Raw genomic sequence first — 57,074 nt, 5'->3', positions numbered from 1 at the left:
GATGGGAGACGAGTGCCACGTCCGCCCGCCACGCCTCGGGCGGGGGGAGCGCGCCCCGGCGGCGGCGCAGATGGGCGAGCCGACGGGCGAACAACGGGTCGGTGAGCACACGTATGTTCGAGTCCTCAATCGTGCAGGTGGCGTGACCCCACCAGGTGACCTCCACCGGCACCTCTTTGCCTCCTTCGCGCGACTCCCCCGAAGCCTACGTCCAGGAGTAGGGTCGGCGGCGAAACCGGAGGTGAGGGGGACGCCATGGGACCGGTGAGAGTGACGGCGATCGCGAGTCTGACGCCGCTGGAGGAGCTGGACGCCGACCCCTTCCTGGTCGACTCCCGCAGCCAGCACGCCATGTGCGCCCGCTGGGCCGCCGAACGCGGGTACGTCGTCGCCCGGGAGCTGCTCGTCAGCCGTCTGCGGTCCGACCACGACGTCCTGTGGGACGGGGTCCGGCCCGGCCACGACCTGTTCGTGGCCCCCAGCCGCCGGGTGCTGGAGAGCGCGCTCGCCTCGGTGGAGGAGTTCACCGCGCAGTGCGCGCGGCGCGGGGTCCGGGTGGAGACGGTGGGGCACGCGGAACCGTCGTACGACGCCGAGATGAAGGCGTGCGTGCACCGCCGGCTGTCGATGCCGACGGCGGGCTACGACGGCCGCTGACGTCCGCCGGCGAGGACCTCTTGGTCCGCCGGCCGCCTCGGCCGGGCTCCCCCCCGACCGCTGCCGAGCCCGCCGGTCAAACCCCCCGGCCGGACCCGCTCGCGCCTTATGACACGCTGGAGAGCGGTCCGTGTCCGACGGCGGGCCGGGAACGTGAGGTGTGCGGAGCGTGAACGCGTGAACGGAGGGCGCTGGCGGCGGATCGCCAGCCAGATCGGCCGGAGTGTCACGGTGTGGGCGGTTTCCACGGTGACCATGCTGGTGCTCGCCGGCCTCCTGCCGGACTTCGAGCTCCAGTCCGCCAACGGGGACAGCGCGACCCGGATCGCGGTGACCGCCGCGTTCGGCGCGGGCGCCTTCGGTCTGCTGTCGGCGCTGGTGTGGCCGCTGCTGGTCCGGCTGCTGCTGCTGGTGCCGGCCCTGGTGCTCGGCCTGCTGGTCTTCTTCCTCAACGGCGCGCTGCTGCTCGTGGCGCTCCGGGTCAACCCCGCCGCGCACGGTGCCGCCGGACCGGAGACCGCGGTGGTGGTCGCCGCCGTCATGTCGGCCGTCGCCTCCGCCACCGGCGGTGCCCTCGCCGTCCGCGACGACGACGCCTACCGGCGCCGCCTCTACCGCCTCGCCGACCGCCGCCGCGGCACCGCCCCGCCCTGCCCGAGCGGCCACGGCACCGTCTTCATCCAGCTGGACGGCGTCGGCCACGACGTACTGCGGACGGCCGCCGACAAGGGCGCCATGCCCACCGTCGCCCGCTGGCTCGGCGACGGCACCGCCCCCGGCAGCCACCGGCTCATCCCCTGGCGCACCGACTGGTCCAGCCAGACCGGCGCCAGCCAGCTCGGCATCCTGCACGGCAGCAACCACGACATCCCCGCCTTCCGCTGGTACGAGAAGGACACCCGGGAGGTCATGGTCTGCAACCGCCCCTCCAGCGCCGCCGAACTCCAGCGCCGCGCCGTCGAGCACACCGGCGACGGCGGCCTGCTCACCCTGGACGGCGCCAGCCGCGGCAACCTCTTCAGCGGCGGCGCCGACCAGCAGGCCCTGGTGCTCTCCATCGCGGTGCGCCGGCGCAGCCGGGAGACCCGCTCCCGGGCCGGGTACTTCGCCTACTTCTGCGACCCCGCGGGCGCGGTCCGCACCGCCCTGTCCTTCGGCGCCGAGGTGGCCCGCGAGATCGGCCAGTCCGTCCGGGCCCGCGTCCACCAGGTCCGCCCCCGCGTCTCGCGCGGCGGCCTCTACCCCTTCGTCCGGGCCTTCGCGACCGTCGTCGAACGGGACGTCGTGGTCGCCGCGGTCATCGGCGACCTGCTGGCCGGCCGCACCGCCGTCTACGCCGACCTGGTCGCCTACGACGAGGTCGCGCACCACTCCGGACCGCACAGCCGGGACGCCGAGAAGGTCCTCGCCCGCCTGGACCGCTCCCTCGCGCTGATCGAGAAGGCCGCCGAGCACGCCCCCCGCCCGTACCGGATCGTCGTGCTGTCCGACCACGGCCAGAGCCCCGGCGAGACCTTCCACGCCCGCTACGGCCTCACCCTCGCCGACCTGGTCCGGGCCGGCTGCGGACTGCCCGTGCCGCGCAAGGCCCAGCGCACCCACAGCGGCGCCGAGGCCCGCAACACCGTCCGCGCCGCGATGGGCCGCCCGGTCGAGGAGGGCGGCGAACAGCACCGCCCCTCGCGCCGCCGCTCCGAACCCCTGGTCCTGGCCTCCGGCAACCTCGGCCTGATCTCCTTCCCGGACGTCGGCCACCGGATGAGCCGCGAGGAGATCGACGCCCGCCATCCCGCGCTGCTCGCCACCCTCGCCAACCACCCCGGCGTCGGCTTCCTGCTGGTCCGCAGCCAGGCGCACGCGGGCGACGAGTACGACGGTCTGGTGCTCGGCGCGCGCGGCGTGGAGATACCGCTGGACCGGCTCGACGAGGACCCCGGCCCGCTCGCCCCCTTCGGGCCCGGCGCCGCCGACGCCGTGCGCCGCACCCACGCCTTCCCCCACGCCGCCGACATCATGGTCAACTCCACGCTCGACCCGGCCGACGGCGAGGTGCTCGCCTTCGAGGAGCAGATCGGCTCGCACGGCGGGCTGGGCGGCGCCCAGTCCAAGGCGTTCCTGCTCTCCCCGACCGCGCTGACCGCCCCGGTCGCCGAGGGCTCGGAACTGGTCGGCGCCGAGCACGTGCACCGGGTCCTGCGCCGCTGGCTGCGCGAGTCCGACGGCCCGCAGATACCGCTGGACGATTCACCGCCCCAGGCGCACGAGGACGCACCTTTTGCGGTGCCGGACGGGGTCGTACAGGACAAAAGCGCCTGATTTGGCCGGCTGCCGGGGAGTGCCCGACCATGGGCGGCGCCCGGCGATCCCGGGCCGCACCACCCGGAAAGGCCAGAGAGGCGCACCACCCATGCACGTCACCGGGACCGCAACCCCGCCGGCCCCGCGGCCGACCCCGGACCGGCACACCCGCCGCTTCGGACTCCCCGTCGCCACCGCCCTGGTCATGGGCAACATCATCGGCGGCGGCATCTTCCTGCTCCCGGCCTCCGTCGCCCCCTTCGGCACGGTCAGCCTGCTCGCCTTCGGCGTCCTCACCGTCGGCGCGATCGCCCTCGCGCTGGTCTTCGGCCGGCTCGCCGCCCGCGATCCGCGCACCGGCGGACCGTACGTCTACGCCCGCGAGGCGTTCGGCGACTTCGCCGGGTTCCTCGCCGCCTGGGCGTACTGGATCACCACCTGGGTCTCCAACGCGGCCCTCGCCGTCGCCGCCGTCGGCTACCTCGACGTCCTGCTCCCGGTGCACGGCCACCGCTGGACCGCCTGCCTGGCCGCCCTCGTCCTGCAGTGGCTGCCCGCGCTCGCCAACTTCGCCGGCACCCGGTACGTCGGCGCCGTACAACTCGTCTCGACCGTGCTGAAGTTCGTCCCGCTGCTGCTGGTCGCCGTGGGCGGGCTGTTCTTCTTCGACGCGGACAACCTCGGCCCGTTCAACGCGAGCGGCACCGGCGCGCTCGGCGCGGTGTCCGCCTCCGCCGCGATCCTGCTCTTCTCCTATCTCGGCGTGGAGTCCGCCGCGGTCAGCGCCGGCGAGGTCAAGGACCCGCGGCGGACCGTGGGCAGGGCCACCGTCATCGGCACCGCGGGCGCCGCCCTCGTCTATCTGCTGGGCACCCTCTCGGTCTTCGGCACCGTCGCCCACGACCGCCTGGTCGGCTCCACCGCACCCTTCTCCGACGCCGTCAACGCCATGTTCGGCGGCGCCTGGGGCGGCTGGGCCGTCGCGCTGGCCGCGCTGGTGTCGATGACCGGCTGCCTCAACGGCTGGACGCTGCTCAGCGCCCAGACCCCGTACGCCGCCGCCCGGGACGGCCTGTTCCCGGCCGCCTTCGCCCGCAAGCGGCGCGGCGTGCCGACCGTGGGCGTGGCGGTCACCGTGGTCCTCGCCTCGCTGCTCACCGTCTACAACTACGCCGCCGGCCCGGGCCGGGTCTTCGAGGTCCTGGTCCTGGTCACCACCTTCACCGCCACCGTCCCCTACCTGCTGGCCACCGCCGCCCAGCTGTACCACCTGCTGTCCGGCCGCCGCGCACAGGTGAACCGGGCCCGGCTGGTCCGGGACGCGGTGGCCGCCTCGGTGGCGGCGGCCTTCTCCCTGTGGCTGGTCGCCGGCGCCGGGTACGCGGCGGTCTACCAGGGCGTGCTGTTCCTGTTCGCGGGCGTGCTGGTGTACGCGGTGCTGGCGGGCCGGCGTACCCGCGACCGGCGTTCAGCCGTCGGTGAACCCCCGTTCGCCGTGGACGGGCCCCGAGTGTGATCGGATAGGGACGGAACCATCCGAACCGCGAAAGGACTTGACGTGGCCACCACGCGCTCCGCACACACCGTCTGGGAAGGCAACCTGTTCGAGGGCAACGGCGTCGTCACCTTCGACTCGTCCGGCATCGGCGAGCAGCCGGTGTCCTGGCCGTCCCGCGCCGAGCAGGCGAACGGGAAGACCAGCCCCGAGGAGCTGATCGCCGCCGCCCACTCGTCCTGCTTCTCCATGGCCCTGTCCAACGGCCTGACCGGTGCCGGCACCCCGCCCACCAAGCTCGTCACCTCCGCCGACGTCACCTTCCAGCCCGGTGAGGGCATCACCGGCATCCACCTCACCGTGGAGGGCACCGTGGCCGGCCTCGACAACGACGCGTTCGTCGCCGCCGCCGAGGACGCCAAGCAGAACTGCCCGGTCAGCCAGGCCCTGACCGGCACGACCATCACCCTGTCGGCGAAGCTCGCCTGAGCGCGCCGGGTGCGCGTCCGGTGCCGTGCGCGGCGCGCGGCACCGGACGCCGCAGGCCCCTTACTCGTACCAGTAGGCGCCCTTGATCCCCTCGTTGCGGCCGGTCCACCAGACCTCCATGCTGCCGGGGATGCGGGCGAGGGCCGCGAATCCGGCACCGGAGGCGGAGTTGTCCCCGGCGAGCCGGTAGCGCCCCCACGGCTGCCCCTCGTACCAGTAGGCGCCCTCCGCCGACCCGCCGCCGCCCGCCCACCACAGCTCCATGCTGCCGGGGATCCGGGAGACCGACGCGAGGGACGTACCCCGGTCGGCGCTGTTGTCGGGGGCGAGTTGATAGCGGTTCCAGGGCTGTCCCTCGTACCAGTACGCCCCCTCGACCGACCCGTTGCCGCCCGGCCACCACAGCTCCATGCTGCCCGGGATGCGCGAGACCGCGGTGATGCCGCCGACCACGGACGCGCTGTTGTCGGGGGCGAGCCGGTAGCGGTTCCAGGGGTGCCCGTCGTACCAGTAGGCGCCTTCGACCGATCCGCCCCGGCCGGTCCACCACACTTCCATGCTGCCGTCGATGCGGGAGACCGCGGCCAGGCCCCCGTTGTCGGCGGCGCTGTTGTCGGGGGCGAGCTGGTAGCGGTTCCAGGGGTGCCCGTCGTACCAGTAGGCGCCTTCGACCGATCCGCTCCGGCCGGTCCACCACACTTCCATGCTGCCCGGGATGCGGGAGACCGCGGTGAGCGCCGAGCCGGCTCTGGCGCTGCCGTTCGGGGCGAGCTGGTAGCGGGTCCACGGCTGGCCCTCGTACCAGTAGGCGCCCTCGACCGATCCGCCGGGACCGGTCCACCACACTTCCATGCTGCCGTCGATGCGGGAGACCGCGGCCAGGCCCCCGTTGTCGGCGGCGCTGTTGTCGGGGGCGAGCTGGTAGCGGTTCCAGGGGTGCCCGTCGTACCAGTAGGCGCCCTCGACCGATCCGCTCCGGCCGGTCCACCAGAGTTCCATGCTGCCGTCGATGCGGGAGACCGCCGCGACACCGCTGCCCGGATCGGCGCTGCCGCCCGGCGCGAGCTCGTACGACTGCCATGCTGCGCACATACCAGTTCCTCCTCCGTCGATCGCCAGTGATTGACGTGTACGGAACGTAGCAACGCGCTCACTCAAGGGCACCGGCGTGAAACCGGCGGCGACAGCAGGATGTACCACCGCGCGAAGCCCGGGGGGTTGGCGGCGCGGGGGCGGGAGTGCGGTGGTGACCGGGGGCCGGGCCGGCCGAGGGGTGTGCGGGGGGTGGCGGCTCAGCCGGCGTCGCAGTCCCGTTGCAGCAGGTGCAGGGCGCGCAGGGACGCCTCCAGGGCGAACCGCCGGTCGGGGTCGGCGAGGCGGTCGCCCAGCAGGGCGTCCAGATTGCGCAGGCGGTAGCGGACGGTCTGGGCGTGCACGCCGAGCAGCTCGCCGACCTGCTCGGCGGGGGCCCGGGTGGAGACGTGCACCCGCAGGGTCTCCACCAGCCGGTCGCGGCGGCTGGCGGGCAGATGGTCGACCGGGGCCAGCTCACCGGCCGCCAGGTGGGACACCAGCGCTGGGTCCGACAGCAGCCACAGCGTCACCAGGTGGTCGGCGCAGCGGACCACGGGCGCGTCCGGCACCACCCCCTCGTCGATCAGCTGCGCCACCCGCCGTGCCCAGCGGATGGAGTCCGCCGCCTGGGCCAGCGGCACGGTCAGCCCCACCACGGCGCGCGCGCCGGTCAGGGCCGCGTCGAGCATGGCCCGGCGCTCCGGGGTGAGCGCGCCCGGCACCAGCAGGTGCGGCTGCGGGACGTCCAGGTCGGACAGCACGTCGTCGGCGAGACCCGCCTCCAGGTGCTCCGGCACCGGGGACCGCAGGGCGATCATGGTGATCTCGGTGGGCAGCGGCCAGGCGGCCGCCTCGCACAGCCCGGTCAGTGCCTGGGGCAGCGGGGGAGCCGCCAGGATGAGGTGCAGCAGCCGTCTTCGCTGGGCCGGCACCTCGGAGAAGGCCCGGGACTGCACCTCGACATAGCCCTCGCGGGAGATCCGCTCCAGTTCCTCGACGTAGGCGAAGAGGGCGTCGGCGAAGGCGAGGATCAGGGCGGGGGAGAGCCGGTACTGCTGGCCCAGCGCCTTGGCGCGGCGCAGCGCGACCCGGGCGCCGAGCCGGTACGCCCCCTGGAGGGTGTCCAGTTCCCGGCCCTCGTAGGCTTCCACCCGGCCGAACCGGCGCAGCAGTTCGTCGCGCAGCGCGGCGTTCTTGCCCGGGTCGGCGACCCGGTCCACGAAGGCGTAGAGGGCCTGCTCGACGCCCTGCCGGATGGCGTCGGCGTTCGGGCCGTTGAGCAGCCGGCCGTAGACCGGGTAGGCCCGGGTGACCTCGATGCCGATCTCCTTCATCAGACCGGGCAACTCCGGCCGCATGAAGGCGGCGAACTCCTTGGGAAGGGGTTCGAGCGGTTCACCGACCTCCGGCGGCCGCGCGGTTGAAGGCATGAGTGCCGTCCCTTGCTCTCCGGTGCCCACGGTGCGCCGGGCGGGTGCCCCCGGAGCAGGTGCAAGGGAGGCACCCGACCGGACTTGGGGTGCTGCGTGTCTGGGCTGTTGAAGCTAAATCATGTTCGGTGGGACGTACACAGTCCGTGCACATTTAGGTGCGGGGGGACGGGACGGGGCTGCCGGGACGGCTGAGAATCGCCGTTGCGCGGCCATTAACTGACGGCGGAGTGCCAGTTCTGCGCCAGCCGCTCGCCCGCGTCGGGGGCGACGGTGCCGGGGGCGTTCAGACCGGCGAGCGCGGTCTGGGTGTTGTTGAGGGTGAGGCTGTTCTTCCCGGCGGCGGAGGGCAGGCCGGTCTTGAGGTTGACCGCCGCGTCGATGATGCCCAGCAGCCCGAGGCCGCAGCCGCTGGCGCCGGGCACCGCGAAGGTGCTGTCGTTCTGGGCCGGCCCGGTGAGGTTGATGCGGCTCATCTCGCCGTCGTCGGCGAGCGTGCCGTCACCCTGGAAGAACGTCATGCCGAACTCGGGGAACTCCAGGTTCTCCGGCTGGAGCACGACGGGCTTGGCCTGGGTGCCGATGTAGCACTTGCTGCCGAGCAGCGGGTTCTCCAGGTGGATGCGGACGGGTATGGCGACGATCGGCTCCCCGGTGAGGATGCCCGCGGTCTGGTTGAAGGCGTAGGGGGTGCCGACGGACTCCACCGTCGCCGTGATCTTGTTGAGGGAGCTGTTGCTGAGCTGCTCGCAGATCGCGGTGACGGCGGGCACGTTGCTCGGGCACATCAGCCCCAGCAGCCCGCCGGGGACGGTCGCGGAGTCGGCGATCAGCGCGCCGCCGGCCGGGGCCACCACGGTGCTGGTCCCGTCGGAGTTCTGCACCACCCCGATCTGGAGGTTGGTCCTGCCGGTGGTGACGGTGGTGTTGCCCAGTTTGATGGAGCCGCTGGCCGAGCTGGAGACCACGCACTGCGGGGTCCGGGTCAGGCCGTCCGCGGCCAGCATCGCCGGCGCGTCCACCGGACAGCGGGTGAAGGGCGCCCACTCGCCGTTCGGCACGGCGGCCGCCGCGGTCGCGGTGCCCATGGCCGCGAAGGCACCCAGCGCGGTGCCGACGGCGGTGACGGTGGTGGCGATTCTCGCGCGGTGGGAGAAGCGGTTCATGAGGGTGCCTTCCGTAAGGGGCTGGGGGAGGGGGCTCAGCGCTCGGGTACGGGGATCTTCAGCGGTTGCAGATCGGGGGTGCACTCGCTCTCGAAGTTCGGGGCAGCCTGACCGCACGTCTGGCCCTGCATCTGCTTGACGTAGTTGCCGGGTCCGGAGACCGAGGCGGTGAGCAGCGGGTCGAGGTCCTCGCCGTGCGCGCCGCAGCCGGTGAAGGAGGGAATGGTCATCTCGCCGGTCAGCGGGCCGCCGGAGAGCAGGATGTAACCGGTGGGCAGCTCGGCGTTGGCGTACTCGCCGCGCCCGTGCAGGACCAGGTGGTCCCCGGGGTGCTGGGCGGGGTCGGGGTCGGCGGAGGTGAGCGAGGAACTGGTGCGGCAGTCGTCGCCGACGTCCAGCGGGACGCCGTTGACCTCCAGGGAGGTGATCCGGAGCACCAGCGGGACGCGGATGTGGGTGTCCATGGTGGTGTAGAAGGTCGCCAGGCTCATCTCGCCGTAGGCGTCGAGGGTGAGCGGGCCGGTCTGTTCCAGCACCATGGTGGCCTTGGTCGGGGTGAAGCCGAAGGTGAGGAAGGTGGCCTCGAACGGCGCGGACCGGGCGGCGCCCTGGTAGTCGAGCCGGCCCTCGGAGTGCTGGGTGATGATGCCCTTGGTGAAGTCGGGCGACAGGGCGAAGTCCGACTGGCCCTGTTCGATGAGCGTGCACATGATCGGCAGCAGGGCGGCGCCGTCCAGCTTGCGCACGTTCGAGTAGCCGGTGATGTACGCGCTCAGCGACATCGGCCCCGAGGGATACTCCTCGGTGTACCGGCAGGGCGGGGCGGTCCGGTCGGCGGCGGCGTCGCCGGGCGCCTCCTCGGCCACCTTCGGGGCCCGCTCGCCCTGTTCGCCCCCGGGTCCGTCCGTGGCGTCCCCGGAGGGCGAGGCGGACCCGGACGGGGTGCCGGAGGGCGAGGGCGAACCGCTCGGCCCGGACCCGACCGCCACGGTGGCCAGCAGACCGTCGCCGGGGGCGTCCGCGCCCAGCGAGCAGTCGACGGTCAGCGGGTCGACGGCGGTGCCGTCCGCCGCCGTCGCCGCCAGGTCCAGGGACAACTGCCCGGCGGAGAAGACCAGATCGCTGTCGCCCTGCCCGGTCACCGAGGGCACGTCACCCGTGGCCGTCAGGGTGAGCGGTCCGGCCGCCGGGACGGCGACCGGCTCCGCGGTGCCCCGCCAGGTCGCCTCGGCGCCGGCCTCGCCCTGGGCGACGCCGACGCCGAGCCGGGTCGCCGCCCGGACCTCGGCCGCGCCCAGCGCGGTGAGGTCGGCCACCGCCTGCTCGGGCAGTTCCACGGTGGTGGTCACGTCCGCGGGCAGCACCGGCTCACCGGCCGCCACTTGGTCCGGGAAGTCCGCCGCGATCCGGACCGGCACCGGGTACTCCCCGGAGGGCAGCGCGCACGCGTAGGACAGCGCGGCGTCGACCTGCTGCGTGCCGCCCGCGACGGCCACCGTGGGCACGGTGGCGGCCAGCACCACGAACGCGGCGATCGCCGCCCGGCGGCGGGCGGCGGAACGCGGGGGTCTGCGGGGGCCTGGCATCTGTCGCTCCGCTCAGGTCGATAGGGGTCCGGGCGGCCGGCCGCCACCGGGTACGGACGCGCGGCCCGCGGGTGCCCGGCCGGGACCACCGGCCGGGCACCCGCGGGCCGTTGCCGCTTACGGGTTGGAGCCGACGATCGTCGGGATGGTGCTGGTGCCGGTGACCTTCACCGCGTAGTTGCCCTTGAAGGTGGGCTTGGTGGCGGTGGTGACCAGGGTGCCGCAGCCGCTGGCCGCGGTGACGGACAGTTCACCGGAGACACTGTTGACGGCCAGGACGCCGGTGGAGTTGGTGTAGGTGGCGGAGGCCTTGCCCTGCACGGTGAAGGCGCAGGCGCCGGCGGTCACGTTCGCCTTGACGTTGCCGACATAGCCCTTGGTGACACCGGTCGAGGCGGTGTAGTCCTGGGCGACGACCGTCCAGGGGGTGATGGACGTGGTCGTGATGTTGCCCAGGATGCTGGTGCACGGGGCGCCGCTGGTACCGAAGTTGATGGCGTTGATGTTGGCCACCGTGGCGGGGTTGCCGGTGGCGCTGGCCATCGTGCCCGAGGCGCTCGACGTCGTACACGTCATCGGGATGTTGGCGGTCAGCACGATGTTCCCGACGTTGGTCGCCGTGAAGTTGGCCGGCGACGGGGTGACGGTCCAGACGGTGGAGGGGACGGCCGAGGCGGGGGCGACGGCCATGGCGAAGGCGGCGGCGCCCGCGCCGGCGACGACGGCGATTCTTGTCAGGGGCTTCTTCATGACTCCGGGACTCTCCTTGTGGATTGACCGGCGAAGGGGGATCGCGCCCGCTCCGACGAGCGGGGGAAACGGGCGGTCCGCGGCTTGGAAATCCTCGACCGCGCTCCCGACGTTACTTGCGGGAAACTTAGCCGAACAATGTCGCCGACCATGATTCTTTGGGAAAGCCGAAGAATCCGTTCCCAGGTGAGCAGTCCGATGTGCGGCTTAGTCACCCGCTGCTAAGGCCGGCACCGCCGCCCGGTCCGGTACCGGGGCCGTCCCATTGTGCCGGATGGCGGCCGAACTGCGCCGCCGGGCGCGGAAATCACTCACCTGGTGACAAGAAGAGGGCGCCTTTTTGTCGCCCGGCTGCCAAAGAGCCGAGGGTCGGCCCGAAACCTTCGGAAAAGTCGGAACCGGCTCTTGCCCGCCCAGGTTACTCAGCCGTAGCGTGCCGGACACGGCACTGAACTCCTGGTCGGTACCCCCCGGCCGCGGAGACGTGACGGATGACTTCCGGCCTTGCCCTCCTTCAGGGGCGGACATCCGTCGGCAGGGCCGCGCGGAGCCGTCCCCCCGGCCGCCGCGCGGCCCTGCCCCGCACCGCGCAGACAAAGTCCACGAGCGGGTTTGTCTGCGCGGTGACAAAGAACGAGAAGGGCGGCGGGACCCGGCGTCCCGCCTATTGTCAGTGAACCGTGCACCGGCTTAACGTGCGCTCCGCGGTGCACACCGGCAGCACCCTCTTTGGAGGTGATATGGGAATCGAAGTGGTGGTCGAGGGTCTCACCAAGTCCTTCGGCAAGCAGCGGATCTGGCAGGACGTGACCCTCACGCTGCCGGCCGGAGAAGTCAGCGTCATGCTCGGTCCGTCCGGCACCGGGAAGACGGTTTTTCTGAAGTCGCTCATCGGACTTCTCAAGCCCGAGCGGGGCCGTGTCCTCATCGACGGCGTCGACATGGTGAACAGCCCGGAACGCGATATATACGAGACCCGGAAAAAGTTCGGGCTCATGTTCCAGGACGGCGCCCTTTTCGGTTCCATGTCCCTCTTCGACAACATCGCCTTTCCGCTGCGCGAGCACACCCGCAAGAAGGAGTCGGAGATCCGCCGCATCGTCATGGAGCGGATCGACGTGGTGGGACTGCTGGGCGCCGAGGGCAAACTGCCGGGGGAGATCAGCGGCGGCATGCGCAAACGGGCCGGGCTGGCCCGGGCGCTGGTCCTGGACCCGCAGATCATCCTGTGCGACGAGCCGGACTCCGGGCTCGACCCGGTCCGCACCGCCTTCCTCTCCCAGCTGCTGATCGACCTGAACGCGCAGATCGACGCGACGATGCTGATCGTCACCCACAACCTCGACATCGCCGCCACCGTGCCCGACAACATGGGCATGCTCTACCGGCGCGAACTGGTCACCTTCGGCCCCCGGGAGGTGCTGCTGACCAGCGAGGAACCGGCCGTGGCGCAGTTCCTGGCCGGGCGCCGCGAGGGCCCGATCGGCATGTCCGAGGAGAAGGACGCCGCCACCCTGGCCGCCGAGGCGGCCGGCCCGCGCCCGGTGGCGGACCGCCCCCGGGAGATCGTCCCGCAACTGGAGCCGTCCCCCGGGCTGCCGCCGCGCCGCGCCGTCGGGCGCCGCCGCGAACGCGTCCTGGGCATGCTGGACCGGCTGCCGCCCGCCGCCCGCGCCGCCATCCAGCGCACGTACGCCACCCGCGGCAACACCGGCACCCATGGCAACGCCGGCACCGGCACCCCCGGCGCGCCGGACGCCACGGCCGCCGCCACCCTCCCGCTGCCCGCCGCCGGGAGTGGTACATGATCACCGGCGCGCTGCGGCAGACGGGACAGCTCTTCGCGCTCGCCGCCGAGGTGGCCCGCGCGATCTTCCGGCGGCCGTTCCAGTTCCGCGAGTTCATCGAGCAGTTCTGGTTCATCGCGAGCGTCACCATCCTGCCCGCCGCCCTGGTCTCCATCCCGTTCGGCGCGGTGATCGCCCTCCAAGTCGGCTCGCTCACCCAGCAGTTGGGAGCCCAGTCCTTCACCGGCGGGGCCAGCGTGCTGGCCGTCGTGCAGCAGGCCAGCCCGCTGATCGTCGCCCTGCTGATCGCCGGCGCGGCCGGCTCCGCGATCTGCGCCGACCTCGGCTCGCGCACCATCCGCGAGGAACTGGACGCCATGGAGATCATGGGCGTCTCGCCCGTGCAGCGCCTGGTGGTGCCCCGGGTGCTGGCCACCATGGGCGTCGCCGTCCTGCTCAACGGCCTGGTCTCCGCGGTCGGCATCCTCGGCGGCTACGTCTTCAACGTCTTCCTCCAGGACGGCACCCCCGGCGCCTACCTCTCCAGCTTCTCCGCCCTCGCCCAGCTCCCCGACCTGTACATCAGCGAACTCAAGGCGCTGGTCTTCGGGTTCATCGCCGGCATCGTCGCCGCCTACCGGGGCCTGAACCCGCGCGGCGGCCCCAAGGGCGTCGGCGACGCCGTCAACCAGTCCGTCGTCATCACCTTCCTGCTGCTCTTCTTCGTCAACATGGTGATGACGGGCGTCTACCTCCAGATCGTTCCGCCGAAGGGAGGCTGAACCCCGGTGGCCTCCCCGCTCGTCTGGCTCGACCGCTCCGGCGACCAACTCCTGTTCTACGTCCGCTCGCTGCTCTGGATACCGCGCACCCTGCACCGCTACCTCAGAGAAGTGCAGCGGCTGCTCGCCGAGGTCGCCTTCGGCACCGGCGGCCTCGGGGTGATCGGCGGCACCATCGGCGTGATGATCGCGATGACCCTGTTCACCGGCACCGTCGTCGGACTCCAGGGCTACGCCGCCCTGGACCAGATCGGCACCGCCGCCTTCACCGGGTTCGTCTCCGCGTACTTCAACACCCGCGAGATCGCCCCGCTGGTCGCCGGACTCGCCCTCTCCGCGACCGTCGGCGCCGGCTTCACCGCGCAGCTCGGCGCGATGCGCATCAACGAGGAGGTCGACGCCCTCGAAGGGATGGGGGTGCGCTCGCTGCCCTACCTCGTCACCACCCGCATCATCGCCGGCGTGGTCGCCATCGTCCCGCTCTACGCGATCGGCCTGCTCTCCTCCTACCTGGCCTCCCGCTATGTCACGGTCCTCTTCAACGGCCAGTCCCGGGGCACCTACGACCACTACTTCAACCTGTTCCTGTCGCCCACCGACGTGCTGCTGTCCGTCCTGAAGGTGCTCATCTTCAGCGTGATGGTGATCGTCGCCCACTGCTACTACGGCTACCGGGCCGCCGGCGGCCCGGCCGGGGTCGGGGTGGCCGTCGGCCGGTCGGTGCGCAACGCCATCGTGCTGATCAGTGTCACCGACTTCTTCCTGTCGCTGGCCCTGTGGGGTGCCACCACGACCGTGAAGGTGGCGGGGTAGGGATGAGCGGTTCACGAGGCGCGACAGCGCGCCGCCGGCTGGCCGGGGTGGTCTTCCTGGTGGTGCCCGCCCTGCTGGTGTGGCTGGCCGTCGCCGTCTACGACAAGCAGTTCACCGACTCCGACCCGGTGACGGTGGAGACCGGCAGCGTCGGCAACGAGATGCACCTGGGCGCCGAGGTCAAGCTGCGCGGTGTCGTCGTCGGCGAGGTCCGCGCCATCGACGCCACCGCCGACGGCGCCCGGCTCACCCTGGCCCTGAAGCCCGGCGCCCGCGACGGCATCCCGGCCGACGTACGGGCGCAGATGCTGCCGACCACGCTGTTCGGCGAACGGTTCGTGGCCCTGGTACCGCCCGCCTCGCCCGCCGCCGAACCGCTGGCCGCCGGCGCCGTCATCCCGCAGGACCGCTCGGCCAGCGCGGTCGAACTCCAGCAGGTGCTCGACAACGTGCTGCCGATGCTCACCGCCGTCCAGCCGCAGAAACTCTCCGCCACCCTCTCCGCCGTCTCCCAGGCCCTCGCGGGACGCGGCGGCCAACTGGGCGACACCCTCACCCTCCTCGACGACCACCTGAAGAAATTCAACCCCCAACTGCCCACACTCAACCGGGACTTGAAAGAGCTCGTGAAGGTCAGCCAGGTCTACGCCGACGCCGCCCCCGACATCCTCACCGCCCTCGCCGACTTCACCACCACCAGCGGCACGCTGGCCGAAAAGGAGAGCGAGCTGGCCGGCACGCTGGGCGCCACCACCCGGACGGCCGAGGACCTGACCGCCTTCCTGCGGCAGAACGAGGACAACATCATCCGCCTCTCCGCCGCCTCCCGCCCCACCCTGGAACTGCTCGCCGAGTACTCCGCCGCCTTCCCCTGCACCCTGCGCACCCTCGCCGACTTCGTCCCGGCCATGGACCAGGCCCTCGGCAAGGGCACCGACCGGCCCGGCCTGCGGGTCGACGTCACCACCGTGCCCTCCCGCGGCGCCTACCGCCCCGGCACCGACACCCCCTCCTACGACGCCGGCGGCGGCCCCCGCTGCTACCCGGTGCCCTATCTCGGGGTGGCCGCGAAACCGGCCGTACAGGTGCCCGCGGCGGCCGGCGCGGACCTCGGGCCGGCCAACTCCCCGCAGGAGAACGACCTGGTGAACGAACTGCTCGCGCCGGCCGCCGGCCAGGACGCCGCCGACCTGCCGGAGTGGAGCAGCCTGCTGGCCGGCCCGGCGCTGCGCGGCACGGAGGTGACCCTGCGATGAGCTCCCGGCGCAGCACCCACGCCACCCGGCGCCGCCCGCTGACCGGCCCGGTGCTGAAGTCCCTCGCCTTCCTGCTGGTGACCGCGCTGGCCACCACGGTCCTCGGGGTGAGCGTCGCGGGCACCGGCGTCGGCGACGACGACCAGGTCTCCTACCGGGCGCTGTTCACCGACGTCACCGGACTCACCGACGGCGACAGTGTGCGCGTCTCCGGTGTCGAGGTCGGTGAGGTCACCGACGTCCGCGTGGTCGACCGGCGCACCGCCCAGGTCACCTTCACCGTCCGCGACGACCGCACCCTGCCCCGGTCGACCACCGCCGCCGTGAAGTACCTCAACATGGTCGGCCAGCGCTACATCGCCCTGGACCGGGGCAGCGGCGACCTCACCGGCACCCTCGACGGCGGCGACACCATCGGACTGGACCGCACCGCCCCCGCCCTCGACCTCACCCTGCTCTTCAACGGCTTCAAGCCGCTGTTCGAGGGGCTCTCCCCGAAGGACGTCAACGAACTGGCCGGCTCCATCGTGCAGGTGCTCCAGGGCGAGGGCGGCACCGTCGACAGCCTCATCACCCACATCGGCTCGCTCAGCTCGACGGTGGCCGCCAAGGACCAGGTGATCGGCGAGGTGGTGAAGAACCTCAACACCGTGCTGGCCACCCTCAACGACCGCGAGGCCGACTTCGACACCCTCGTCGACACCCTCCAGAAGCTGGTCACCGGCTTCAACGACGACCGGGAGCCGCTGGGCCGGGCCGTCGCCGCCATGGGCGACCTCACCACCGTGACCGCCGGACTCCTGGCGGACGGCCGGGCACCGCTCAAGCAGGACATCCAGGAACTGGGCCGGCTCTCCGGCAACCTCGGGGACGCCACCGGCCAGATCGAGGACTTCCTCGCCAACACCCCCGCCAAGCTGACCGCGCTCGGCCGGCTCTCCTCCTACGGCTCCTGGTTCAACCTCTACCTCTGCGAGGCCCGGGTGGACGGCGTCACCACCTCCACCGGCGCCGAACCGCCCACCGGCATCGCGGTCACCGAAGCGAGGTGCGGCGCATGACCCTGCTGCTGCGGCCCGACCAGCCCGCCGCCCCCGTCCCCGCACCGCCGCGCCGCTCCCGCCGGCCGCGGCTGAAGCCGGTCAAGGAACGCGACCCGGTCGCCGTGGCCCTGGCCGGCCTGGTACTGCTCGCCCTGCTCACCGTCCTCGCCTACAACGCCGACCGGCTCTCCCTGACCGGCGGCGGCACCACCTACACCGCCGACTTCACCGAGGCCGCCGGACTCGACGACGGCGACGAGGTGCGGGTGGCCGGCGTCAAGGTCGGCGAGATCACCGGCGTCGCCCTGGACGGCGACCGGGTCAAGGTCACGTTCGAGGTCGAGGACGCCTGGATCGGCGACCGCACCACCGCGGCCATCGCCATCAAGACCCTGCTCGGCGACAAGTACCTGGCCCTGGACCCGCTCGGCGCGGGAGAGCAGGACCCCGGCCACCGCATCCCGCGGACCCGGACCACCTCCCCGTACGACGTCACCCAGGCGTTCCAGGACCTCAGCGCCACCGTCGACGACATCGACACGCAGCGGCTCGCCGAGAGCTTCGAGACCATCGCCGAGACCTTCGAGGACTCACCGCCGCACGTCCGCCAGGCCGCCACCGGACTGTCCGACCTGTCCCGCTCCGTCTCCGGGCGCGACCGCGAACTGGCCGAACTCCTGGACAACAGCGCCAAGTTGACCCAGACCCTGAAGGACAAGAAGTCCAGCTTCGAGACCCTCATCGAGGACGCCGGACCGCTGCTCGGCGAACTCCAGGGCCGCCGGGACGCCATCACCGCCCTGCTCAAGGGCAGCCGCGACCTCGGCACCCAGCTGTCCGGCCTGGTGGCGGACAACGAGAAACAGCTCGGCCCCACCCTGAAGGCACTCGGCCGGGTCACCACCGTCCTGGAGCAGAACAGCGGCCGGCTGGACCGGACCCTCGCCCTGGTCGGCCCCTACTACCGGCTGCTCGGCAACACCATGGGCAGCGGCCGCTGGTTCGACAGCTACCTGTGCGGGGTCGTGCCGCGGGACTACCTGCCCGCCACGTCCCAGCCCGCGAAGTCCTGCATGCCGCCCGAGCAGTCCGGGACGGCCCAGGGGAGTGGTGAGTGATGACCAGGCGCCGAAAAATCCTCGCCGTGGCCCTCGCGCTGGTGGTGGTCGCCGCCGGCCTGGCCACCGCCCGCGCCCTCGACTCCGCCGGCACCCGCCTGACCGCCTACTTCGACCGCGCCGTCGGCGTCTACGCCGGCTCCGACCTGCGCATCCTCGGCGTCCGGGTCGGCGAGGTGGAGTCCGTCCGCCCGCAGGGCACCCGGGTCCGGGTCGAGCTGGCGCTCGACGACGGCGTACGGGTCGCGAAGTCGGCGCGCGCCCTGGTCGTCGCGCCCAGCGTGGTCGCCGACCGGTACGTCCAGCTCACCCCCGCCTACCGCTCCGGGCCGGCGCTCGCCGACGGCGCCGTACTGCCCGCCTCCCGCAACCGCACCCCGGTCGAGATCGACCAGCTCTACGCCTCGCTCACCGACCTCAGCAAGGCGCTGGGCCCCGACGGCGCCAACTCCGCCGGCGCCCTGTCCGACCTGCTGACGACCGGCGCCGCCAACCTCGACGGCAACGGCGCGGCCATCGGCGAGAGCATCGAGGAGTTCGGCAAGGCGGCCAAGACCCTGGACGGCTCCAGCGACGACCTGTTCGCCACCCTCAGCCGGCTCCAGACCTTCACCACCATGCTGAAGGACAAGGACACCGACGTCCGCACCGCACAGGAACGCCTGGACACGGTCGTCGGCCACTTCGCCGACAACAAGGACGACCTGGCCGGCGCGCTGGACGAACTCGGCACCGCCCTGGCCCGGGTGAAGACCTTCATCGCGGACAACCGGGGCGAGCTGAAGAAGAACGTCGACACCCTGGTGCCGCTCACCCGGACCCTGGTCGAACAGCGTGCCTCACTGGCCGAGGCGCTGGACGTCGCCCCGCTGGCCGCGGACAACCTGGTCGGCGCCTACGACCCCGACACCGGCCTGCTCGACGGCCGCGCCGACCTCAACGAGATCAGCATGGGCGGCCCGCTGCTGCCGCTGCCCGCCACCGGCGGCGCCGCGACCTCCGAAGCGGGGCAGCGGTGATGCGCCGGCCCGGCACGGTACGGCGCGGCGCGCTGACCACCGGGGCCGCCGCCGGCGCCGGCATTGGCGGCCTGCTCGCCCTCGGCCTGGGCTTCGCCCTCGCCCTCGGCGCGTTCTCGGTGACCGCCCCGCGCTTCGACGGCATCGAGGACCTGCCGCTGCCCGGCGGCGCCGACCTCGGCTCCCACCCCTACACCGTCACCGCCGAACTGGACGACGTACTCAGCCTGGTGCCGCAGGCCGCCGTCAAGGTCAACGACGTCGCGGTCGGCCGCGTCACCCGCATCCGCCTGGACGGCGACGACTGGACGGCCCGCGTCACCATGGAGATCAACGGCGACGTCGAGCTGCCCGCCGACGCCGGCGCCCGCCTGGAGCAGTCCAGCCTGCTCGGCGAGAAGTACGTCCAGCTCGTCGCGCCCGCCGACGCGGACGGCGCCGGGCGGCTCGGCGACGGCGATGTCATCCCGGTCGCCCGCACCGGCCGCGACACCGAGGTCGAGGAGGTGTTCGGCGCCCTGTCCATGCTGCTCAACGGCGGCGGCGTCGCCCAGCTCAGGACCATCACCCAGGAACTCAACAAGGCGCTCGGCGGCCGCGAGCCCGAGGTCCGCTCCATGCTCCGCCGGGTCGAGGAACTGGTGGCCGACCTCGACGGCCACCGCGCCGACATCACCGACGCCCTCGACGGCGTCAACCGGCTCGCCGCGACCCTGGCCGGCCGCGACGACGACATACGCACCGTGCTCAGCGACCTGTCACCGGGCCTTGAGACCCTGCACGAACAGCGCGGCGCCCTGCTGACCATGCTGCGCTCCCTGGACACGCTGTCCGGGGTCGCCGTCTCCACCATCGAAGCGAGCAAGGACGACATGGTCGCCGACCTCAAGGCCCTCGCGCCCACCCTGAAGGCCCTCGCCGACGCGGGCACCGACCTGCCCGACTCGCTCCAGGTGCTGCTCACCTACCCGTTCACCGACGAGGTGCTCAACGGCGTCAAGGGCGACTACCTCAACGTGTACCTGAACATGACCGCCGAACCCGGCACCCAGGTGATCCCGCCCCTGGTGCCGAGCGGCACCGCGTCCCCCAGACCCAGCGCCACGGCGCCGAGCGAGCCGGACAGCACGGCGAAGAAGAAGTCGGCGCCGCTGCCGCTGCCCTCGGCGCAGACACCGACCGGCGACCTCGGGGACGGGGGCGAACAGGGATGATCACCCTCGCCGTACGCCTGAAGAACCTCGCCTTCCTCCTCATCGCCGTCCTCGTCCTCGGCTTCCTCGGCATCCGCTACGCCGACCTCGGCCGCTGGGTCGGCGTCGCCGACTACTACACCGTGGACGTCGAACTCCCGCGCACCGGCGGCCTGTTCACCCACTCCGACGTCACCTACCGAGGGGTGTCGGTGGGCCGGGTCGGGGACCTCGAACTCACCGCCGACGGGGTGGTCGCCGAACTGCGCATCAAGAAGTCCGCGCCCGGCATCCCGGCCGACACCCGGGCCGTGGTCGCCGGGCTCTCCGCGGTCGGCGAGCAGTACATCGACCTGCGGCCCCAGAGCGACACGGGTCCCTACCTGGCGGACGGCGCCCGGATCGCGCTGCCCGACACCGAGGTGCCGGCGCCCGTCACCGACGTGCTCACCAGCGTCAATGACCTCGCCCGGTCGGTGCCGCTGGAGGATCTGCGCACGGTCGTCGACGAGTTCGGCAAGACCTTCGAGGGACACGGCGACGACCTCCAGGCGCTGCTGGACAGCGGCAGCGCATTCGTCGAGGCCGCCGACCGCAACCTGCCCGCCACCACCCGGCTGCTCACCGACGGCGAGACGGTGCTGCGCACCCAGGCGCAGGAGGCCGAAGCCATCCGGGGCTTCGCCGACGGCGCCACCGAACTCGCCGCCGCCCTCAAGGGCTCCGACGCCGACCTGCGCCGGCTGCTCACCGTCGCACCGGACGCCGCGAACCAGGTCAGCGGGCTGCTGCGGGACCTCGATCCCAGCCTGGGCGTGGTCCTCGCCAACCTGGTCACCACGTCCGAGGTGGCCCTGACCCGGCAGCGCGGCATCGAGGAACTCCTGGTGAAGTACCCGGCGGCCGTCTCGGCCGGCGCCACCGCCGTCGACGGAGGAAAGATGAACCTCGGCCTGGCCGTCACCTTCTTCCAACCGCTGCCCTGCACCGCCGGGTACGGCGGCACCCGCTACCGCACCGGCCTGGACCTCGGCACCGCGCCCGCCCTCAACACCGACGCCGCCTGTACGGCGCCGGCCTCCAGCGGGATCAACGTCCGCGGCTCGGCCAACGCGCCCGGCGGCGGCGCGGTGCCGGCCCCGGCCAGGCCCGGCTCACTGCCCTCGGGCAGCACGGGTGCCGCGCCGGCCGCGGCGCGCACCGCCGCGGCGTCGCTGCCGGGCGCGCTGGCCCTGCCCGCCGCGGGCGGCACCGGTGCGCAGGGCATGGCGGGACTGCTCGGCGCGAGCGCGGAGGCGGGCCGATGAACCGGGCCCGGACCCTCGCCGCCGCGGGACTGGCGCTGGCGCTGGCGTTCTGCGGCACCGGGGCGTGGACGTACGCGCAGGCCCGCGGCGACGACGCGCTCGCCTACGGCCAGGAACGCGACGCGGCCCTGGCCGACGGCCGCGAGACGCTCGCCGTCCTCAACACCCTCGACGCCTCGTCCCTGGAGCGGGCCCGGGCCGGCATCAAGGACTGGCGGGCCGCCTCGACCGGCCCGCTGCGGCAGGAACTGGGCGCCACCCGCCCCGCGAAGGGGGCCTCCGCCCGCGGCACCGTCACGGAGGCGGCGCTCACCGCCCTGGACACCCGCGCGGGCACCGCCAAGCTCGTCGCGACCGTCCGCGTCGAGGTCACACCGGCCGGCGCGAAGACGCCGACCACGGACCGCAAACGCCTGGAGGCCGTCCTGGCCCGCACGGCCGAGGACGAGTGGAAGGTCAAGGCACTGAGCGCGGTACCGCTGGCGCGGACGGCGGAGGAGGACACGACCCGATGACCGCCCAAGAGGCCGGCCCGGAAGCCGAGGCGCCCCTGCGCGAGGAGCCCACCGCCGAACACCCACCCACTCCAGCGGCAACGGAAGCGACAGCGGACGCGGAGACGGAAGCGACAGCGGAACCAGAGGCGGAGGGGGAGACGGAGACGGAAGCGGAGGCGGAAGCGGAGGCGGCGGGCGACCGCCGGCGACGGCGGTGGAAGCCGCTCTGGTGGCGCCTCGCTTCCTCCGTCACCGCCGCCGCACTCGTCCTGGCCGGCGGCGGCTTCCTCTATGCAGCGCACCAGTTGAGGTCCGCCCCGGCCGCCGAGAACCACGCGCTGACCGACGCCGGGGCCACCACCCGGGTCGCCGGCGACGTCGGCAACGCCCTGGCCCGTGTCTTCTCGTACACGCCGGACGGCCTGGCCGCCACCGAGCGTTCCGCGCGTTCCGTCCTCGCCGGCCGCGCGGCCCGCCAGTACACGGAGCTGATCGACCGGGTGCGCGCGGACCTCAAGAAGCAGCGCGTCACCCTGAGCACCCAGGCCGTGCGCACCGGGGTGATCGAACTCGACGGGGACAGCGCGCGGTTGCTGGTCTTCCTCGACCAGATCTCCGACCGCGGCGAGGACGGCGGCACCGCCGCCGCGGCCCAGCTCACGGTCACCGCGCGCTGGGAGCGGGACCAGTGGTGGATCGTCGACATCAGAACCCGCTGAGCGGGCGCGGAAGAGGGGAACACCCATGAAACGCCGGACCAGAGCGGCGGCGGCCGGGCTCCGGACCCTGCCGGTCACCGCCCTCGCGCTCGTCCTCGTCCTGCTCGCGGGCGGCTTCGCCGCGTGGGCGGGCCGGGACTGGTACGACGCGGCGCACGACGGCACCGTGGCCTACGCCGAGCAGCGCGACGACGCCCTCGCCGCCGGGGAACAGGCCGTCCAGAACCTCAACACCCTCGACCACCGCAGCCTCGACCGCGGCCTCGACCTCTGGGAGTCCTCGACCACCGGCGACCTGCACGACCAACTGGTCGCGGGACGCGACGAGTTCGCCACGCAGGTGAAGACCGCCAAGACCGTCACCACGGCCAAGGTGCTGTCCGGCGCCGTCACCGAACTCGACGACCGGGCCGGCCGGGCCCGGGTGCTGGTCGCGCTGCGGGTGACGGTGCGGGCGCCCGGCGACGAGAGCACCGACAAGGACAGCCGCATGCTCGGCGAACTGACCCGCACCGGCGGCCACTGGAAGCTCAGCGCCCTGGGGCAGGCCCCGGTCGGCGGCACGTCGGCCGGCTGACCGGCCGCAGGAGAGGACGACAGACCATGCCGACCACCACCCGCCACAGCCTCAACACCCTCCGCCGCCGCCAGGCACGCCAGTCCCTGAGAACGCGGGACGCCCCGGACACCCCTCAGGGGCGCGGGGAACCGCGCGACCAGCCACAACCCACCCGCACCCGGACCACGCGTACCACTACGGCGTCACCCCGCCCCCGAAGGCATCTCGCCGCCCTCTGCCTCCTCACCCTCCTCCTCGGCGGCTTCGCCGGCTGGGCGCACGCCCGTGCCGAGAGCCTCCGGGACACCCCCGCCGCCCGCAACACCGCGCTCCTGGACACCGCCCGCACCAGCGAGATCAAGGGCGCCACCGGCAAGGCCGTCGCCGCGCTCTTCTCGTACGACCACGCCGACCCGGCCGCCTTCGACAAGGCCGCGAAGGAGTGGCTGACCGGCCGCGCCGTCACCCAGCACCGCGACCTGTTCGCCGCCGTCCGCACCCAGGCCGACCAGCAGAAGGCGGTGATCACCACCACCGTCACCGACAGCGCCGTCGAGGGCATCGACGGCGACCGGGCCCGGGTCCTGGTCTACGCCGACCAGAGCAGCGTCAGCACCGCCGGTGACAAGAAGGCCGACGACGACGGCACGTACGCGGGCGCGATGCTCGCCGTCGACGTCCAGCGGCGCGACGGCCGCTGGCTCGTCTCGGGCATCGACACCTTCGGCCGCTGACCCCGCACGCACCTCACCACCAGGGAGTGACAGCCCATGCCCCGACACCGCGCCCGACGGGTGCCCGCCCGGACCCGACAGGGGCTGCTGGCCACCGCCGTCGCCGTGACCGCGGTCGCGGCGCTCACCGGCTCCCAGGCCCCCGGACCCGCCGCCCCGCAGGAGAACGGCCGCCCGGCCGCCGACGACCGCGCCGCCCCGGCCGCCGACCCGCCGTACGCCGAACTCGCCCCGCCCGACGACGACTCGTACCACACCGAACTCCCGCCGCTGGTCTCCCCGGACATCGCGCCCCGCGTCGCCCAGGCCGCCCGGATCCGCGCCGAGTCCGGCATCCCGGGCACCGTGCTGCGCGCCTACCGCGACGCGGAGCGGTCCGTCGCCCGCACCGACCCGGGCTGCCGGTTGCCCTGGCAACTGCTCGCCGCCATCGGCAAGGTGGAGTCCGGGCAGGCCCGCGGCGGCGCGGTCGACCGGGCCGGCACCACGCTGGGCCGCATCACCGGCCCGGCGCTCGACGGCCGGAACTTCGCGCTGATCCTGGACAGCGACAACGGCGTGCACGACGGCGACCCGGTGTACGACCGGGCGGTGGGCCCGATGCAGTTCCTGCCGTCGACCTGGGCCCGTTGGGGCGCGGACGGCAACGGCGACGGCCGCGGCGACCCGAACAACATCTTCGACGCGGCCCTGGCCGCCGGGCACTACCTGTGCGCCGGGGACCGGAACCTGGGTGTCGCGGCCGACCTGGACGCGGCCGTGCTCAGCTACAACAACTCGCGCGCCTACCTGGACCTGGTCCGCCACTGGCTGGACTTCTACCGCCGGGGCGTGCACACCGTGCCGGACGGCAGGGGCGTCGTCCCGGTCACCCCCGGCGCCGGCGGCGACACCCAGGCGACCGAGCCGGTCGGCGGCGGGCGGGGCGGTGCGGGCCGCGAGGACGGCGTCATCATCGGCGACGACCCCGCCACACCCACGCCCGCACCGACACCGACACCGACGCGGCCGGCGTCGCCCTCGCCGTCCCCCGAGCCGTCCGCGACGGAGCCCACGCCCTCGCCGACCCCGGACCCGTCGCCGTCCGACACCTCGGCCCCGCCGACACCGGACCCGTCGGTCACGCCGGACCCCACCGACTCGCCGACCCCGTCCCCCGACCCGACGTCCCCGCCGCAGTGCCCCACGGACTCGGCGAGTCCCACACCGGACCCCGGCGCCACACCCACCACCGCGGCGGACGAGCCGACCTGCCCGGCCTGAGGCGCTAGAGGACGGCGTCCAGCAGTCCCGGGAACCGGCCGTCCAGGTCGTCCCGGCGCAGGCTGAGCGAGCGGTGGCGGCCGTGCGGGACGTTGCGGATGAGGCCGGCCTCGCGGAGCGTCTTGAGGTGGTGGGAGAGGGTCGACTTCGGCAGCGGGCCGGAGGGGGGATGGCACTCCGCGACCTCCAGCGAGCCCTCGGTGGCCAGCCGGCGCACCAGGTCGAGCCGGATCGGATCGCTCAGGGCGAAGAGCACGCTGGTCAGCTCCAGCCCGGCGGCCTCGGGATGGGTGAACTCGCGGGTCGATCCAGTCATGGTTCGAGACTACTGGAACAAAGAGGGTTCGAGATTGTTGGAACATTCATCGAAGGCGGAGTAGGCTCCCACTATTCGAGAATCATGGAACAGTCGCTCTGGAGTCCTCATGTCCACCGCTCTTCGGCCGGCTCCGGCACCCGGTGTCCGTCCCCCCGCGCCTGACCCGTGGAGCCGGCTTCTGGCTGCTGGGTCTCACCCAGCTCACGCTCATGGCCGCCAGCAGCGCGCCCTCTCCGCTCTACTCCGACTACGCGCACCGCTGGGGCCTGTCGGCCACCGCCCTCACCGTCGTCTTCGCCGTCTACGCCGTGGCCCTGCTGGCCGCCCTGCTGGTGGTCGGCGGGCTCTCCGACCACCTGGGCCGGCGCCCGGTACTGGTGGCCGCGCTGGTGGGCGAGGCCGCCGCGATGGCGCTGCTGATGACCGCCGGCGGCGTCGGCCAGCTGATCGCCGGCCGGGCCCTGCAGGGGCTCGCCACCGGTGCCGCCACCGGCGCCATCAGCGCCGGACTGATCGACCTCCAGCACCCGGGCTCCAAGCTCGGCCCGCTGCTGACCAGCAGCGGCACGGCCGTCGGCATGGCCCTCGGCGCCCTGGCCGGCGGCGTCCTCACCCAGTACGCGCCCGCTCCGCACATCGTCGTCTTCGCGCTGCTGGTGGCCGCCTTCCTGCTGCTGGCCGCGACCGTGCCGCTGATCCCCGAGACCTCTCCGCTGCACCCCGGCACCCGCGCCTCGCTGCGGCCCCGGGTCGCCGTTCCGCCCGCCGACCGGGCGGCCTTCCTGATCGCGGTGCCCGCCTTCATCGCGAGCTGGGCGATCGGCGGCCTGTACCTCTCGCTGGGGTCGTCGCTGACGGTCGACATCCTGCACACCGGCAACCACGTCGTGGCCGGCCTGCTGGTGGCCCTGCTCTGCGGAGCCGCCGCGGTGGCCTGCGTCACGCTGCGCGCCATGGCGCCGCTGCGGATGATGGTGACCGGCTCGGGCGGCCTGGTGGTCGGCGCCGTGCTGACCCTGCCCGCGCTCCTGATCCCGTCGATGCCCCTGCTGCTGGCCGCGGCCGTCGTCGCCGGGTTCGGTTTCGGCCTGTCCTTCTTCGGCGCCTTCCGGATGCTGGCGCAGACCGCCGGCCACGCCAAGCGGGCCCAGCTCTTCGCCTCGGTCTACGTGGTCTGCTACCTGGCCAACAGCGTCCCGGCGGTGGTGGCCGGCCTGATCGTGCCGCACGCGGGACTGCGCGACACCGCGGTCGGCTACGTCCTGGTCGTCGCCCTGTTCGCCCTGCTGGCGATACCGTTCGGCGTCGCCGCGCTGCGCCGCACGGCGGCCCCCGCACCGGCCGCCGCCGGCGCCTGACGCGACCGCCCGCCGGGCCCGGCCACCGCGCACCGGCATGGCTCCCGATCCCCCGGGCACGCGCATCCCACGACGGTGGGCGCTCCAGGAGAGGTGCGTGCGGATGAACGGGCAAGAGATGAACGGCCGAGGGACGGACGGGAGCGGGACGGACCGGAGAGCGGCCGACGGACAGGGGCCGGACGGGCCGGTGCCCCGGCCGGCCGACCACCGGGGCGCCCCGACGCCCCCGCTGCGGCCCGGCGGCTACGACCCGGCCGCCTACGCCGCCCCGGTCGTGCGCGGTGCCGCGGCGGCCGGAGTGTCCCCGCTGCTCCTGATGACCGTCCTCTACAACGAGGCGTACAAACCGCACCATCCGCTGCTGGAGCGGCTGTGGCAGTGGTGGAAGCCCGGTGCCTCCCTCGGGGTGGCCAACATGCACCGCGCGGCCTTCGAACGGGTCCGGCGCGCGCATAGCCTGCCGGGGCGCTGGCAGGACCTGTGGGCCGACCCCGGGTTCGCCGTCGAGGTGGCCGCCCTGCACCTGGCGGACCTCGACCGGAGCCTCCCGGCGCACCACGTGCGCCGCTACACCCGCGACGAACTGCTCGCCCTGGGCTACAACACCGGCGGGCGCAACATGCGCGCCTTCGCCCGGGGCGTCCCGCCGGGCCCCATGGCCCGGTCGTACCTGCGCCGGTTCCGTACCCACCGGGGCCGGGCCGCGGCGGCCCTCGCGGCGGCCGAACACAGTGGCACGCCGCCGCACTGACGCACCGTCAGGCGCCGGTCACCGCAGTGAGGGGTGTGAACTCTCCCGCGTGGTCCACGGTTCCTTGTCCACACCCGCACCGGTCATGGCCATGCCCGCGAAGGACCCGGCCGCCCCGGCCGCCACGCCCAGCAGCATGCCCGGCCAGGACGAGACGACGCCGGTGAGGAAGGGGACGGCCAGCAGGGCGCCGACGGCCGCGATCCGCAGGTGCGAGGCGTGCGTCTTCGGGAAGTACCGGGACGGCCGGGGCAGCGGACCGGCGGCGCGCGCCGGGTCGGTGGCGTGCCGCGGCGCGGCGCCGCCCCGCAGGTAGGGCGTGTGGTTGTCCTCCGCCGTCTGACCCCACACCACATGGCCGGAGTCGGAGACGAAGGCGGCGGGCACCTTGTGCTCGGCGTTCGTGGCCGCGATGTCACGCCACCGGGTGGGCCAGCACAGCCAACCGGTGTGGCCGACCAGTTGGGCGGCGGCGTGGGTGAGGTGCTTGTCGCCGAGGGCGATCCGGAAGTTGTCGCCCTCCATGGCCAGCAGCCGGACGACCGGCCCTTCGCCGCCGTTCTCGGGCACCAGCTCGATGCCGTGGGTGACGGAGGCGGCGATCTTGCCGACGCCGGTCCCGGCCGGGTAGCGGTACACCCCCCGCAGCGGGGTGCCGAACCGGACCCGGACCGCGTGCACCCCGCCCGCCGCGGCGTCCGCCCGCAGCATCCGCTGCGCGGGGTAGAGCTGGTTCTTGAGCAGACCGATGACGTACAGGGTCAGCACCACTCCGAGGAACCAGGCGAGCAGGCAGTACAGGGCGCCGAGCGGTGACCCGTCGCCCTTCCAGGCGGTCCGGCCGGCCACGTACGGGGCCCAGACGGTCAGCCAGGCCGCCGCCGCGAACCCCCAGTCACGGCGGATCGGCCCCAGCCTGCCGGGGATCGTGCCGCTCGGCGGCGCGGTCGCGGGCAGTGGTCGCACGGCCGGTGCCGCGCGGCAGGCCAGTACCCATCCCAGCGTCGACAGCGCGGCCAGTCCCAGCGGCACCAGGACGTCCCAGCGCGGGGCACCGATGAAGTGGAACCCCGCCGCGAGCCAGGCGACCGCCGCGGACCCCAGGGCGGTCGCCCCCAGCGCCCTGGACACTGGTGTGGACACGTGCTGCATCCGGCTCTCCCGACCCCTGTGTGAAGAAGTTGTACCCAGCAGGAGATTACGCCGAGTTGATCACCGAGGTAAGGGGCGGGAGCGATGGGTAGCCTGAGCCGTATGTTCACCACCCGCCCCACCCTCCAGGGCACCCACGGCATGGCGGCGACCACGCACTGGCTGGCCTCCGCCGCCGCCATGGCGGTACTGGAGGACGACGGCAACGCCTTCGACGCGGCGGTGGCCGCGGCGTTCACGCTGCACGTCGTGGAACCGCATCTGAACGGCCCGGCGGGCGAGGTGCCGGTCGTCCTCGCGCCCGCCGGGGCCGCGCCCCGGGTGCTGTGCGGGCAGGGACCCGCGCCGGCCGGCGCGAGCATCGCGCACTACACCTCGCTCGGCCTGGACCTGGTGCCCGGCACCGGCCCGCTGGCCGCCGCCGTGCCCGGCGCCTTCGACGCCTGGCTGCTCCTGCTGCGCGACCACGGCACCAAGTCCCTCGCGGACGTGCTGAAGTACGCCATCGGGTACGCCGAACACGGGCATCCGGCGGTCGAGCGGATCGGCGCGACGGTCGAGACGGTCCGGGAGCTGTTCGAGACCGAGTGGACCACCTCCGCCGAGCTCTACCTCCCCGGCGGCCGTTCCCCGGCCCCCGGCGCACTCCTCAAGAACCATGCCCTCGCGGCGACTTGGCGGCGACTGCTCAGCGAGGCGCGGGCCGCCGTCCCCTCGGGCGCCACCCGCTCCGAGCGCCGGGAGGGAGAGATAGCGGCGGCCCGCCGCGTCTGGCGGGAGGGCTTCATCGCCGAGGAACTGGCCGCCTTCGCCGCCCGCCCCACCATGGACACCTCCGGCGAACGCCACCCCGGCACCCTCACCGGCGACGACCTCGCCGGATACACCGCGCACTACGAGGAGCCGGTCACCCGCACCTGGAACGGCTGGACCGTGGCCAAGGCCGGCCCGTGGAGCCAGGGACCGGCCCTGCTCCAGCAACTCGCCCTGCTGGACGACGACTTCGGCACCCCGGGCAGCGGGACCGAGTACGCGAGCGCCGAGTACGTGCACACCCTCGTCGAGGGCACCAAGCTGGCGATGGCCGACCGCGAGGCCTGGTACGGCGACGCGGACGGGGCCGACGTCCCCCTGCCGACGCTGCTGTCGGCCGGGTACAACGCCGGGCGGCGCGCGCTGATCGACCCCGCGCACGCCTCGTACGAGCTGCGCCCCGGCCGCCCCGACGGGCGCACCCCCAGGCTGCCGGGACTCGCCACCGGGCCGGCCCGCCGGGGCACCACCGCGGCCGGGGCCGGGGAGCCGACCGTCGCCCGGGACGGCGCCACCCGGGGCGACACCTGCCACCTCGACATCGTGGACCGCTGGGGCAACATGGTCTCGGCGACGCCGAGCGGCGGCTGGCTCCAGTCCAACCCGGTCGTCCCCGCCCTCGGCTTCCCGCTCGGCACCCGGCTCCAGATGACCTGGCTGGAGCCCGGCCTGCCCAACTCCCTCACCCCCGGCCGCCGCCCCCGCACCACCCTCACCCCCTCCCTGGCCCTGCGCGACGGTGTGCCGGTGCTCGCCTTCGGCACCCCCGGCGGCGACCAGCAGGACCAGTGGAGCCTGCACTTCCTGCTCGCCGTCGCCCTGCGCGCGAGGTTCCGTGGCGGCTACGACCTGCAAGGCGCCATCGACGCGCCGAACTGGCACACCGAAAGCTTCCCGTCCTCGTTCTACCCGCGGCTCATGGACCCGGGATCGCTCGTCCTGGAGTCCCGCTTCGACGACACCGTGATCTCCGGTCTGCGCCGCCGCGGGCACCGGGTCACGGTCGCCGACCCCTGGTCGGAGGGACGGCTGTGCGCGGTCGCCCGGGACCCGGAGACCGGCGTGCTGTCGGCGGCCGCCAACCCGCGCATGATGCAGGGGTACGCGGTCGGCAGGTGACCCGCTAGCGTCCCCCGCCCGGCCCGCGCAGCTCCGCCCGCTCCCACCCCGGCCGGTCCGGCCGCGGACCCAACTGCTCGGGATCGCGGGAGCGGTAGACCACGTACGGCCGGAACAGGTACTGCACCGGCGCGCTGAACATGTGCACCAGCCGGGTGTACGGCACCAGCGCGATCAGCAGCATGCCGATCACCGCGTGCGCCTGGTACAGCACCGGCACCCCGGTCATCAGCCCGGTCTCCGGGCTGAGCCGGAACAGACTGCGCGACCACGGGGCGATGGAGTGCCGGTAGTCGTAGCCGGTGCCGGTGGAGTGGGCGAGCTTGGCGACCATGCCGAGGACGATCGCGCCGACCAGGAAGACGTACATGAACTTGTCGTTGCCGGTGGTGGCCCGGAACACCGGCGCGTTGGTGCGCCGCCGGTAGACCAGCGCCGCGATGCCGGCCACCGCCAGCACCCCGGCGAGGGTGCCGCCGTACAGCGAGAAGAGGTGGTAGGCGCGCTCGTCGACGCCGATCGCGTCGGTCCACGACTCCGGGACGAACAGGCCGATCAGATGGCCGACGAGGACGAACAGGATGCCGTAGTGGAACACCGGGGAGGCGATGTTCAGCAGTTTCGACTCGTACACCTGGGAGGAGCGGCTGGTCCAGCCGAACCGGTCGTAGCGGTGCCGCCACACCAGGCCGGCCACCAGGGACAGGAACGCGGCGTAGGGCAGGACACCCCACAGGAAGACGGTCATCGGCGGGCTCCGGCGGTCGCGGGCGGCAGGGTGGCGCACACCGCGTCCAGGACACACGCGTACGGTGTGCCGCAGCCGGTGAGGCGGGTGCGGAGCTGGTCCAGGGCGTCGCGGTACTCGACCAGCAGCCGGGTGTCGCCGGTGCGGGAGGCCAGCTCCAGCACGGCCGGCAGGAAGTCGGGCAGTTCCTCCTCGGTGCACTCCAGGCCGTGCGCCCGGTAGCACTCCTTGAAGCGGACCAGGGACATGCCGCGCCGCCGGGTGTCGCCGTCGCTCCACCAGCTCAGATACAGACTGTGCCGGTTCTTGAAGTCGAACACCTCGACGTAGTGCGCCTGGAGGTCGGACTGCGAGGTCAGCGCCGCGTGGTCGGTGAACCCGCGCAGTTGCGGCGCCGCCTCGCGCAGCAGCGGCAGCCGGGCCCGGAAGTCGTCGTCCGGGTAGGTCAGGCAGAGCGCCGCCGCCTGGTAGAGCACCTCGAAACCGGGCATCAGACCTCCCTCTCGTCGGACGGTTCGTCGGCGGTCTGCCGGCGGCGCAGCAGGTGGAAGTTCTCCACCGGCACCAGCGGCAGCCGCTTGCGTCCCGAGTCCTGGCCGAACGGCCCGTCGCCGCCCGCGCCCGGCCCGCCGTCGAAGTCCAGGCTGCAGGTGTCCGGCAGCGCGGCCGCCTCCAGGCGGTGCGCGTCCCCGACGGCCGCCGTCGGAATCACGTACCGCTCCTCGTACTTGGCGATGGCCAGCAGCCGGTACATGTCCTCGATCGCGCCGGGCGTCATGCCGACCGCGCCGGCCACCCGCGGGTCGGGTTCCTCACCGAGGTTGACCGCCCGCATGTGGGCGCGCATCGCGGCGAGCTTCTCCAGCGACGCCCGCACCGGAGCGGTGTCCCCGGCCGCGAACAGCTCCGCCAGGTACTCCAGCGGGATGCGCAGGGTGTCGATGGCGCCGAACAGGTTGTCGGCGTCCTCGCCGTCGTGCCCGGTGTCGGTGAGCGCGTCCACCACCGGGGACAGCGGCGGGATGTACCAGACCATCGGCATCGTCCGGTACTCCGGATGCAGCGGCAGCGCGACCCGGTACGTGCTCACCAGCGCGCGCACGGGGGAGCGCCGGGCCGCCTCGATCCAGTCGTACGGGATGTCCGCCGCCTCGGCGGCCCGTCGCACCCCGGGGTCCTCCGGGTCGAGGAACACGTCCAACTGGGCTTGATACAACTCCCGTTCGTCGGTCGTCTCGGCCGCCGCCGTCACCTTGTCGGCGTCGTAGAGCAGCACGCCGAGATAGCGCAGCCGGCCCACACAGGTCTCCGAGCAGACCGTGGGCTGGCCGATCTCGATGCGCGGGTAGCAGAAGGTGCACTTCTCGGCCTTGCCGGTGCGATGGTTGAAGTACACCTTCTTGTACGGGCAGCCGGTCACACACATCCGCCAGCCCCGGCAGCGGTCCTGGTCGACCAGGACGATGCCGTCCTCCGCCCGCTTGTACATCGCCCCCGACGGACAGGACGCCACGCAGGACGGGTTGAGGCAGTGCTCGCAGATCCGCGGCAGATAGAACATGAAGGTCTCTTCGTAGGCGAACCGCACCTTCTCGGCCGCCTGCCGCCGGACCCGCTCCACCATCGGGTCGAGGTCGCCGTAGGCCGGGGCGCCGCCCAGGTTGTCGTCCCAGTTCGAGGACCAGCTGATCTTCATCGGCTTGCCGTCGAGCTGGGAAACGGGCTGGGCGACGGGGTAGTCGGTGCCCAGCGGGGCGTCGGTGAGGTTCTTGTAGTCGTACGTCCAGGGCTCGTAGTAGTCCTTGATCTCCGGCAGCTTCGGGTTGGCGAAGATCCCGGCCAGCTTCTTGAACCGGCCGCCCGCCTTGAGCCTCAGCGCGCCCCGCTTGTTCAGCTCCCAGCCGCCGCGCCACTTGTCCTGGTCCTCGTAGCGGCGGGGGTAGCCCTGCCCCGGCCGGGTCTCCACGTTGTTGAACCAGACGTACTCCATGCCCCGGCGGTTGGTCCAGGCCTGCTTGCAGGTGACCGAGCAGGTGTGGCAGCCGATGCACTTGTCGAGGTTCATCACCATCGCGATCTGTGCCATCACACGCATGTCAGTACTCGACCTCCTGGCCGCGGCGGCGGATCACCGTCACCTCGTCGCGCTGGTTGCCGGTCGGACCGAGGTAGTTGAACGCCCAGGACAGCTGGGCGTAGCCGCCGATCAGATGGGTCGGTTTGAGGATCAGCCGGGTGAGCGAGTTGTGGATGCCGCCGCGCCTGCCGGTGGTCTCGGTCAGCGGGACACCCACCGTGCGTTCCTGCGCGTGGTGCATGTAGACCGTGCCGGGCGGCATCCGGTGCGAGACCACCGCGCGGGCCACCACCACGCCGTTGCGGTTGACCGCCTCGATCCAGTCGTCGTCCGCCACCCCGATCGCGTCCGCGTCCTGCGGCGCCATCCAGATGGTCTGGCCGCCCCGGGACAGCGACAGCATGAACAGGTTGTCCTGGTACTCGGAGTGGATCGACCACTTGTTGTGCGGGGTGAGGTAGCGGACCGTCACCTCCCGGGCGCCGTCCGGGCCGAGCCGGGGTTCGCCGAACAGGCGGTGCATGTCCAGCGGCGGGCGGTAGACGGGGAGTGCCTCGCCCAGCTCGTGCATCCAGTCGTGGTCGAGGAAGAGGTGCTGCCGGCCGGTGAGCGTGTGCCACGGCTTGAGCTGCTCGGTGTTCTGCGTGAACGCCGTGTAGCGGCGGCCGCCGTGCTCACTGCCCGACCACTCCGGGGAGGCGTTCACCGGGACCGGCGCCGACTGGGTGTCCGCGTAGGTGACCCGGCGGCCCTCGTGCTCGGCGGCCAGGTGGGCCATCGGCTGCCCGGTCTTCGCCTCCAGGGTGCGAAACCCCTGCACCGCCAGCCGGCCGTTGGTGGTGCCGGACAGGGCGAGGATCGTGTTGGCCGCCTTCACCGCCGTGTCCAGCGCCGGCCGGCCGTCCGCCGGGCCGCCGCGCACCGCGCCGTTCAGCTCCCGCAGCACGGTCACCTCCGCGTCCGGGCGCAGGGCGATGCCCTTGGCGGGCAGCCCGCCCGCCTCCACCAGCGGGCCGAGCGCCGCGAACTTCGCGCCGACCGCCGGGTAGTCCCGCTCCACCACGGCCAGCGCGGGCATGGTCTTCCCCGGCTCCGGTTCGCACTCGCCGCGCTGCCAGTCCCGTACCACACCGCCCGGCTGGGCCAGCTCGCCCGGGGTGTCGTGCTGGAGCGGCGAGGCCACCAGGTCCTTGCGGACGCCGAGGTGGCCGACGGCCAGTTCGCTGAGCTTGTCGGCCAGCGCCTTGAAGGTGTCGAAGTCGGTGCGGGCCTGCCAGGGCGGGTCCACGGCCGGGGAGAAGGCGTGCACGTAGGGGTGCATGTCGGTGCTGGACAGGTCGTGTTTCTCGTACCAGGTCGCGGCCGGCAGCACGACGTCGGAGAGCAGGGTGGAGGAGGTGTGCCGGAAGTCCAGGGAGAGCAGCAGGTCGAGCTTGCCCTCGGGGGCCGTGTCGTGCCAGACCACGTCCCGGGGGCGCTGCTCCGGTGCCGCCTCCTCGGCGCGCAGCGACGAGTGCGTGCCCAGCAGATGCTTGGTGAAGTACTCGGCGCCCTTCGCGGAGGAACCCAGCAGATTGGCCCGCCACAGGGTCACGATCCGGGGCCAGTTCTCCGGCGCGTCCGGATCCTCGCAGGCGAACTTCAGGGTCCCGGCGCGCAGTTCGGCCACCGCCTTGGCCACCGGATCGCCGAACACCTCGCCCAGCTCCAGTGGATTGCGGTCGAAGGTCGGGTACGACGGCATCCACCCCGCCCGTGCCGACAGCGCCAGGCAGTCCGCGCCGGTCATCCCCGCGAACCGGCCCTCGCCCAGCGGTGAGGCCAGCACATCGGCGCTGAACCGGTCGTAGCGCCACTGGTCGGTGTTGAGGAACCAGTACCCGGTGCCGATCATCTGCCGGGGCGGCCGGGACCAGTCCAGACCGCCGGCCAGGGCGGCCCAGCCGGTCAGCGGGCGGCACTTCTCCTGGCCCACGTAGTGCGCCCAGCCGCCGCCGTTGCGGCCCTGGCAGCCGGTCAGCTGGAGCAGGGCGAGGAAGGCCCGGTAGATCGTCTCGGAGTGGAACCAGTGGTTGGTCCCCGCGCCCATCAGGATCATGCAGCGGCCCTTGGAGCGCTCGGCGGTCCGCGCGAACTCCCGGGCGATGCGCACGCAGGCCGCCGCCGGCACCGAGGTGTGCGTCTCCTGCCAGGCCGGGGTGCAGGGGTCCGCCGCGTCCTGGTACGACGCCGGCCAGTGGCCCGGGACGCCGGGGCGGGCCACACCGTACTGGGCCAGCAGCAGGTCGAAGACGGTGGTCACCAGGGGCCCGTCGGGGCCGCCGAGCCGGGTCGCGGGCACCCCGCGCCGGACCACCTCGCCGCGCCCCTGTCCGTGGGTGCCGCCGTCGGTGTCGAAGCGGGGGAGGAGCACCTCCACGCCGGTCGACGCCTCGTGGCCGTGCAGGGTGAGGCGGGGGCCGACCTCCCCGAGGTCCAGGTTCCACCTGCCCTGGTCGGCCTCGTTCCAGCGGAAGCCGACCGAGCCGTTCGGCACGACCGCGCGGCCGGTCGCCTCGTCCAGCACCACCGTCTTCCACCGCGCGTCCTCGCCGGCCTGCCCGAGGTCGGCGGCGCGCAGGAACTTCGCCGGCACGTACGCCCCGTCCCGCTCGGCCAGGGTGACCAGGAACGGCAGGTCGGTGAAGCGCCGTACGTAGTCGGTGAAGAAGGGTGTGTCGCGGTCGACGAAGAACTCCTTCAGCACCACGTGCCCCATGGCCAGCGCCAGCGCGGCGTCGGTGCCGGGGTGCGGATGCAGCCACTGGTCGGCGAACTTGGTGTTGTCGGCGTAGTCCGGGGAGACCACGACGACCTTCTGGCCCCGGTAGCGGGCCTCCGCCATCCAGTGCGCGTCCGGGGTGCGGGTCACCGGGACGTTCGTCCCCCACATGATCAGGTACGCCGCGTCCCACCAGTCGCCCGACTCCGGTACGTCGGTCTGGTCGCCGAAGACCTGCGGGGAGGCGACGGGCAGGTCGGCGTACCAGTCGTAGAACGACAGCATCGGGGCGCCGATCAGGGCGTGGAAGCGGGCGCCCGCCGCGTGCGACACCATCGACATCGCGGGGATCGGGGAGAACCCGGCGATCCGGTCCGGGCCGTGCTTCTTGATGGTGTGCACGTGCGCGGCGGCCACCAGCTCCACCATCTCGTCCCAGGACGCCCGCACCAGGCCGCCCTTGCCCCGGGCCACCTGGTAGCGGCGCCGCCGCTCCGGGTCGTCCTGGATGTCGGCCCAGGCCAGCACCGGGTCCTTCAGCCGGGCTTTGGCCTCCCGGTACATCTCCAGGAGCACGCCGCGCACGTAGGGGTAGCGCACCCGGGTGGGGGAGTACGTGTACCAGGAGAAGGCGGCGCCCCTGGGGCAGCCGCGCGGCTCGTACTCGGGGCGGTCCGGGCCGACCGACGGGTAGTCCGTCGCCTGGGTCTCCCAGGTGATGATGCCGTCCTTGACGAACACGTTCCAGCGGCACGAACCCGTGCAGTTGACGCCGTGCGTGGAGGTGACGACCTTGTCGTGGCTCCAGCGGTCCCGGTAGAAGGCGTCCGCCTCCCGGCCGCCGGCCAGCCCGATGCTGTGCAGGTCGGGCGCGGCCGCCCCACGGCGCAGGAACCGGCCCGCGCGCAGCAGTGCCGCCCCCGGCTCGGTGGGCGGTGTCCGCGTCTGAGTCACGTGCGCTCCCTTGCTGCCGGCCCTGGTTCACGAACCTAGGGCCGGCAATGGGAGCGCACCCGTTCACGGGGCCCGTACGGGTTTCCCGGCAGGGAACCCCCGACGGGGTCAGGGCTTGCGGGCCACCCCCGCGTACACCGGCACGATGCCCTCCTCCTGCGCCGCCACGTCCACCGGCTCCGGCCGCCACCCGGTCACCGGGATCAGGCCGGGACCCAGCAGCTCCAGACCGTCGAAGAAGCGGGCGAACCCGGCCAGCGGACGCGGGAAGAACGGGGTGCCGCCGCGCGCGAACAGGGCGGCGGCCCGGCCCACCGCCTCCGGGTTCAGATCCGCGGTGACCTGCGACAGGATCAGGAAGCTGCCCGGGGCCAGGGCGTCCACGTACCGCTTCAGCAGGCCGTGCGCGTCGTCGCCGTCGGCCGCGTCCCCCAGGTAGTGCGTCAGCGCCACCAGCGACAGGGCGACGGGCCGGGTCAGGTCCAGGGACTCGGCCGCCAGCCGCAGGATCGTGTCCGGGTCGCGGACGTCGGCGTGCACGTAGTCCGTCGAGCCCTCGGCGGAGCCGCGCAGCAGCGCCTCGGCGTGCCGCAGCACGATCGGGTCGTTGTCCGCGTACACCACCCGGGATTCGGCCGCGACCCCCTGCGCCACCTGGTGCAGGTTCGGCTGAGTCGGTATGCCGGTGCCGATGTCGAGGAACTGGCGCACGCCCGCCTCGGCGACCGTGCGGACCGCCCGGTGCATGAACCGGCGGTTCGCGCGGGCGCCGCGCACCGCCGTCTCGTCGGCGGCGAGGATCTTGCGGGCCAGCTCCTCGTCCACCGGGTAGTTGTCCTTGCCGCCCAGCCACCAGTCGTAGACCCGGGCGGGGTGCGGCCGGCTGGTGTCGATGGCGGGCACGGCGTCGTCTGGGGCGGTCATGCGCGGCGTTCTCCTCGGGCTCGTCGTGCGGGTCGGGCTCGTCGGGCGGCTCGGGGGCGTCGGGCGTGCGGCGCGCGGCTCGGCGGTGGCACCGGCTCAGTAGCTCTCGCGGTACGCGCGCAGGATCTTCTGGGTGCGCTGCGCGGAGGCGGCCAGCGCCGTCATGTGGTCCAGCACCTCCAGGTGCGCGGAGACCTCGTCCCGGGAGTCCAGGTACAGGGCGCCGGTCAGATACTCGGTGAACACCATGTCCGGCAGCTCCGGCTCGGCGAACCGGAACAGCGTGAACGGCGCGTACGTCCCCGGATGCGGGCCGGTGTCGAACTCGGCGACCTGCAGGGTCACCCGCTCCCGCCCGGCGAAGTCCAGCAGCTTGTCGAGCTGTTCGCGCATCACCCCGCCGTCGACGCTCACCGGGCGGCGCAGCACCGTCTCGTCCATGATCACCCACAGGTGCGGCGGCTGGGCGCGCGCCAGCAGCCCCTGCCGCTCCATGCGCAGCGCCACGTGCCGCTCCACGGCCGCCTCGCCGGCCGTCCCGATGGTCCCGGTCTCCAGCACCGCCCGCGCGTACTCCTCCGTCTGGAGCAGTCCCGGCACGAAGTGCGGCTCGTAGGACCGGATGATCCGGGCGGCGCCCTCCAGGCTCACGTACAGGCTGAACCACTCGGGCAGCACGTCGTGGTACCGCTGCCACCAGCCGGGCCGGTTGGCCTCCTCGGCGAGGTCGACGAAGGACGTCACCTCGGCGTCGGGCACCCCGTAGGCGTTCAGCAGGATCTGGACGTACGGGATCTTCAGCGCGACCTCGGCCGTCTCCATCCGCCGTACCGTCGCCGGGGCCACCCGCAGCACCTTCGCGGCGGCCTCGCGGCTCAGGCCGGACCTCTCCCGCAGCTCCTGGAGCCGCTTTCCCAGCACCACCTGTCCCACAGTGGGCGCGGGCCTACGGTCACTCACGCCACGCCCCTCCAACGCGCCGAAGTACTTCACCAGTCTTTCACGTCACCCGGCCCGTCCCACAAGGGAGGTCCGGCACGAAGTGCTGTGGCAGGCTGGGCAGGAGACCGTCCGGACCGGGAAGGAGCGCGGCCGATGCCCGGCGAACCGCTGTCGCAGCAGGACATCGAGGACCGGCTCGCCGAGCTGCCCGGCTGGTCGCTCGACGACGGCCGCCTCACCCGCGGCTACCGGCTGGCCTCGCACGTCGCGGCCACCGCGATGGTCGTGCACATCGCCCAGGTGCAGGAGGAGCTCGACCATCACTCCGATCTGACCCTGGGCTACGACACGGTGTCGCTGAGCGTGCACACGCACAGCGCGGGCGGCGCGGTGACCGAGAAGGATCTCGAGCTGGCCCGCCGGGTGGAGGATCTGGCCGCGGGCCACGGGGCACACTGACGTATGTGCTGGACTATGACGAGGAAGCGGAGCGGTACGACGCCGCCCGCGGCGGCGAGCCCAGGGCCGCCGCCGCAGCCGAGGCACTGCTGAGCCTGGTCCCGGCCGGGGCGGGCCGGCTGCTCGACGCGGCCTGCGGCACCGGGATCGTCACGCGGCGCCTGGCGGCGGCCCGCGCGGGACTGCGGGTGACCGGCGTGGACCGCTCAGCCGCCATGATCGGGCGGGCGGCGGCCCGGCTGCCCGGCGCGGTGCTGCGGGCCGACGCCCGCCGACTGCCGTTCGGCGCCGGGTCGTTCGACGCGGTGAGCAGCGTGTGGCTGCTGCATCTGGCCGCCGTGCCCGACGCGCGCACCATCGTCGGGGAGTGCGCCCGGGTGCTGCGGCCCGGCGGGGTGTACGTGACCACGGTCGACAAGGGCCCCTCGCACAACGTGGGCAGCGACATCGACGCCGTCCTCACCGCCCGGCCGCCCAGCGTCGTGCCGGACTCGGCCGGAGCCGTCGCGGCGTACGCCCGCGAACACGGGCTGCGCCCGGCCGGCCGGGCCCGGTTCACCGGCCGGGGGCAGGGCCGCAGTCCCCGGCGCACCATCGCCGACCTGCGGCGCGGCTGGTTCATGACGCTGCCGCCGGGCGACCCGCTCGCCGAACGGTTCGCCGCCCGCCTCGCGGCCCTCCCCGACCAGGACCGGCCCCGGCCCGACCCGGTGTTCACCCTGCTGGCGTTCGAGAAGCCCTGACCGGCGGGGCGCTGCCGGCGGTCCGGCCCAGGCGGCGACGGGGAGCCGCCCGCCGCGGGGATGGGGCGGCAACTCCCGCGCCCTTGGCGGCGACTGAGAGAGGAACACCCCCCTCTCAGGAGGCAACCCCCATGAAGCACCCGCACGGGCGCGGCAGACGCCGCGTCCTCATCACCACCCTGGCCGCGGTCACCGCCCTGGCCGGCGCCGGGCTGACCACGCTCACCGCCGACACCGCCGAGGCGGCGACCGCCCGGCAGGTCGAGAAGCTGGACCGGGGCGTCGTCAGCGTCCACACCTCGGCCGGCAACCTGGTCAGCTGGCGCTGGCTCGGCACCGACCCGAACGACGTCTCCTTCAACGTCTACCGGGCCGGCACGAAGGTCAACCCGGCCCCGGTCACCGGCTCCACCAACTACTTCCACTCCGGCGCCCCGGAACAGGCCGACTACACCGTCCGCGCGATCGTGAACGGCGTCGAGCAGACCGACTCGGTGAACGCGGTGCAGTTCCGAGCCGGCTACAAGGACGTGCCGATCAGCCCGCCCGCCGGCGGCACCACCCCCGACGGCGTCGCCTACACCTACGAGGCCAACGACGCCTCGGTCGGCGACCTCGACGGCGACGGCGCCCTGGACATCGTCCTGAAGTGGCAGCCGACCAACGCCAAGGACAACTCCCAGTCCGGCTACACCGGCAACACGATCGTCGACGGGATCAAGCTCGACGGCACCCGGCTGTGGCGCGTCGACCTGGGCCGCAACATCCGCTCCGGCGCCCACTACACCCAGTTCCAGGTGTACGACTACGACGGCGACGGCAAGGCCGAGGTCGCCATGAAGACCGCCGACGCCACGGTCGACGGCACCGGCGCGGTCATCGGCAGCTCGTCCGCCGACTACCGCAACTCCTCCGGGTACGTGCTGTCCGGCCCCGAGTACCTGACCATGTTCAACGGCCAGACCGGCAAGGCGATGGGCAGCGTCGACTACGTCCCGGCCCGCGGCACCGTCTCCTCCTGGGGCGACTCCTACGGCAACCGGGTGGACCGCTTCCTGGCCGGCACCGCCTACCTGGACGGCGCCCGGCCCTCGCTCATCATGGCCCGCGGCTACTACACCCGCAGCGTGATCGCCGCCTGGGACTGGCGAGGCGGCGCCTTCACCCGCCGCTGGACCTTCGACACCAACTCGTCGACCAACAGCGGCAAGGGCTACGACGGCCAGGGCTCGCACAGCCTCTCCGTCGGGGACGTCGACAACGACGGCAAGGACGAGATCGTCTACGGCTCGATGGCGGTCGACGACAACGGCAACGGGCTGTGGACCGCCAAGACCGGCCACGGCGACGCCCAGCACCTCGGCGACCTGGACCCGTCCACCTCGGGCCTGGAGTACTTCAAGGTCTCCGAGTCCACCTCGCAGCCCGCCGAGGTGTACCTCAACCCGGCCAGCGGCGCGGTCCGCTGGAAGCTCGACGCCTGCTGCGACAACGGCCGCGGGGTCGCCGGTGACATCTACGCCGGCAACGACGGCGCCGAGGTCTGGTCCGCCTCCGACACCTACATCCGCGACGAGGCCGGCGCCACCAAGGGCCGCGAACCGTCCTCCGCCAACTTCCTGTCCTGGTGGGACGGCGACACCGTCCGCGAACTCCTGGACGGCACCCACATCGACAAGTACGGCACCTCCGCCGACACCCGCCTGCTCACCGGCTCCGGCGTCGCCTCCAACAACGGCACCAAGGCCACCCCGGTGCTCTCCGGCGACATCCTCGGCGACTGGCGCGAGGAGGTCATCTGGCGCACCAGCTCCAACACCGCGCTGCGGATCTACTCGACCCCGGTGGAGACCAGCACGAAGATCACCACCCTGCTCCACGACACGATGTACCGCACCGGCCTCGCCTGGCAGAACACCGCCTACAACCAGCCCCCGCACCCGAGTTTCTTCCTCGGCAACGGGATGGCGACGGCACCGCGGCCCACGGTGTACACGCCGTAGCACGCGGGCGCGGTCTCCCGGTTCAGCCGGGGGGCCGCGCCCGGCGCCCGCGCGGCCGGCCGGTCTGCGCGGCGGCCTCCTTGTGCGGCTCGCCGACCACGTCCCGGACCCACTTCGGGGTCAGCTCCAGGCGGGTCGCGAGCGCCTCCACCGGCACGCCCCGCCGGTGCGCCGCCTGCAACGCCGTGTTCCGGCGGGTCTTCCAGCGGGTCGTCGCCCGTTCGCCCGCCATCGATCTCTCCAGCAGCACGGCCAGCGCCAGCAGCAGCCGGCCCAGCGCGCCGTTCCATCGTCGCCGCATACGGCCTCCGTCGTCGAAAGGTCACCACACCTGTTCCCACGGTCGAGGCCCGGTGCGACGGCGGCAAGGGCGTGCGAGAGCGCACACCCGGGGCAGGGGCGAAGCGGGAGCGGTCAGGGAGCCCGCAGTCCCGCGACGAGCAGCCCGGCCAGCCGGCGGGCGTCGTAGTGGTCGTCGCCTTCCGCGCCGATGCACAGGTTCCCGACGCCGCGCATCAGCTCGTACGCCGCGAGGCCCGGCCGGATCTCACCCGCCTCGGCCGCCGCCGCCAGCAGGCGCGCGCAGACGGGCAGCAGGCGGTCCAGGAAGGAGGCGTGCAGCGCCTGGAAACCGGGGTCGTCGGAGCGCAGCACGGCGGCGAGGCCGTGCTTGGTGACCAGGAAGTCGACGAAGAGGTCGATCCACTGCCCAAGGGCCGCGTGCGGTGACGCGGCGGACTCCAGCAGGGCCGGGCCGGCCTCGGCGCACGCCTCGATCTGGTGCCGGTAGACGGCCACGATGAGGTCGGCCCGGGTCGGGAAGTGCCGGTAGATGGTGCCCGTGCCGACCCCGGCCGCGGCGGCGATGTCGCGCACCGGCGCGTCCACCCCCGACCGGACGAAGACCGTGGCCGCCGCGTCGAGCAGCGTCTTCTGGTTGCGCCGGGCGTCCGCCCGCCGGGGCCGCGCCGCGCCCCGCTCGTCGTCGCTCACCATGCCGCTCCTTCCCGCGACCGCCTTCCCGCGACCGCCGGGGGCCCGGTCCGCCTTGCAAAGCGGAACGTCGTTCCGTATCGTTAGCGGAACGCGGTTCCGCTTGGTTCATCATGCCAGACGGGCCGTCCGACCGCGAAAGGCGCCCCCATGTCCGCATTCCCGTCCGCGCCCGCCCCGATCGTCTCCGTGAAGCCGGTCGTGCTTTCCGCACCCGGCCGCGGTGACGACCTCCAGGTCCGGATCTCCGCGCCCGTCACCGGGCAGCACCTGCCCGTCCTCGTCTTCTCGCACGGCTACGGCTGGTCGATGGACGGCTACGCCCCGCTCGCCGATCACTGGGCCGCCCACGGCTTCGTCGTCGTCCAGCCCACCCACCTCGACTCCCGGCGGCTCGGCCTGCCCGCCGACGACCCGCGCACGCCGCTGATCTGGCGCACCCGGGTCGAGGACCTCACCCGGGTGCTCGACCGGCTCGACGCGCTGGAGGCGGCCGTGCCGGGGCTGGCCGGCCGGGTCGACCACGGCCGGGTCGCGGTGGCCGGGCACTCCTTCGGCGCCCAGAGCGCGAGCCTGCTGCTGGGCGCCCGCGTCCTCGACGCCGACGGCCTCCCGGGCGAGGACCTGTCCGACCCGCGGGTCTCGGCCGGCGTGCTGTTCGCGCTGACCGGGCGCGGCGGCGCCGACCTGTCCCCGTTCGCCGCCGAGCACTTCCCCTTCATGAACCCCGCTTTCGACGACATGACCACCCCCGCCCTGGTGGTCGCCGGGGACGCCGACGACTCCCCGCTCTCCACCCGCGGCCCCGACTGGTTCACCGACGCCTACGAGTTCAGCCCGAAGGACAAGGCCCTGCTGACCCTCTTCGGCGCCGGCCACTCGCTCGGCGGCATCCCGGGTTACGAGGTCGCCGAGACCACCGACGAGAGCCCCGCGCGGGTCGCCCTGCTCCAGCGCCTCAGCACGGCCTACCTGCGCGGCGCCCTCGACCCCGACGACACCGCCTGGCGCACGGCGAGCGCCGAACTGGACGCCGACCCGGAGCCGCTGGGCCGGCTCCGGAGCAAGTGAGGACACCGCAATGACACCACCGGCCGACACCAGCTTCGGCATCATGACCGCCCCCTCCCAGGTCGACTACGCCGACCTGCTGCGGGTGTGGCGCGAGGCCGACACCGTCCCAGAGATCGAGCACGCCTGGCTCTTCGACCACCTGCTGCCGATCTTCGGCGACCCGAAGGGCGTCACCTACGAGGGCTGGACGCTGCTCGCCGCGCTCGCCGCGCAGACCCGCCGGCTGCGCCTCGGCGTGCTGGTGACCAGCAACCGGCTCCGCCCGCCCGCCGTGCTGGCCAAGATCGCCGCGACCGTCGACGTCGTCTCCGGCGGCCGCCTCGACTTCGGCATCGGCGCCGGTTCCCGGCCCGACGTCCCGATGGCCCGCCGGGAGTACGACGCCCATGGCCTGCCCTACCACGACGGCGGGCACGCCGTCCGGGCCCTCGGCGAGGCGTGCACGGTGATCCGGCGGCTGTGGACCGAGCCGGAGCCGTTCGACTTCGACGGCGAACACGTCCGGCTCACCGGCGCGTACGGCAACCCCAAGCCGGTGCGGCGCCCGCACCCGCCGGTCCTCATCGGCGGCCGCGCCTCGGCGACCCTGCGGGTGGCCGCCGAACACGCCGACATCTGGAACTACCCGGGCGACGACGTCGAGGACGCCGTGGCGCGCGGCGCGCTCCTGGACCGGCACTGCGCCGACCTGGGCCGCGACCCGGCGACGATCACCCGGTCCCTGGTCCTGCCGGTCTCCTACGACGACCCCGCGCCCACCAGGAAGGCCATCGGCAGGGCGACCGGGGCCGGTTTCCGGCACCTGGTGCTCATGCTGCCGGCGCCGTACCCCGAGGGCGTCGCCCGCTGGCTGGCCGACGAGATCATCGGCGCCCGGGTGGGATGACGCACGGGAACGGGGTGTGCTCCCGCCGGAGAGCACACCCCGCCCGTCCCGTCCGCGGCCCGGCTCAGCCGACCGCGCAGTTCTTGCCGCCCATCGTGAACGCCGCCGGTTTCGCGTTGCTCCCCGACCACTCACCGGTGAAGCCGAACCCCACCGACGAACCGGCCGCCACCGTCCCGTTCCAGCCGACGTTCTTGACCGTGACCGCCGCGCCCGACGCGGAGTGCTCGGCGTTCCACATCTGGCTCACCTTCTGCCCGCCGGGGAAGGACCAGTTCAGGGCCCAGCCGTTCCAGGCGGCCGGCCCCGTGTTGGTCAGCCGCACATCCGCCTGGAAGCCGCCGGACCACTGGTTGGTGATCGTGTAAGTCACCGAACAGGCACCCGTCGGCCCGGGCTCCGGATCAGTACCGGGATCGGTACCGGTCCCGGAGGTGTCGCCGTACACGACCCCCCGCCCGTTGGTCGCCACGTACACCCGCCCGTACACCCGGGGATCGCCGGTGATCGCCGCCCCCGTCCAGCCCCACTGATGGGCGTCGTCGTTGACCCGGGTCCAGGTGGCGCCCTGGTCCGTCGACCGGAAGATGCCGCGCACCCCACCGATCTTCGCGCTCGTGAACAACGTCTGGTACGAGGCGCCGGGCGCCGCCTTGCCAAAGCCCACGGTGTCGGCCTGCTCGACGTTCGACAGCTTGGTGAAGCTCGCGCCGCCGTCGGTGGAGTGCCACAGACCGTACGCCCCGTCGCTCGCGCCACCGGCCAGCCAGATGTCGCCCGCGCCGCCCGGCAGCGCTTTGAACCGGACGCTGTCGCCGCTCGGCAGCCCGGTCGCCGCCGACGCCGTGAAGGTCGCGCCGCCGTCCGAACTGACGTAGAACTTGCCGGACTTGAACCCGTAGAAGGTCAGCGGATCGACCCGGTCCGACTCCACCACCGCGCCCGCCGGGATGCCGCTCGACGCCTGCCACGAGGTGCCGAAGCCGGTCGTGTACTGCACCCCGGTGCCGGCCGGGCTCCACACGAACCGGTTGCCGTTCGCCCCGGCCGCGACCGTGCCGCCGCCGCTCACTCCCGACGGGTCCGTCCCGCCGAACCAGTTGGCGCCGTTGTCGGTGGAGAAGGCGATGTGCGGACCGGAGTCCAGATTGCCGACGCGAACCACCGTGTTCGGGTTGGTCTCCGCGTAGTCCAGACTCGTGGACGACGTGAAGTTGGGCGAGGTGAACATCATCGACGGCACCTCGGTCAGGCTGGTGTGCCGGAAGCCGCCGATGTCCCCGAGCGCGCTGAGCAGCGGGGCGCCGGACGGGGGAGCGGCGAGGTCGTTGACGGCCGTCTCCTCCAGGCCCCGCACCATCGGCGTGATGGCGAACTTGCCGCCGGAGTCCCAGTCCGTCAGGTTCTCCGTGCCGTAGACCGTCGCCCCCGTCCCGTACATCATCCGGTCCGAGTCGAACGGGTCGATCTCCAGCGACTCCGTCATCCACCCCAGCTTCGGCGTCTGCTCGGGCGGCGTCGGATTCGCGCCCCAGGTCAGCCACGGCGAGGACGACACGTCCATCGTGTAGCGGTTCTCCCGGTTCGGGTACGAGGTGTAGCTCCACGCCTGGGTCCAGGCGCCGCCGCTGTCCGTGGAGCGGAAGATCTGGGTGTCCGGCCACCAGGAGCTGTAGGCGGTCGCCATCACCGTGCCGGGATGCTGCCGGTCGACGGTCAGGCCGCTGAACCCGTAGTAGGTGTCGGCCTCCGCGGCCGGGCTGATGTCGGTCCAGGTGCCGGTCGCCGTGGCGTACCGGTACAGCCGCCCCTTGCCGCCGTCGTAGGGCCCGCCCGTGTCGCTGTAGGCCAGGTACAGGTAACCGTTCTCGGCGTCCAGGACCCCCTTGTGGGCGAGGTACCCGGTGGGCTGTCCGGCGATCCGCTGCCAGCTGGCCCCCGCGTCCGTCGACCGGTAGACGGCGTTCTCCTTGTCGGCGACCCCGACGTAGATGGTCTTCGTCGCCGAACCGCCGCTGCCCGTCGACTCGTCGAAGGTGACCCAGGTGATGCCCTGGTTGTCGGAGCCGTAGCCGCTGGTGTCGGTCGGGTCCTGGGCGTAGTTCCCGGGGTTGGGGAAGGCCGTCACCTGTGACCAGGTGACCCCCGCGTCCGTCGACCGCCACAGGCCCTTGCCGCTCGGCGCGCCCAGGTACAGCACGTCGTTGTCGTGCGGGTCGACGGCGAGACGCTCGCCCATGCCCCGGCCCGGCATGTTGCCGCCCAGCTTGAACGGCAGTCCGGTCTGCTGCCAGGTCGCGCCCCGGTCGGCGGAGCGCAGCACGGCACCGTTGGTCGGGTCCCAGCTGTTGGTGTACGTGCCGACCGCCGCGTACACCCGGTCCGGGTCGACCGGGTCGGAGGCGAGACTGACGACACCGGTGTGCCCCCAGTCGTCCCACCCGACGTGGTCGAGCAACGGCGTCCAGGTCCTGGTCGACTGCTGCCAGCGGTAGGCACCGCCGATGTCGGTACGGGCGTAGGCGAGGTTCTGCTCGGCGCGGTTGAAGACGATGCCGGGGACGAAACCGCCCCCGTCGATCCGGGCGTTGTGCCAGGAGTAGGTGTCGGCGGCGACGGCCGCCTTCGGCGCCTCGGCGGCCAGCGCGGCCGGCGGCCCACCGGTCAGCAGCCCGGCCGCGAGCGCGAGAGCGGCGGTGAGTACGCGGGTTCTTCGCACGGTGGGGAACCGTCCTTTTCGTGAGGGGACGACCGGGTGGCTCCCATCGGAAGCCACCCGGTCGGTGCCTCGTCGTCCGGTGACGAGACACGTACGCGGGCTTCAGGCGCCCCTTGGGGGCGCGGGGCGGTGTCGATTTGCGGCTCCGCCGCGCGGGCGCGACCAGCCACAACGAACCCGCAGCCGAACCCGCACCCCCGCGGAGCGCCTCGCGGGGGCTATTCGAGAAGCTCCGCGTACGAACCCATGGCCAAGGCGATGTCCGCCTGAGCCCAGAACCGGTGATACGTGAACGACGGCGCCGCACCACCCGCGAGATAACTCTCGACCTTCGACCAGTTCGGGTCGTCCTCGTAGAACGACCGGATCGACTCGAACGTCGACGACGAGTTGATCGCGTCACCGCCCGGCATCGTGCCGGTCCACCCGCTCGGGACATACACACTGTCGTCGAACCGGTTGTAGTCCGCGCGGGTCTCCGGAACCGCGATGCCCAGGGCGTCCTGGTCGTTCTCCCACATGCCGTCCAGCAGCGCCTTGGCCGTCGAGGCGGCCTCCGCGTCACCGGAGCGGTCGGCGTAGTACGTCAGTGTCTTGGCGTACGCGGCGGCCACACCCACGTCGTTCGTGTAGTCCGCGACACTCACGTGCAGTGAACCGTTCGCCCCCGGCGACGCCGCGTTCCAGGTGTCGGGCTGCCCCGACCACTGGAGCGTGGACGGGATGCGGAACGAACCGTCCGGGTTGACCGTCGTCTCCGACAGCGCCCAGTCGACCCACTTGTCGAGGACCGCCTTGGCGTCCGCGTCACCGCTCTGCTGGTAGTACTCGGCGACCCGTTCCATGGACCACGCCTGGAAGCCGAACCACTGGTTGGACGGCGGGTCGTGGTACACCGGCGCCTCGTCGTAGTACATGCCGTAGAACGTCGGCGTACCGGCCGGCGGGGTGGCGTACCGGCCCTGCCAGCTGTTGGTCGCGCCGCCCGCGATGGCGCCCTCGTCGGACTGGAGCCAGCGGTAGAACTCCAGCTGCCGGTCGAGGGACTTGGCCCAGTCCGCCGCGCCCGTCGCCGACTTCGGCTTCAGGTCCGCGTACGAACTGAGCGCGTACGCCGCGAGCGGGTTCTGGTAGCCGCCGTGGGTGTGGCTGGAGCCGATCCGCCAGGCCCAGCCCGCCGAGGTGTCCACCGCGCCGCCCCAGGCGTAGTACCAGGACAGCAGGTAGTGCGAGGCGTCCTTGCCGGTGCCCGCCGGGCAGCTGGCCGGACCCACGCAGTTGCCGACCTTCTTGAAGTACTTGTCGAACATCGCGTACCGCAGGTAGTCGCCCATCTTGGCGGCCTTGGCGACGGTCCCGGAGACCTCCGAGCCCTTGCCCTGCTCCTCGGCCCACAGGTCGGCCCAGTACGCGGCCTGCACGGCGCGCGCGTCGGCGTCCGGGGCGTTGGTGAACTTCCACTGCTTGGCGTAGGAGGCGTCACCGGTGAACAGGTCCAGATAGCCGTTGGTGCCGCCGTACTTGAAGGCGTCGCAGGTCGGCTGCGGCACCGTCTCCCACACCGACTCCTGCGCGCCGCGCTGGAAGGTGTTGATGTAGGAGGGACCGGTGTCGGACGGGCCCGCCTCGCAGTTGCCGGGCGAGTTGCCGTAGCCGTAGGTGTTGTCGACGTCCTGGAGCCAGTGCATGCCGTACACGTCGTCCGTGCCGTACGCCGACTTCAGCTCGGACGCGATCGGATCCGGACCGACCGGCACCGAGCTGTCGAGCGCCGCCGGATACTGCTGCGGCGTGTCCAGCTCGGGCGCGTAGGTGGCCGGCTTGGACGCGTTGTACGAGGCGTTGGTCGGCTGGTCGGCGTGGGTGGGGATCATGTACTTCTCCATGATCTCCCAGGCCCCGTTGAACCGGGTCCAGTCGCCCGTCACCTTGCCGTACATGGCCTGGAGCCACAGCAGATAGCTGTACGCCTCCGAGGTGGTCTCATGACCGTGGTCCGGCGCCTCGACGATCAGCGTCTCCACCGAGTGGTACGGGATGCCCTCGGGGGAGAAGTAGCCGTTCGCCGGGTCGGTGATCTTCCCGTACAGCTCCAGGAAGCGCGCGTCGTACTCGGTGGCCGCTTCCAGCTGGGTGACGGTGACCGTCGCCTTGCCGTGTCCGGGAGCACTCGACTCGAAGACCGCCGAGCCGGTGCCCGAGGCGCCGGCGCCGATGGTCACCCGCTGCGCGGTGCTCCAGTTCGACGGCGTGAAGGTGAGGCTCGCGCCGCCGGTCACCGACAGGCCGGTGTTGCCACTGGCCCGGGCGGTGGTGACGGTGACGTTCGCCGTCGGCTGCGTGGACAGCTTCACGTCGTACGTGCCCGACTCGCCCTGCTGGACGCCCAGTTGGGCCGGGGTGGCGACCACCGTGGGGCCGGCGGCGACCGTGATGCCGACCGGGGTGGAGGGCGCCGACGCGCCCAGGCTGTCGTACGCCTTCGCCAGCAGCGAATGACTGCCCACGGTCAAGCCAGAAGCGGAGAACGTGTACGGCGCGCTGCTGTCGGTGCCCAGCAGTGTGGCGTCGTCGTAGAACTCCACCTTGCTGATCGTGGCGTTGTCCGCCGCCACCGCGGTGGCCGCCAGCGGCACCGCCGCGCCCTGCGAGTACACCGCGCCCGCCGCCGGGCTGGTCAGCACGGTGATCGGTGCCTGGTGCGCGCCGGTGCACGCGGTGCCGTTGACCGAGAACGACGTCGGCGCGGTGTTGGTGCCGCTGTAGGTGAACTGGGCGCCGGTGGTGACGGCGGCGCCGGCCCCTATTCGAGCGTTGTACGAAGCGTTGGTCACGCTGACCGCGGAGCCGGACTGCGACCAGGTTCCGTTCCAGCCGCCGGTCAGCTTCTGGTTGCCCGAGTAGCCGTAGGCCAGGGTCCACCCGTCCAGGGCCTCCGTGCCCCGGTTGGTGAGGGTCAGCTCGGCGGTGAAACCGGAACCCCAGTCGTTCGTCTTGTAGTCCACGCTGCACTGGACCGCCGCGGCCCGCGCGGTGGTCGTGCCGGTGCCCACCAGGGTGAGCGGGAGCGAGAGGGCCGCCAGTGCGGCCGTCCACAGCCGCGGCGCGGCGCGGCTTCTTCGTGCTCGGAACATGGTGCTGGTTCCTCCTAGCGGGCTCGTGCGGGGAGCGGGTGTGGGGAGGAGCAACAAGCCTTGAACCAGTGGGAGCGCTCCCATGTTGAAGAGAGGGGTGGGTGCGGTCAAGGTGTGTGAAGAGTCGAAAATGTTCGACGGGCCGAGTTCAAGGAAAGTCTGTGACTCCCCTGTCCTTTACCGTCACTTGGCGCTAACTTCTTCGGCACCAGTGGGAGCGGTTCCATCGATCGGTACTCCATCAGTCGGTACGTGATGAGAAGGAAACCCGCACCCATGAGCCGTAGCAGAACTGCGTTACTGGCCGCTCTCGCGCTCGTCGCCGGGGCCTCCGGCGCGGCGTACGCCGCCGTGCCCCCGGACGTCGGCGCGGCGGCCGTCCCGTGCACCGTGGACTACAAGGTGCAGAACGACTGGGGCTCCGGCTTCACCGCCGCGGTCACCGTCACCAACAACACCGCCGCCAAGTCCGGCTGGTCCCTGAAGTGGTCCTACGCCGGCAACCAGAAGGTGACCAGCGGCTGGAACGCCAAGCTCAGCCAGAGCGGTACGGCCGTCACCGCGGCCAACGAGTCCTACAACGGCACCCTGTCCACCGGCGGCTCGGCGAGCTTCGGCTTCCAGGGCACCTACAGCGGCAGCAACGCCGTCCCGGCCACCTTCACGCTGGACGGCGTTACCTGCAACGTCGACGACGGCGGCAGCGACCCGGACCCGGACCCCACCGACCCGACCGGCCCGGCCGCCCGCGTCAACAACCCGTACGACGGCGCCAAGGTGTACGTGAACCCCGAGTGGTCCGCGAAGGCCGCGGCCGAGACCGGCGGCAGCCGGATCGCGAACCAGCCGACCGGCGTGTGGCTGGACCGCATCGCGGCCATCGAGGGCGTGAACGGCGGCATGGGCCTGCGCGACCACCTCGATGAGGCGCTGACCCAGAAGGGCTCCGGCGAACTGGTCGTCCAGCTCGTCATCTACAACCTGCCCGGCCGGGACTGCGCCGCCCTCGCCTCCAACGGCGAGCTGGGCCCGACCGAGATCGACAAGTACAAGACGCAGTACATCGACCCGATCGCCGCGATCCTCGCCGACTCCAAGTACGCGTCCCTGCGGATCGTCACCACCGTGGAGATCGACTCGCTGCCCAACCTGGTCACCAACACCACGCCGCGGGCCACCGCCACGCCCAACTGCGACGTGATGAAGGCCAACGGCAACTACCAGAAGGGCGTCGGCTACGCCCTGAACAAGCTGGGCGACGCGCCCAACGTCTACAACTACATCGACGCCGGCCACCACGGCTGGCTCGGCTGGGACGACAACTTCGGTGCCTCCGCCAACCTGTTCAAGGAGGCGGCGACCACCGAGGGCGCGACCGTGAACGACGTGCACGGCTTCATCGTCAACACCGCCAACTACAGCGCGCTGAAGGAGCAGAACTTCACGATCAACGACACCGTGAACGGCACCTCCGTGCGCCAGTCCAAGTGGGTGGACTGGAACCGGTACACCGACGAGCTGTCCTACGCCCAGGCCATGCGCAACCAGCTGGTCTCCATCGGTTTCGACACCAACCTCGGCATGCTGATCGACACCTCCCGCAACGGCTGGGGCGGCGCCGCCCGGCCCACCGGCCCCGGCGCCACCACCAGCGTCGACACCTATGTCGACGGGGGCCGCTACGACCGCCGGATCCACCTCGGCAACTGGTGCAACCAGTCCGGAGCCGGCCTCGGTGAGCGTCCGCAGGCCAACCCCGCGACCGGGATCGACGCCTACGTCTGGATGAAGCCCCCGGGTGAGTCCGACGGCTCCAGCCAGGCGATCGACAACGACGAGGGCAAGGGCTTCGACCGGATGTGCGACCCGACGTACACCGGCAACCCGCGCAACAACAACAACATGTCCGGCGCGCTGGCCAACGCCCCGCTCTCCGGGCACTGGTTCTCCGCGCAGTTCCAGCAGCTGATGCAGAACGCGTACCCGCCGCTGTCGTAACGGCACCCGAGTACGACCTGGGCCGGGCCCTCCCGTGGGGGTCCGGCCCGCTTTTGCGGTTTCGGCAAGTCGAATTGCCCGAACGTGCCGCGCCGACGCACGCTGGTCGCACCACGACACGGGAGGCGACCGGCATGGGGCACCATCACGAGCACGACGACTTCGACTGGGCGCGCATGGCGCCGCTGCTGGAGGCGGAGGCGGAGCAGTTCACGCCGCTGTACACACAGGTGCTGGACCGGCTCGTGCGGGACGGCGCCGACCCCGGCCTGGTCGTCGACGCGGGCAGCGGTCCCGGCGTCGTCTCCTGCCTGCTCGCCGACGCCTTCCCCGGCGCCCGGGTGGTCGCCGTGGACGGCGCCGAACCGCTGCTGGCCCGGGCCCGCGACCGCGCCGCCCGGCAGGGCATCGGCGACCGCTTCGGCACCCTGGCCGGCGATCTGCCGGGTGCCCTGGACGGTCTGGAGTACCCCGCCGACCTGCTGTGGGCCGGCCGCAGTCTGCATCACCTCGGCGACCAGCGGGCCGCCCTCACCGCGTTCGCCGGGCACCTCGCCCCCGGCGGCACCCTCGCCCTGCTGGAGGGCGGGCTGCCCGCCCGCTGCCTGCCGCGCGACCTCGGCTTCGGCCGCCCGGGACTCCAGGCCCGGCTGGACGCGGCCCACGAGGAGACCTTCGCGCGGATGCGGCGGGACCTGCCGGGCTCCGTCGCGGTGACGGAGGACTGGCCCGCGCTGCTGACCGCCGCCGGCCTGACGCACACCGGCACCCGCAGCTTCCTGCTCGACCTGCCCGCCCCGCTGGACGAGCCGGCCCGCGCCTTCGTCGCCGCCCTGTTCGCCCGCCAGCGCGCCATGGCCGGGGAGTTCCTGGACGCCGGCGACCGCGCCGCTCTCGACCGGCTGCTCGACCCCGACGACGAGGCGGGCGTGCACCGCAGGACCGACCTGTTCCTGCTGACCGCGCTCACGGTGCACACGGCGGTACGGGCCGGCTGACGACGGTACGACAGCGGCCCGGCGCCCCCGCACGGGGGCGCCGGGCCGTGTGCCGGTGCGGGTCCGACGCGTCAGTCGTTGACGTCCGCCGGGTCGGAGCCGACCCGCCGGTCCTCGTTGAGGGCGCTGATCGCGGCGAGGTCCTCGTCGTCCAGGCTGAAATCGAAGACGTCGATGTTCTCCTTGATCCGGGACGGCGTCACGGACTTCGGGATGACCACGTTGCCGGTCTGCAGGTGCCAGCGCAGCACCACCTGGGCCGGGCTGCGGCCGTGCTTCTGGCCGATGGCGACGATGGCCGGAACCTCGAGCAGGCCCTTGCCCGAGCCGAGCGGCGACCACGCCTCCGTGGCGATGCCCTGCTCCGCGTGATACTCGCGCAGCGCGTGCTGCTGGAGGTGCGGGTGCAGCTCGATCTGGTTGACCGCCGGGATGACCGACGTCTCGGCGATCAGCCGGTCGAGGTGGTCCGGCAGGAAGTTGGAGACCCCGATGGCCCGGGCCCGGCCGTCGGCGAGGATCTTCTCGAACGCCTTGTAGGTGTCGACGTACCGGCCGCGGTCCGGCATCGGCCAGTGGATCAGGTACAGGTCGACGTAGTCCAGGCCCAGCTTGGCCAGGGAGGCGTCGAAGGCGCGCAGGGTGGAGTCGTACCCCTGGTCGCTGTTCCAGAGCTTGGTGGTGACGAAGAGGTCCTCGCGGGGGAGGCCGGCCGCGGCGATGCCCTTGCCGGTGCCCTTCTCGTTGCCGTAGATCGCGGCCGTGTCGATGCTGCGGTACCCGGCCTTCAGGGCCGTCGCGACGGCGGTCTCGGCCTCGTCGTCCGGTACCTGCCAGACGCCGAAGCCCAGCTGGGGCATCTCGACGCCGTTGTTCAGGATGATCGGGGGGACCTGGCTGCTCACGGGCTGTTGATCCTTCGGTTGTGGTGACGTGTTGCTCCCATCGTCAACGATCACGAGGCGATACGCATTCCTGATCGCGGAAAAAGCGGGCGACACCGCGGATTCAGGCCCGGTACAGCGCCTCGACCTCGGCCCCGTACGCCTTCTCGATGGCCTTGCGCTTCAGCTTGAGCGACGGGGTGAGCAGCCCGTGCTCCTCGGTGAACGGCTGGGCCAGGATGCGGAAGGTGCGGACCGACTCGGCCTGTGAGACCAGTGTGTTGGCGGCCACCACCGCGCGCCGCACCTCGGTCTCCAGGTCGGGGTCGCGCACCAGTTCGGCCGGGGGCATCGGCGGCTTGTTGCGCATCTGGAGCCAGTGCTCGACCGCCTCCTGGTCGAGGGTGACCAGGGCGGCGATGTAGGGGCGGTCGTTGCCGACCACGATGCACTGGCTGATCAGCGGGTGGTCCCGGACCCGCTCCTCCAGCACCCCCGGGGAGACGCTCTTGCCGCCGGAGGTCACCAGGATCTCCTTCTTGCGGCCGGTGATGGTCAGATAGCCGTCCTCGTCCAGCGCGCCCAGGTCGCCGGTGGCCAGCCAGCCGTCGTGCAGCGACTCGTCGGTGGCCTTGGGGTTGTTCAGATAGCCCTGGAAGACGTTGTCGCCGCGCAGCCAGATCTCGCCGTCGTCCGCGATGTGCACGGTCACGCCGGGGACGGGGTGGCCGACCGTGCCGTAGCGGGTGCGCTCGGGCGGGTTGGCGGTGGCCGCCGCCGTCGACTCGGTCAGCCCGTACCCCTCGTAGATCTGCACGCCGGCGCCCGCGAAGAACAGGCCGAGCCGCCGGTCCATCGCCGAGCCGCCGGACATGGCGTTGCGCAGCCGGCCGCCCATCGCGGCCCGCACCTTGCCGTAGACCAGCTTGTCGAAGAGCTGGTGCTGCATGCGCAGCCCCGCCGACGGTCCCGGGCCCTGGCCCCACGCCTTGGCCTCCACGGCCTCCGCGTACTTCACCGCCACGTCGACGGCCTTCTCGAACGGACCCGCCCGGCCCTCCCGCTCGGCCTTGCGCCGGGCGGCGTTGAACACCTTCTCGAAGATGTACGGCACGGCCAGGATGAACGTCGGCTGGAACGCGGCCAGGTCCGGCAGCAGGGCGGCGGCGTTCAGCTGCGGCTGGTGGCCGAAGCGGACCCGGCCGCGGATCGCGGCGACCTCCACCATCCGGCCGAAGACATGGGCCAGCGGCAGGAACAGCAGGGTCGCGGCCTCGTCGCCCCGGCGGGAGTGGAACACCGACTCCCAGCGGGCGATGACGGTGTCCGCCTCGTACATGAAGTTGCCGTGGCTGAGCACGCAGCCCTTGGGGCGGCCGGTGGTGCCGGAGGTGTAGATGACGGTGGCCACCGACTCCGGGGTGACGGCCTGGCGGTGCCGGTGCACCACCTCGTCGTCGAGATGGGCGCCGGCCTCGTACAGCTCCCGCACCGCGCCGGCGTCGAGCTGCCACAGCTGCCGCAGGTTCGGCAGCCGGCCGATCACGGTGGCGATGGTCATCGCGTGGTCCTCGTGCTCCACCACGGCCGCGGTGACCTCGGCGTCGTACAGCATCCAGAAGCACTGCTCGGCCGAGGAGGTGGGGTACACCGGCACGACCTGCGCGCCGATCGACCACAGGGCGAAGTCGAACAGCGTCCACTCGTAGCGGGTGCGGGACATGATGGCGACCCGGTCGCCGAACCGGACGCCCCGGGCGAGCAGGCCCTTGGCGAGGGCCAGCACCTCGTCGCGGAACTCGGCGGAGGTCACGTCCTGCCACCGGCCCGTCTCGTCCTTGCGCCCCAGCGCGATGTACCGGGGATCCTCCCGGGCATTGCGGAAGACCGTGTCGGCCAGTCCGCCCACCGGCGGCGGCAATGCCGACGGAGGGCTCGTGAACTCGCGCAAACCCCGCTCCCCGATCCGTTGTGACGCCCCGCACAGCGCGGTGAAAGCTACCCCACTGCTGTGGCGTCCTGACGTTTGAGTAAGCGGTGCGGCCGTAATCTCCACGGAATCTGTACGGGGTGGTTACCGGTGGTAGGGGTGGTGTGGTGCGGGGCCCGCCGCGCGTGGGAGGTGGCTGGTCGCGGGGTTGGGCGCCGCCCCGCCAGGGGGGGGGGGGGAGCCGGCCCCCACCCCACGCCCCCCCCCCAGGGAAAAAACACACAACACCCCCCCCAC

48 protein-coding genes (1 of these 48 running past the window's edge) are annotated in these 57,074 nt (G+C 72.7%); 28 read left to right on the top strand and 20 right to left on the bottom strand.

Going from position 1 to position 57,074, the window contains the following annotated elements:
* Positions 1–172 carry the 5' end (the start) of an MBL fold metallo-hydrolase gene (locus AB0G32_RS31190; protein WP_361170821.1) on the bottom strand. It extends 602 nt beyond the left edge of the window, so the window shows 172 of its 774 coding nt (coding positions 1–172); its start codon is at positions 170–172; its stop codon lies off the left edge, out of view.
* 83 nt (positions 173–255) lie between these two features.
* Between AB0G32_RS31190 and AB0G32_RS31185 the strand changes: the two genes are divergently transcribed.
* From AB0G32_RS31185 to AB0G32_RS31170, 4 genes are all read left to right on the top strand, one after another.
* Entirely contained in the window at positions 256–657 is a 402-nt protein-coding gene (locus AB0G32_RS31185; protein ID WP_361170818.1) for a hypothetical protein, read from the top strand.
* A 177-nt stretch (positions 658–834) separates the two neighbouring features.
* Complete coding sequence (locus AB0G32_RS31180; protein ID WP_361170815.1) at positions 835–2,973, top strand: alkaline phosphatase family protein; 2,139 nt, start codon at positions 835–837, stop codon at positions 2,971–2,973.
* 91 nt (positions 2,974–3,064) lie between these two features.
* On the top strand, positions 3,065–4,471 hold the full coding sequence (locus tag AB0G32_RS31175) for an amino acid permease (protein ID WP_361170812.1): 1,407 nt from the start codon (positions 3,065–3,067) through the stop codon (positions 4,469–4,471).
* Between the two features lie 42 nt (positions 4,472–4,513).
* The gene (locus AB0G32_RS31170; protein WP_361170809.1) at positions 4,514–4,939 is read left to right on the top strand and encodes an OsmC family protein; all 426 of its coding nucleotides are present in this window, start codon (positions 4,514–4,516) and stop codon (positions 4,937–4,939) included.
* A 60-nt stretch (positions 4,940–4,999) separates the two neighbouring features.
* Here the strand turns inward: AB0G32_RS31170 and AB0G32_RS31165 are convergent, their stop codons facing one another.
* The 5 genes from AB0G32_RS31165 to AB0G32_RS31145 form a co-directional block, all read right to left on the bottom strand.
* A complete protein-coding gene (locus tag AB0G32_RS31165; RefSeq protein ID WP_361170806.1) occupies positions 5,000–6,031 on the bottom strand; it encodes a hypothetical protein in 1,032 nt (343 codons plus the stop codon).
* Positions 6,032–6,231: 200 nt separating this feature from the next.
* The gene (locus AB0G32_RS31160; RefSeq protein WP_361170803.1) at positions 6,232–7,443 is read right to left on the bottom strand and encodes a helix-turn-helix domain-containing protein; all 1,212 of its coding nucleotides are present in this window, start codon (positions 7,441–7,443) and stop codon (positions 6,232–6,234) included.
* A gap of 215 nt (positions 7,444–7,658) precedes the next feature.
* Entirely contained in the window at positions 7,659–8,609 is a 951-nt protein-coding gene (locus AB0G32_RS31155) for a hypothetical protein (RefSeq protein WP_361170800.1), read from the bottom strand.
* Between the two features lie 35 nt (positions 8,610–8,644).
* A complete protein-coding gene (locus AB0G32_RS31150) occupies positions 8,645–10,195 on the bottom strand; it encodes a DUF6801 domain-containing protein (RefSeq protein ID WP_361170797.1) in 1,551 nt (516 codons plus the stop codon).
* Positions 10,196–10,312: 117 nt separating this feature from the next.
* Complete coding sequence (locus AB0G32_RS31145; RefSeq protein WP_361170794.1) at positions 10,313–10,945, bottom strand: hypothetical protein; 633 nt, start codon at positions 10,943–10,945, stop codon at positions 10,313–10,315.
* Positions 10,946–11,685: 740 nt separating this feature from the next.
* On the opposite strand from AB0G32_RS31145, the gene AB0G32_RS31140 reads away from it, so the two are divergent.
* Genes AB0G32_RS31140 through AB0G32_RS31075 form a run of 14 tightly spaced genes read left to right on the top strand, consistent with a single transcriptional unit; the run spans position 11,686 to position 25,035 of the window.
* Entirely contained in the window at positions 11,686–12,753 is a 1,068-nt protein-coding gene (locus tag AB0G32_RS31140; RefSeq protein WP_361170791.1) for an ATP-binding cassette domain-containing protein, read from the top strand.
* A complete protein-coding gene (locus tag AB0G32_RS31135) occupies positions 12,750–13,514 on the top strand; it encodes an ABC transporter permease (protein ID WP_361170788.1) in 765 nt (254 codons plus the stop codon). Before AB0G32_RS31140 ends, AB0G32_RS31135 begins: the two co-directional genes overlap by 4 nt.
* A gap of 6 nt (positions 13,515–13,520) precedes the next feature.
* Positions 13,521–14,327 (top strand): ABC transporter permease, encoded by an 807-nt coding sequence (locus AB0G32_RS31130; RefSeq protein WP_361170785.1) that lies wholly within the window; start codon positions 13,521–13,523, stop codon positions 14,325–14,327.
* 2 nt (positions 14,328–14,329) lie between these two features.
* Positions 14,330–15,583, top strand: coding sequence for an MCE family protein (locus AB0G32_RS31125; RefSeq protein WP_361170782.1), 1,254 nt, complete (start codon positions 14,330–14,332; stop codon positions 15,581–15,583).
* Positions 15,580–16,644: an MCE family protein gene (locus AB0G32_RS31120; protein WP_361170779.1), complete on the top strand. Its 1,065-nt coding sequence runs from the start codon at positions 15,580–15,582 to the stop codon at positions 16,642–16,644. The genes AB0G32_RS31125 and AB0G32_RS31120 overlap by 4 nt, the downstream gene beginning before the upstream one ends.
* Positions 16,641–17,744 carry an MCE family protein gene (locus AB0G32_RS31115; protein WP_361170776.1) on the top strand — a complete coding sequence of 368 codons (1,104 nt, stop codon included), beginning with the start codon at positions 16,641–16,643 and terminating at the stop codon, positions 17,742–17,744. The genes AB0G32_RS31120 and AB0G32_RS31115 overlap by 4 nt, the downstream gene beginning before the upstream one ends.
* Positions 17,744–18,763 (top strand): MCE family protein, encoded by a 1,020-nt coding sequence (locus AB0G32_RS31110; protein WP_361170773.1) that lies wholly within the window; start codon positions 17,744–17,746, stop codon positions 18,761–18,763. Before AB0G32_RS31115 ends, AB0G32_RS31110 begins: the two co-directional genes overlap by 1 nt.
* Entirely contained in the window at positions 18,763–19,977 is a 1,215-nt protein-coding gene (locus tag AB0G32_RS31105) for an MCE family protein (protein WP_361170770.1), read from the top strand. The genes AB0G32_RS31110 and AB0G32_RS31105 overlap by 1 nt, the downstream gene beginning before the upstream one ends.
* Positions 19,974–21,263 (top strand): MlaD family protein, encoded by a 1,290-nt coding sequence (locus tag AB0G32_RS31100; RefSeq protein ID WP_361170767.1) that lies wholly within the window; start codon positions 19,974–19,976, stop codon positions 21,261–21,263. The genes AB0G32_RS31105 and AB0G32_RS31100 overlap by 4 nt, the downstream gene beginning before the upstream one ends.
* Positions 21,260–21,778 carry a hypothetical protein gene (locus tag AB0G32_RS31095; protein WP_361170764.1) on the top strand — a complete coding sequence of 173 codons (519 nt, stop codon included), beginning with the start codon at positions 21,260–21,262 and terminating at the stop codon, positions 21,776–21,778. Before AB0G32_RS31100 ends, AB0G32_RS31095 begins: the two co-directional genes overlap by 4 nt.
* Positions 21,775–22,479 carry a hypothetical protein gene (locus AB0G32_RS31090; RefSeq protein WP_361170761.1) on the top strand — a complete coding sequence of 235 codons (705 nt, stop codon included), beginning with the start codon at positions 21,775–21,777 and terminating at the stop codon, positions 22,477–22,479. The genes AB0G32_RS31095 and AB0G32_RS31090 overlap by 4 nt, the downstream gene beginning before the upstream one ends.
* Positions 22,480–22,504: 25 nt before the next feature.
* Positions 22,505–23,056 carry a nuclear transport factor 2 family protein gene (locus AB0G32_RS31085; protein WP_361170758.1) on the top strand — a complete coding sequence of 184 codons (552 nt, stop codon included), beginning with the start codon at positions 22,505–22,507 and terminating at the stop codon, positions 23,054–23,056.
* A 26-nt stretch (positions 23,057–23,082) separates the two neighbouring features.
* On the top strand, positions 23,083–23,772 hold the full coding sequence (locus AB0G32_RS31080) for a hypothetical protein (RefSeq protein WP_361170755.1): 690 nt from the start codon (positions 23,083–23,085) through the stop codon (positions 23,770–23,772).
* A gap of 36 nt (positions 23,773–23,808) precedes the next feature.
* Positions 23,809–25,035, top strand: a complete 1,227-nt coding sequence (locus AB0G32_RS31075; protein WP_361170752.1) for a lytic murein transglycosylase — start codon at positions 23,809–23,811, stop codon at positions 25,033–25,035.
* 4 nt (positions 25,036–25,039) lie between these two features.
* On the opposite strand, the gene AB0G32_RS31070 is transcribed toward AB0G32_RS31075, so the two are convergent.
* Positions 25,040–25,351 carry a helix-turn-helix domain-containing protein gene (locus AB0G32_RS31070; protein ID WP_361170749.1) on the bottom strand — a complete coding sequence of 104 codons (312 nt, stop codon included), beginning with the start codon at positions 25,349–25,351 and terminating at the stop codon, positions 25,040–25,042.
* A gap of 143 nt (positions 25,352–25,494) precedes the next feature.
* Between AB0G32_RS31070 and AB0G32_RS31065 the strand changes: the two genes are divergently transcribed.
* On the top strand, positions 25,495–26,712 hold the full coding sequence (locus AB0G32_RS31065) for an MFS transporter (protein ID WP_361170746.1): 1,218 nt from the start codon (positions 25,495–25,497) through the stop codon (positions 26,710–26,712).
* A gap of 103 nt (positions 26,713–26,815) precedes the next feature.
* Entirely contained in the window at positions 26,816–27,466 is a 651-nt protein-coding gene (locus AB0G32_RS31060) for a lytic transglycosylase domain-containing protein (RefSeq protein ID WP_361170743.1), read from the top strand.
* Positions 27,467–27,484: 18 nt separating this feature from the next.
* On the opposite strand, the gene AB0G32_RS31055 is transcribed toward AB0G32_RS31060, so the two are convergent.
* Entirely contained in the window at positions 27,485–28,609 is a 1,125-nt protein-coding gene (locus tag AB0G32_RS31055) for a hypothetical protein (RefSeq protein ID WP_361170740.1), read from the bottom strand.
* A 111-nt stretch (positions 28,610–28,720) separates the two neighbouring features.
* Between AB0G32_RS31055 and AB0G32_RS31050 the strand changes: the two genes are divergently transcribed.
* On the top strand, positions 28,721–30,550 hold the full coding sequence (locus tag AB0G32_RS31050; protein WP_361170738.1) for a gamma-glutamyltransferase: 1,830 nt from the start codon (positions 28,721–28,723) through the stop codon (positions 30,548–30,550).
* A gap of 4 nt (positions 30,551–30,554) precedes the next feature.
* Here AB0G32_RS31050 and narI read toward each other — a convergent pair whose 3' ends face one another.
* From narI to AB0G32_RS31020, 6 genes are all read right to left on the bottom strand, one after another.
* A complete protein-coding gene (narI, locus tag AB0G32_RS31045) occupies positions 30,555–31,298 on the bottom strand; it encodes a respiratory nitrate reductase subunit gamma (RefSeq protein WP_361170735.1) in 744 nt (247 codons plus the stop codon).
* Complete coding sequence (gene narJ / locus AB0G32_RS31040) at positions 31,295–31,789, bottom strand: nitrate reductase molybdenum cofactor assembly chaperone (protein WP_361170732.1); 495 nt, start codon at positions 31,787–31,789, stop codon at positions 31,295–31,297. Before narJ ends, narI begins: the two co-directional genes overlap by 4 nt.
* Positions 31,789–33,393: a nitrate reductase subunit beta gene (gene narH / locus AB0G32_RS31035; protein WP_361170729.1), complete on the bottom strand. Its 1,605-nt coding sequence runs from the start codon at positions 33,391–33,393 to the stop codon at positions 31,789–31,791. Before narH ends, narJ begins: the two co-directional genes overlap by 1 nt.
* A gap of 1 nt (position 33,394) precedes the next feature.
* Positions 33,395–37,090 (bottom strand): nitrate reductase subunit alpha, encoded by a 3,696-nt coding sequence (locus tag AB0G32_RS31030; RefSeq protein WP_361170726.1) that lies wholly within the window; start codon positions 37,088–37,090, stop codon positions 33,395–33,397.
* A gap of 108 nt (positions 37,091–37,198) precedes the next feature.
* Complete coding sequence (locus AB0G32_RS31025; protein ID WP_361170723.1) at positions 37,199–38,014, bottom strand: SAM-dependent methyltransferase; 816 nt, start codon at positions 38,012–38,014, stop codon at positions 37,199–37,201.
* A 96-nt stretch (positions 38,015–38,110) separates the two neighbouring features.
* The gene (locus tag AB0G32_RS31020) at positions 38,111–38,974 is read right to left on the bottom strand and encodes a helix-turn-helix transcriptional regulator (protein ID WP_361170720.1); all 864 of its coding nucleotides are present in this window, start codon (positions 38,972–38,974) and stop codon (positions 38,111–38,113) included.
* A 135-nt stretch (positions 38,975–39,109) separates the two neighbouring features.
* Between AB0G32_RS31020 and AB0G32_RS31015 the strand changes: the two genes are divergently transcribed.
* From AB0G32_RS31015 to AB0G32_RS31005, 3 genes are all read left to right on the top strand, one after another.
* The gene (locus tag AB0G32_RS31015; protein WP_361170717.1) at positions 39,110–39,415 is read left to right on the top strand and encodes a 4a-hydroxytetrahydrobiopterin dehydratase; all 306 of its coding nucleotides are present in this window, start codon (positions 39,110–39,112) and stop codon (positions 39,413–39,415) included.
* A 5-nt stretch (positions 39,416–39,420) separates the two neighbouring features.
* Positions 39,421–40,158 (top strand): class I SAM-dependent methyltransferase, encoded by a 738-nt coding sequence (locus AB0G32_RS31010; protein WP_361170714.1) that lies wholly within the window; start codon positions 39,421–39,423, stop codon positions 40,156–40,158.
* A gap of 131 nt (positions 40,159–40,289) precedes the next feature.
* On the top strand, positions 40,290–42,161 hold the full coding sequence (locus AB0G32_RS31005; RefSeq protein ID WP_361170711.1) for a rhamnogalacturonan lyase: 1,872 nt from the start codon (positions 40,290–40,292) through the stop codon (positions 42,159–42,161).
* Between the two features lie 22 nt (positions 42,162–42,183).
* On the opposite strand, the gene AB0G32_RS31000 is transcribed toward AB0G32_RS31005, so the two are convergent.
* Positions 42,184–42,462, bottom strand: coding sequence for a hypothetical protein (locus AB0G32_RS31000; RefSeq protein WP_361170708.1), 279 nt, complete (start codon positions 42,460–42,462; stop codon positions 42,184–42,186).
* Positions 42,463–42,575: 113 nt separating this feature from the next.
* Entirely contained in the window at positions 42,576–43,157 is a 582-nt protein-coding gene (locus AB0G32_RS30995; RefSeq protein ID WP_361170705.1) for a helix-turn-helix domain-containing protein, read from the bottom strand.
* Between the two features lie 147 nt (positions 43,158–43,304).
* Here AB0G32_RS30995 and AB0G32_RS30990 point away from each other — a divergent pair, with 147 nt between their 5' ends.
* Together AB0G32_RS30990 and AB0G32_RS30985 are read left to right on the top strand one after the other, a co-directional pair.
* A complete protein-coding gene (locus tag AB0G32_RS30990; RefSeq protein WP_361170702.1) occupies positions 43,305–44,225 on the top strand; it encodes a chlorophyllase in 921 nt (306 codons plus the stop codon).
* Positions 44,226–44,235: 10 nt separating this feature from the next.
* Positions 44,236–45,114, top strand: coding sequence for an LLM class flavin-dependent oxidoreductase (locus AB0G32_RS30985; RefSeq protein ID WP_361170699.1), 879 nt, complete (start codon positions 44,236–44,238; stop codon positions 45,112–45,114).
* 64 nt (positions 45,115–45,178) lie between these two features.
* Here AB0G32_RS30985 and AB0G32_RS30980 read toward each other — a convergent pair whose 3' ends face one another.
* Complete coding sequence (locus AB0G32_RS30980; RefSeq protein ID WP_361170696.1) at positions 45,179–47,833, bottom strand: cellulose binding domain-containing protein; 2,655 nt, start codon at positions 47,831–47,833, stop codon at positions 45,179–45,181.
* Positions 47,834–48,051: 218 nt separating this feature from the next.
* Positions 48,052–50,967 carry a glycoside hydrolase family 48 protein gene (locus AB0G32_RS30975; RefSeq protein WP_361170692.1) on the bottom strand — a complete coding sequence of 972 codons (2,916 nt, stop codon included), beginning with the start codon at positions 50,965–50,967 and terminating at the stop codon, positions 48,052–48,054.
* Between the two features lie 276 nt (positions 50,968–51,243).
* Here AB0G32_RS30975 and AB0G32_RS30970 point away from each other — a divergent pair, with 276 nt between their 5' ends.
* Together AB0G32_RS30970 and AB0G32_RS30965 are read left to right on the top strand one after the other, a co-directional pair.
* Positions 51,244–52,965, top strand: a complete 1,722-nt coding sequence (locus tag AB0G32_RS30970) for a glycoside hydrolase family 6 protein (protein ID WP_361170690.1) — start codon at positions 51,244–51,246, stop codon at positions 52,963–52,965.
* A gap of 134 nt (positions 52,966–53,099) precedes the next feature.
* Entirely contained in the window at positions 53,100–53,963 is an 864-nt protein-coding gene (locus AB0G32_RS30965; protein WP_361170687.1) for a methyltransferase domain-containing protein, read from the top strand.
* A gap of 71 nt (positions 53,964–54,034) precedes the next feature.
* On the opposite strand, the gene AB0G32_RS30960 is transcribed toward AB0G32_RS30965, so the two are convergent.
* Both AB0G32_RS30960 and AB0G32_RS30955 read right to left on the bottom strand, forming a co-directional pair.
* Entirely contained in the window at positions 54,035–54,868 is an 834-nt protein-coding gene (locus AB0G32_RS30960) for an aldo/keto reductase (protein ID WP_361170684.1), read from the bottom strand.
* A 103-nt stretch (positions 54,869–54,971) separates the two neighbouring features.
* Positions 54,972–56,798, bottom strand: coding sequence for an AMP-dependent synthetase/ligase (locus AB0G32_RS30955; RefSeq protein WP_361170681.1), 1,827 nt, complete (start codon positions 56,796–56,798; stop codon positions 54,972–54,974).
* Positions 56,799–57,074 lie beyond the last annotated feature (276 nt).

This window comes from Streptomyces sp. NPDC023723 (assembly GCF_040639815.1).
In the GTDB taxonomy this organism is placed as follows: domain Bacteria; phylum Actinomycetota; class Actinomycetes; order Streptomycetales; family Streptomycetaceae; genus Streptomyces.
This window is presented reverse-complemented; position numbering and strand designations above follow the sequence as displayed.

Excerpts from the sequence above, each read along its gene's own strand:
- AB0G32_RS31080 (WP_361170755.1), top strand. The coding sequence starts at position 23,083 with ATGCCGACCACCACCCGCCACAGCCTCAACACCCTCCGCCGCCGCCAG.
- AB0G32_RS31175 (WP_361170812.1), top strand. The coding sequence starts at position 3,065 with ATGCACGTCACCGGGACCGCAACCCCGCCGGCCCCGCGGCCGACCCCG.
- AB0G32_RS31025 (WP_361170723.1), bottom strand. The coding sequence starts at position 38,014 with ATGACCGCCCCAGACGACGCCGTGCCCGCCATCGACACCAGCCGGCCG.
- AB0G32_RS31160 (WP_361170803.1), bottom strand. The coding sequence starts at position 7,443 with ATGCCTTCAACCGCGCGGCCGCCGGAGGTCGGTGAACCGCTCGAACCC.
- AB0G32_RS31185 (WP_361170818.1), top strand. The coding sequence starts at position 256 with ATGGGACCGGTGAGAGTGACGGCGATCGCGAGTCTGACGCCGCTGGAG.
- AB0G32_RS30990 (WP_361170702.1), top strand. The coding sequence starts at position 43,305 with ATGTCCGCATTCCCGTCCGCGCCCGCCCCGATCGTCTCCGTGAAGCCG.
- AB0G32_RS31015 (WP_361170717.1), top strand. The coding sequence starts at position 39,110 with ATGCCCGGCGAACCGCTGTCGCAGCAGGACATCGAGGACCGGCTCGCC.
- AB0G32_RS31050 (WP_361170738.1), top strand. The coding sequence starts at position 28,721 with ATGTTCACCACCCGCCCCACCCTCCAGGGCACCCACGGCATGGCGGCG.
- AB0G32_RS31125 (WP_361170782.1), top strand. The coding sequence starts at position 14,330 with ATGAGCGGTTCACGAGGCGCGACAGCGCGCCGCCGGCTGGCCGGGGTG.
- AB0G32_RS31000 (WP_361170708.1), bottom strand. The coding sequence starts at position 42,462 with ATGCGGCGACGATGGAACGGCGCGCTGGGCCGGCTGCTGCTGGCGCTG.
- AB0G32_RS31095 (WP_361170764.1), top strand. The coding sequence starts at position 21,260 with ATGAACCGGGCCCGGACCCTCGCCGCCGCGGGACTGGCGCTGGCGCTG.
- narI (WP_361170735.1), bottom strand. The coding sequence starts at position 31,298 with ATGACCGTCTTCCTGTGGGGTGTCCTGCCCTACGCCGCGTTCCTGTCC.
- AB0G32_RS31100 (WP_361170767.1), top strand. The coding sequence starts at position 19,974 with ATGATCACCCTCGCCGTACGCCTGAAGAACCTCGCCTTCCTCCTCATC.
- AB0G32_RS31075 (WP_361170752.1), top strand. The coding sequence starts at position 23,809 with ATGCCCCGACACCGCGCCCGACGGGTGCCCGCCCGGACCCGACAGGGG.
- narH (WP_361170729.1), bottom strand. The coding sequence starts at position 33,393 with ATGCGTGTGATGGCACAGATCGCGATGGTGATGAACCTCGACAAGTGC.
- AB0G32_RS31070 (WP_361170749.1), bottom strand. The coding sequence starts at position 25,351 with ATGACTGGATCGACCCGCGAGTTCACCCATCCCGAGGCCGCCGGGCTG.
- AB0G32_RS31140 (WP_361170791.1), top strand. The coding sequence starts at position 11,686 with ATGGGAATCGAAGTGGTGGTCGAGGGTCTCACCAAGTCCTTCGGCAAG.
- AB0G32_RS30985 (WP_361170699.1), top strand. The coding sequence starts at position 44,236 with ATGACACCACCGGCCGACACCAGCTTCGGCATCATGACCGCCCCCTCC.
- narJ (WP_361170732.1), bottom strand. The coding sequence starts at position 31,789 with ATGCCCGGTTTCGAGGTGCTCTACCAGGCGGCGGCGCTCTGCCTGACC.
- AB0G32_RS30970 (WP_361170690.1), top strand. The coding sequence starts at position 51,244 with ATGAGCCGTAGCAGAACTGCGTTACTGGCCGCTCTCGCGCTCGTCGCC.
- AB0G32_RS31115 (WP_361170776.1), top strand. The coding sequence starts at position 16,641 with ATGACCCTGCTGCTGCGGCCCGACCAGCCCGCCGCCCCCGTCCCCGCA.
- AB0G32_RS30995 (WP_361170705.1), bottom strand. The coding sequence starts at position 43,157 with ATGGTGAGCGACGACGAGCGGGGCGCGGCGCGGCCCCGGCGGGCGGAC.
- AB0G32_RS31085 (WP_361170758.1), top strand. The coding sequence starts at position 22,505 with ATGAAACGCCGGACCAGAGCGGCGGCGGCCGGGCTCCGGACCCTGCCG.
- AB0G32_RS31165 (WP_361170806.1), bottom strand. The coding sequence starts at position 6,031 with ATGTGCGCAGCATGGCAGTCGTACGAGCTCGCGCCGGGCGGCAGCGCC.
- AB0G32_RS31060 (WP_361170743.1), top strand. The coding sequence starts at position 26,816 with ATGAACGGGCAAGAGATGAACGGCCGAGGGACGGACGGGAGCGGGACG.
- AB0G32_RS31135 (WP_361170788.1), top strand. The coding sequence starts at position 12,750 with ATGATCACCGGCGCGCTGCGGCAGACGGGACAGCTCTTCGCGCTCGCC.
- AB0G32_RS30965 (WP_361170687.1), top strand. The coding sequence starts at position 53,100 with ATGGGGCACCATCACGAGCACGACGACTTCGACTGGGCGCGCATGGCG.
- AB0G32_RS31150 (WP_361170797.1), bottom strand. The coding sequence starts at position 10,195 with ATGCCAGGCCCCCGCAGACCCCCGCGTTCCGCCGCCCGCCGCCGGGCG.
- AB0G32_RS31145 (WP_361170794.1), bottom strand. The coding sequence starts at position 10,945 with ATGAAGAAGCCCCTGACAAGAATCGCCGTCGTCGCCGGCGCGGGCGCC.
- AB0G32_RS30975 (WP_361170692.1), bottom strand. The coding sequence starts at position 50,967 with ATGTTCCGAGCACGAAGAAGCCGCGCCGCGCCGCGGCTGTGGACGGCC.
- AB0G32_RS31120 (WP_361170779.1), top strand. The coding sequence starts at position 15,580 with ATGAGCTCCCGGCGCAGCACCCACGCCACCCGGCGCCGCCCGCTGACC.
- AB0G32_RS31110 (WP_361170773.1), top strand. The coding sequence starts at position 17,744 with ATGACCAGGCGCCGAAAAATCCTCGCCGTGGCCCTCGCGCTGGTGGTG.
- AB0G32_RS31090 (WP_361170761.1), top strand. The coding sequence starts at position 21,775 with ATGACCGCCCAAGAGGCCGGCCCGGAAGCCGAGGCGCCCCTGCGCGAG.
- AB0G32_RS31155 (WP_361170800.1), bottom strand. The coding sequence starts at position 8,609 with ATGAACCGCTTCTCCCACCGCGCGAGAATCGCCACCACCGTCACCGCC.
- AB0G32_RS31005 (WP_361170711.1), top strand. The coding sequence starts at position 40,290 with ATGAAGCACCCGCACGGGCGCGGCAGACGCCGCGTCCTCATCACCACC.
- AB0G32_RS31105 (WP_361170770.1), top strand. The coding sequence starts at position 18,763 with ATGCGCCGGCCCGGCACGGTACGGCGCGGCGCGCTGACCACCGGGGCC.